This window comes from Mucilaginibacter sp. PAMC 26640 (assembly GCA_001596135.1).
GTDB lineage: Bacteria > Bacteroidota > Bacteroidia > Sphingobacteriales > Sphingobacteriaceae > Mucilaginibacter.
On sequence record CP014773.1, the window covers coordinates 403701 to 461371 of the forward strand.

41 protein-coding genes and 1 pseudogene (2 of these 42 cut by a window edge) are annotated in these 57671 nt (G+C 44.9%); 29 read left to right on the forward strand and 13 right to left on the reverse strand.

Features of this window, described 5'->3' with window-relative positions:
* Positions 1 to 1645, reverse strand: partial view of a hypothetical protein gene (locus tag A0256_01820; protein AMR30244.1) — the 5' portion only. The gene continues 245 nt to the left of window position 1, outside the view; only the first 1645 of its 1890 coding nucleotides appear in the window; its start codon is at positions 1643 to 1645; the stop codon falls past the left edge of the window.
* 128 nt (positions 1646 to 1773) lie between these two features.
* Between A0256_01820 and A0256_01825 the strand changes: the two genes are divergently transcribed.
* From A0256_01825 to A0256_01855, 7 genes are all read left to right on the forward strand, one after another.
* Positions 1774 to 3579, forward strand: a complete 1806-nt coding sequence (locus tag A0256_01825; GenBank protein AMR30245.1) for a hypothetical protein — start codon at positions 1774 to 1776, stop codon at positions 3577 to 3579.
* A gap of 248 nt (positions 3580 to 3827) precedes the next feature.
* The gene (locus A0256_01830; GenBank protein ID AMR30246.1) at positions 3828 to 4130 is read left to right on the forward strand and encodes a hypothetical protein; all 303 of its coding nucleotides are present in this window, start codon (positions 3828 to 3830) and stop codon (positions 4128 to 4130) included.
* A gap of 8 nt (positions 4131 to 4138) precedes the next feature.
* Entirely contained in the window at positions 4139 to 4699 is a 561-nt protein-coding gene (locus A0256_01835; GenBank protein ID AMR30247.1) for a dTDP-4-dehydrorhamnose 3,5-epimerase, read from the forward strand.
* Positions 4700 to 4938: 239 nt separating this feature from the next.
* Complete coding sequence (locus tag A0256_01840) at positions 4939 to 5772, forward strand: hypothetical protein (protein ID AMR30248.1); 834 nt, start codon at positions 4939 to 4941, stop codon at positions 5770 to 5772.
* Positions 5773 to 5847: 75 nt separating this feature from the next.
* Complete coding sequence (locus tag A0256_01845) at positions 5848 to 8655, forward strand: hypothetical protein (GenBank protein AMR30249.1); 2808 nt, start codon at positions 5848 to 5850, stop codon at positions 8653 to 8655.
* A gap of 113 nt (positions 8656 to 8768) precedes the next feature.
* Positions 8769 to 11555 carry a TonB-dependent receptor gene (locus A0256_01850; GenBank protein ID AMR30250.1) on the forward strand — a complete coding sequence of 929 codons (2787 nt, stop codon included), beginning with the start codon at positions 8769 to 8771 and terminating at the stop codon, positions 11553 to 11555.
* Between the two features lie 4 nt (positions 11556 to 11559).
* Positions 11560 to 12333 carry a GLPGLI family protein gene (locus A0256_01855; GenBank protein AMR34397.1) on the forward strand — a complete coding sequence of 258 codons (774 nt, stop codon included), beginning with the start codon at positions 11560 to 11562 and terminating at the stop codon, positions 12331 to 12333.
* A 26-nt stretch (positions 12334 to 12359) separates the two neighbouring features.
* On the opposite strand, the gene A0256_01860 is transcribed toward A0256_01855, so the two are convergent.
* From A0256_01860 to A0256_01870, 3 genes are all read right to left on the reverse strand, one after another.
* Complete coding sequence (locus A0256_01860) at positions 12360 to 13229, reverse strand: hypothetical protein (GenBank protein ID AMR30251.1); 870 nt, start codon at positions 13227 to 13229, stop codon at positions 12360 to 12362.
* Between the two features lie 58 nt (positions 13230 to 13287).
* Positions 13288 to 14475, reverse strand: a complete 1188-nt coding sequence (locus A0256_01865; GenBank protein ID AMR30252.1) for an oxidoreductase — start codon at positions 14473 to 14475, stop codon at positions 13288 to 13290.
* A 168-nt stretch (positions 14476 to 14643) separates the two neighbouring features.
* Complete coding sequence (locus tag A0256_01870) at positions 14644 to 15117, reverse strand: hypothetical protein (protein ID AMR30253.1); 474 nt, start codon at positions 15115 to 15117, stop codon at positions 14644 to 14646.
* Positions 15118 to 15536: 419 nt separating this feature from the next.
* Between A0256_01870 and A0256_01875 the strand changes: the two genes are divergently transcribed.
* Positions 15537 to 18461 carry a hypothetical protein gene (locus tag A0256_01875; GenBank protein ID AMR30254.1) on the forward strand — a complete coding sequence of 975 codons (2925 nt, stop codon included), beginning with the start codon at positions 15537 to 15539 and terminating at the stop codon, positions 18459 to 18461.
* A 144-nt stretch (positions 18462 to 18605) separates the two neighbouring features.
* Here A0256_01875 and A0256_01880 read toward each other — a convergent pair whose 3' ends face one another.
* A complete protein-coding gene (locus A0256_01880) occupies positions 18606 to 20240 on the reverse strand; it encodes a gliding motility lipoprotein GldJ (GenBank protein ID AMR30255.1) in 1635 nt (544 codons plus the stop codon).
* A gap of 213 nt (positions 20241 to 20453) precedes the next feature.
* Here A0256_01880 and A0256_01885 point away from each other — a divergent pair, with 213 nt between their 5' ends.
* Together A0256_01885 and A0256_01890 are read left to right on the forward strand one after the other, a co-directional pair.
* Positions 20454 to 21611, forward strand: a complete 1158-nt coding sequence (locus tag A0256_01885; GenBank protein ID AMR30256.1) for a hypothetical protein — start codon at positions 20454 to 20456, stop codon at positions 21609 to 21611.
* 14 nt (positions 21612 to 21625) lie between these two features.
* The gene (locus A0256_01890; GenBank protein AMR30257.1) at positions 21626 to 22108 is read left to right on the forward strand and encodes a 2-C-methyl-D-erythritol 2,4-cyclodiphosphate synthase; all 483 of its coding nucleotides are present in this window, start codon (positions 21626 to 21628) and stop codon (positions 22106 to 22108) included.
* Positions 22109 to 22412: 304 nt separating this feature from the next.
* Here the strand turns inward: A0256_01890 and A0256_01895 are convergent, their stop codons facing one another.
* The 7 genes from A0256_01895 to A0256_01925 form a co-directional block, all read right to left on the reverse strand.
* Positions 22413 to 25772, reverse strand: coding sequence for a glycosyl transferase family 2 (locus A0256_01895; protein ID AMR30258.1), 3360 nt, complete (start codon positions 25770 to 25772; stop codon positions 22413 to 22415).
* Positions 25773 to 26161: 389 nt separating this feature from the next.
* Positions 26162 to 27358, reverse strand: coding sequence for a hypothetical protein (locus A0256_01900; GenBank protein ID AMR30259.1), 1197 nt, complete (start codon positions 27356 to 27358; stop codon positions 26162 to 26164).
* Between the two features lie 87 nt (positions 27359 to 27445).
* A complete protein-coding gene (locus A0256_01905; protein ID AMR30260.1) occupies positions 27446 to 28291 on the reverse strand; it encodes a GMP synthase in 846 nt (281 codons plus the stop codon).
* 9 nt (positions 28292 to 28300) lie between these two features.
* Positions 28301 to 28501, reverse strand: a complete 201-nt coding sequence (locus A0256_01910) for a hypothetical protein (GenBank protein ID AMR30261.1) — start codon at positions 28499 to 28501, stop codon at positions 28301 to 28303.
* Complete coding sequence (locus tag A0256_01915; GenBank protein AMR30262.1) at positions 28501 to 29598, reverse strand: carboxylate--amine ligase; 1098 nt, start codon at positions 29596 to 29598, stop codon at positions 28501 to 28503. The genes A0256_01910 and A0256_01915 overlap by 1 nt, the downstream gene beginning before the upstream one ends.
* A gap of 244 nt (positions 29599 to 29842) precedes the next feature.
* Complete coding sequence (locus tag A0256_01920; protein AMR30263.1) at positions 29843 to 30913, reverse strand: glutathione synthase; 1071 nt, start codon at positions 30911 to 30913, stop codon at positions 29843 to 29845.
* Between the two features lie 116 nt (positions 30914 to 31029).
* Positions 31030 to 31737, reverse strand: coding sequence for an esterase (locus A0256_01925; GenBank protein AMR30264.1), 708 nt, complete (start codon positions 31735 to 31737; stop codon positions 31030 to 31032).
* Positions 31738 to 32206: 469 nt separating this feature from the next.
* Here A0256_01925 and A0256_01930 point away from each other — a divergent pair, with 469 nt between their 5' ends.
* From A0256_01930 to A0256_01965, 8 genes are all read left to right on the forward strand, one after another.
* Positions 32207 to 33022 carry an esterase gene (locus A0256_01930; protein ID AMR30265.1) on the forward strand — a complete coding sequence of 272 codons (816 nt, stop codon included), beginning with the start codon at positions 32207 to 32209 and terminating at the stop codon, positions 33020 to 33022.
* A 1067-nt stretch (positions 33023 to 34089) separates the two neighbouring features.
* Entirely contained in the window at positions 34090 to 34707 is a 618-nt protein-coding gene (locus tag A0256_01935; GenBank protein AMR30266.1) for a TetR family transcriptional regulator, read from the forward strand.
* Positions 34708 to 34798: 91 nt separating this feature from the next.
* The gene (locus A0256_01940) at positions 34799 to 35566 is read left to right on the forward strand and encodes a hypothetical protein (GenBank protein AMR30267.1); all 768 of its coding nucleotides are present in this window, start codon (positions 34799 to 34801) and stop codon (positions 35564 to 35566) included.
* A gap of 178 nt (positions 35567 to 35744) precedes the next feature.
* Positions 35745 to 36308: a Crp/Fnr family transcriptional regulator gene (locus A0256_01945; protein AMR30268.1), complete on the forward strand. Its 564-nt coding sequence runs from the start codon at positions 35745 to 35747 to the stop codon at positions 36306 to 36308.
* A gap of 73 nt (positions 36309 to 36381) precedes the next feature.
* Complete coding sequence (locus A0256_01950) at positions 36382 to 37263, forward strand: NmrA family protein (GenBank protein AMR30269.1); 882 nt, start codon at positions 36382 to 36384, stop codon at positions 37261 to 37263.
* 10 nt (positions 37264 to 37273) lie between these two features.
* Positions 37274 to 38200, forward strand: a complete 927-nt coding sequence (locus A0256_01955; protein AMR30270.1) for an alpha/beta hydrolase — start codon at positions 37274 to 37276, stop codon at positions 38198 to 38200.
* A 2304-nt stretch (positions 38201 to 40504) separates the two neighbouring features.
* Complete coding sequence (locus tag A0256_01960; protein ID AMR30271.1) at positions 40505 to 42316, forward strand: GTP-binding protein TypA; 1812 nt, start codon at positions 40505 to 40507, stop codon at positions 42314 to 42316.
* 326 nt (positions 42317 to 42642) lie between these two features.
* Positions 42643 to 42906, forward strand: coding sequence for a hypothetical protein (locus tag A0256_01965; protein ID AMR30272.1), 264 nt, complete (start codon positions 42643 to 42645; stop codon positions 42904 to 42906).
* 23 nt (positions 42907 to 42929) lie between these two features.
* On the opposite strand, the gene A0256_01970 is transcribed toward A0256_01965, so the two are convergent.
* On the reverse strand, positions 42930 to 43556 hold the full coding sequence (locus tag A0256_01970) for a twin-arginine translocation pathway signal (GenBank protein ID AMR30273.1): 627 nt from the start codon (positions 43554 to 43556) through the stop codon (positions 42930 to 42932).
* 238 nt (positions 43557 to 43794) lie between these two features.
* Here A0256_01970 and A0256_01975 point away from each other — a divergent pair, with 238 nt between their 5' ends.
* The 11 genes and pseudogenes from A0256_01975 to A0256_02025 form a co-directional block, all read left to right on the forward strand.
* Entirely contained in the window at positions 43795 to 44790 is a 996-nt protein-coding gene (locus A0256_01975; GenBank protein AMR30274.1) for an AAA family ATPase, read from the forward strand.
* Between the two features lie 80 nt (positions 44791 to 44870).
* Positions 44871 to 45725, forward strand: a complete 855-nt coding sequence (locus A0256_01980; GenBank protein ID AMR30275.1) for a hypothetical protein — start codon at positions 44871 to 44873, stop codon at positions 45723 to 45725.
* A gap of 149 nt (positions 45726 to 45874) precedes the next feature.
* Positions 45875 to 47377, forward strand: coding sequence for a hypothetical protein (locus tag A0256_01985; GenBank protein ID AMR30276.1), 1503 nt, complete (start codon positions 45875 to 45877; stop codon positions 47375 to 47377).
* A complete protein-coding gene (locus A0256_01990) occupies positions 47370 to 49484 on the forward strand; it encodes a hypothetical protein (GenBank protein ID AMR30277.1) in 2115 nt (704 codons plus the stop codon). The genes A0256_01985 and A0256_01990 overlap by 8 nt, the downstream gene beginning before the upstream one ends.
* Positions 49481 to 51256: a hypothetical protein gene (locus A0256_01995; protein ID AMR30278.1), complete on the forward strand. Its 1776-nt coding sequence runs from the start codon at positions 49481 to 49483 to the stop codon at positions 51254 to 51256. Before A0256_01990 ends, A0256_01995 begins: the two co-directional genes overlap by 4 nt.
* A gap of 543 nt (positions 51257 to 51799) precedes the next feature.
* Positions 51800 to 53437, forward strand: coding sequence for a TldD protein (locus tag A0256_02000; GenBank protein AMR30279.1), 1638 nt, complete (start codon positions 51800 to 51802; stop codon positions 53435 to 53437).
* A 2-nt stretch (positions 53438 to 53439) separates the two neighbouring features.
* Positions 53440 to 54771 carry a peptidase C69 gene (locus A0256_02005; protein AMR30280.1) on the forward strand — a complete coding sequence of 444 codons (1332 nt, stop codon included), beginning with the start codon at positions 53440 to 53442 and terminating at the stop codon, positions 54769 to 54771.
* A 60-nt stretch (positions 54772 to 54831) separates the two neighbouring features.
* The gene (locus tag A0256_02010; protein AMR30281.1) at positions 54832 to 55029 is read left to right on the forward strand and encodes a hypothetical protein; all 198 of its coding nucleotides are present in this window, start codon (positions 54832 to 54834) and stop codon (positions 55027 to 55029) included.
* Positions 55020 to 55255, forward strand: a pseudogene (locus A0256_02015) (toxin of toxin-antitoxin system). The gene A0256_02010 and the pseudogene A0256_02015 overlap by 10 nt, the downstream one beginning before the upstream one ends.
* 351 nt (positions 55256 to 55606) lie before the next feature.
* On the forward strand, positions 55607 to 56734 hold the full coding sequence (locus A0256_02020) for a hypothetical protein (GenBank protein ID AMR30282.1): 1128 nt from the start codon (positions 55607 to 55609) through the stop codon (positions 56732 to 56734).
* A protein-coding gene (locus A0256_02025) for a Tat pathway signal protein (protein AMR30283.1) crosses the window boundary here: on the forward strand, positions 56734 to 57671 show its 5' portion. The gene runs 145 nt beyond the window's last position; only the first 938 of its 1083 coding nucleotides appear in the window; its start codon is at positions 56734 to 56736; its stop codon lies beyond the right edge, outside the window. Before A0256_02020 ends, A0256_02025 begins: the two co-directional genes overlap by 1 nt.

The window sequence follows — 57671 nt, forward strand, 5'->3', positions numbered from 1 at the left end:
TGGCTCTAAGTTGTTCAGCATCTTTTTCAGGGTCTCCTATCATTTCATAGGTCATCTTTAAAAAGGGCTTAAAAAAGGGCGGGGCATCTTTCAAATAGGTAAAAAAGTTAATCACTCCATACTTTACTACAGCACAATTATATATATCTGGGTGAAAAGAAACGCCATACAAGGCAGAGAAGCCACCGAAACCACCACCGAAAATGGCGATTTTCTTTGGATTGGCAATTTTATTAGCAATCAGCCAATTCACGCCATCTGTAACATCATTTTGGATTTTGCCTCCTACCTGTTTAAATCCTTTTTGCCTAAATGCCTTACCGTATCCTGCCGAACCACGATAATTTACCTGGAATACCGCGTAACCACGGTTAGCCAGAAATTGAACCTCTGCATCATACCCCCAGGAATCACGACCCCAAATATTATCATGCGGCATTACTACTACCGGCAGGTTCTTTTTCTCTTTACCAAGTGGAACGGTTAAATAACCGTTGATAGTCAAACCGTCCGAAGCTTTGAAGCTTACTGGTTGCATTTGGCAAAGATCCCCGAGGAGTACTGTTGCATTAATATCACCCAATTTAGTCAGCTTGTCGCCGGCTGTTTCGTATAGGTAATAGCTCCCTGGGCTTTGATCTGCATAGGTATTGATGATGAATTTGCTCTCTGTACTATCGCGGTCAACAATATATAATTCTTCACCTTTAAGCTTATCGCCAAGTTTTTTATACAATATTTCTACATCGGCATTTAAAAAATGCTTCTGCGGTTTAGCCTCATCCCATGACGCCAATTCTAAAACGTGTTTAGTTTTAGAATATACCACATCCATAATATCCGCATTGGGGCTGGCATATATTATTTTAACTTCTTTACCTGTAAGGGCGTCAATTTCTACTACAGCTGTTTTATCCCTGTCTACGTTTGATAATGCATAAAAATCACTCCCTGTGCCGGTGAACGCTATAGGTTCTACCCTATCATTAAAATTGTTTGTGATAATAGGTTTAAATGGCACATTATCATCGGCCCGGTATAAAATTGTTTCATCAACACCATCCGACGATTTTGCCAAGCGGATCTTACCATCTGCATCCGGGTACCACTTGGTAATATTTCCCGGGTTTTGAATATATAGTTTCAGATCACCGGTTTTAACATTAAGCCGGTATACATCAAAATTGGCTGCATCGCGCTGGTTCAGGATAACCGTGATCACATCCGGCTGCTCGCGGTTACGGTTAAGGATCCGGATGCGTACTTTATCTAAATTTAGCAGTTTTTTGATTTTCAACGAAGAAACATCAAGTGTGTAAACTCTGAATTCGTCACTGGCTATAATATCCTGGGTAAATACGATCTGGTTATTAAAAGTCCATGAATAGTCACGTACGGAGTAATCAGTGTAGGATGTTGCCATCTGCTCTGCACCGGTAGCAAGCGTTTTAATGTAGATATTTTGCTTATCTTTATATGGCTTGAGATACGACACGAATTTACCGTCGGGCGAGATTTTGAAGAAACTCTTCTCCGGCGTTTTAAAAAAATCGCTTACAGGAATCTGCCTAACCTGATTACGCTGGCAGCCGCACAGTAAAAAAATATAAGCGATAAATAAAAATGACCTTACAGTAACGGGCATGAATCAGGCTTAATTAATAATTATGGTCAAATTACTTATTATAAATAATGGAACAGCAAGTGTCACTACAATTTTACCCTGCAACAACGTTATATACATCAATTAAAGGCCGATAAATATATAAAAGAATGAAGCATTTTTTAGTTGCAATTGCTCTGTTTTTTGCTGTTAGCCCCAAACTCTTTGCACAAAACAACGAGTTGATCTTGGCAAAACAATACGCACAGAATGGTGAACAGCAAAAAGCTCTCGATATTTACCAAAAACTATATAAACAGGATAACGAAGTTTACTTTCAGCAATACATAAACGCACTGCTAAGTAGCAAAAAATTTGACGATGCTGAAAGCATAAGCAAAAAAATGATCCGTAAACATCCGGGTAATTATGAATACGTTATAACCCTTGGATCTGTTTATTCGCAGCAGGGTAATGCGGACAAAGCCGAAGATATTTACAACGGACTGATAAAAATCCTGCCAGCCGACCAAAATGAAATTGCTATTATAGCATCACAATTCTACCAAAATGCCAATGCTGATTATGCGGTAAGGATATTTTTGCAGGGGCGCAAAATATTGCATAATGACGCGTTATTTTCGTTTGATTTGATTAACCTGTACCGCTATAAACGCGATAAAAACGGGCTAACTGACGAATACCTTAATTTTCTACCGTCTAACCCTACGTTTATCAGCCAGGCAGAAAGTATGCTCGCCAATGTTTATGAAGGTAATGCTGATTACGATATTTTGAAATTTGCACTTTTGAAAAGGATCCAGAAAGACCCGCAGCAAGTAGTGTATGTAAATCTGCTTACCTGGCAATATCTGCAACAAAAGGATTTCGACCAGGCTTTGAACCAAGCCATTGCACTAAGTCGACGCCAAAACGACGATGGAAGTAATATCTACGAGCTATGCGCTACATTAATCGGCAATTTGGCTTATGACGCCGCGATCCGTGGCTACGAATACCTTTTAAGCAAAGGGAAAGACAACCCAAATTATATCTCGGCGAAAATAGAACTGATCAATACTAAAAATGTAAAGATTACGGCCGGCAAATACACCGCAGCCGATTTGCTGAGCCTGGAACAGGATTATTTAAGCCTGCTTACCGAATTTGGCCGCAACCGAAGTACTGTTTTTGCGATGCAAAAGCTCGCAGGCCTGCAGGCATTTAAGTTGCACAAATTAAAAGATGCGCAGGCTTTATTGGAAAGTGCCATTACTATTAAAGACGTTCGTGCCAGCCTCTTCGCCGCCTGCAAGCTAGACCTTGGGGATATTTACCTGCTAAATAACCAACCCTGGGATGCCACCCTTTTGTACAGCCAGGTGGAAAAAGACAATCCAAATACTGCCATCGGCCAGGATGCTTTGCTGCGAAACGCAAAACTGGCATATTACACCGGTGATTTTAACTGGAGCCGCAGGCAACTTGATATCTTAAAAGCAGCCACAACTCAACTAATAGCCAACGACGCGCTGAATCTGTCGTTATTGATATCTGACAACCTGGCTATTGATAGCAGCGGTACGGCTTTAAAAAGGTACGCGCGTGCAGATCTGCTGATATTTGCCGAACAAACCGGCAAGGCGATATTAACATTGGATAGCCTGACTAAAACTTATCCCGGTACCCTTGCTGCTGATGTTTTAATGGCTAAAACAAAAATTCTGCTCCAGCAAAAATCCTACGAGGGCGCTGTGGCGCTGTTAAAGCAAATTGTGGAAAAGCACCCGGATGATCTTTGGGCCGATGATGCCGTATTTATGCTGGGCGATTTGTATCAAAACCAACTCAATAATGCTATCCTCGCTCAAACCTATTATCAAAAGATCATCACCGATTATCCCGGCAGTTTATGGTTAAATGATGCCCGTAAACGTTTTAGGCTGTTAAGGGGAGATAAGAACGAGCCGTCTTAAATGATGTCTGCAGCAGAAAAATGTGATAATCTAACTTGTCACAATTCTATTATCCCCTATCGAAGACAGACGAAAAGTGATTATCTAAATTTCTGAAGAGAATCAACATAAAAATCATTTGCCCGCCAGGTAATTACCCTCTAATGCGCTCATTCAGCTTCTTTTAGTTTAAACACGAGCGAAGGCGCTTACTCCCGTGAAATCTTAAAAACTCATTAATCGGTGAAATCATTTATTACTTTTGCATCATGATTATTTATAACGAGACTTTTATCCTGGAAGATACCGTAGAACAGGAATGGCTTGCATGGATAAAAGAAGTGCAGGTGCCAGCAATTATGGCAACCGGTTGCTTTGCATCCCACCAGATTTTAACCATTATGGATTCGCCCAATGATGGAGTAACCTATTGCGTACAATACATGGCAGATACACTGGAAAAATTCCAGGAGTATTACCGCGAGCACCTTTTCAAGTTTCAGGATGCTCATCAGCAACGTTTTGCAGAAAGATTTGTTCTGTTTAACACTGTAATGAAAACTGTAGACTAATCAAAAATATGACCGTTACTCAAACCATTATTCCAGGCGTTTTAATACTGGAACCAAAAATATTTAAAGACGACCGAGGCTACTTTTACGAAAGCTACAGTAAAAGAACACTGGCAGCAATTGGTATTGATGCCGATTTTGTGCAAGACAATCAATCCTTTTCGCAGAAAGGAACGGTACGGGGACTTCATGCCCAGGCCGATCCGTTTGCGCAGGGTAAGTTAGTACGTGTGCTGCAAGGCAGCGTAATGGATATTGCTGTTGATGCACGCGTGGGATCACCAACATATGGCCGGCATGTGGCGGTTGAACTTACTGCTGCCAATCATTTACAATTATGGGTCCCGCCCGGCTGCCTGCACGGGTTCGTTACTTTAGAGGATGACACGATCTTCACTTACAAGGTAACTAACTATTATGATAAGGATTCTGAAACCGGCGTAATCTGGAATGATCCGGAACTAGCTATTGGCTGGGGCATTGATGAACGGGAGGCTGTGCTTTCTGCAAAAGACTTGGTGCTACCCGACTTTAACAGCTTCAAAAGCCCCTTCACCTACAAGGGTTAATAATTATACCAAATATACAGGCTTTTCATGAGTCTGTATATTTCCTCCCTTTTAACCCCTTGCCTAGCGGTTAAACAAAATGGTTGTGAGAAATTGATAATTAGTTACTATTTATCAACAAATTAATTATTTGTTAATAAATAGTAACTTTATTTTTCGACCTTACGTATTCATAGTTAAGACTGGCCAGTCGACTACGAAAAAATAATTCACTCACTTAATCCATTAAAACACACTACATGAAAACAAATTCTTTATTCAGGACCGGTTTATCCGTAGCAGTATTATCAACATTACTGTTAGCCTGCCAAAAAAACTCCAGCACATCTGAAACTGCTCCCGCAGCAAAAAGCGAAGTATCCGCCCAAACACTTCAAAGCATTTCAACAATGGGCTTCAGCACCGAAGATGTACATAAAGTAAGCGGTGGTTACCTGGTAGAAGGCGACATTTTACTAACGGATGAAAACCTATCGGAAACGACTATCAGCCCTGTTTTACGTATTGCAGAATCTGAGCAGTACCGAACCACCAACCTGGTAAAAAACTTACCAAGAACGGTAACGGTATCCATCTCAAACTTACCTACTGTATATGCTACAGCTACTCAAAATACAATTGCCAGGTACAATGCGCTCAACTTAACCCTTAAATTCCAATACGTGAGCAGTGGCGGTCAAATTCAGATCATTGGGTTTAATGAAGCAGCAAGCGGTGGATACATCACATTGGGTTCATCAGGTTTCCCTACAAAACAAGGCAATCCATACAGCCAGATCAAGATGAATACCAATGCGCAAGCCTATGGTTCAAACCCGGATGTAAACTACTTAACTTCAGTTTTACAGCACGAAATGGGCCATTGCATAGGTTTCCGCCATACCGATTACTTTAATCGAGCTTATAGCTGCGGCGGCACGGCAACTAACGAGGGCGCTTCAAATGTTGGTGCTATCCAGATTCCGGGTACACCATCTGCAGCTGATGCAAATTCATGGATGCTAGCCTGCTCAAACGGCGGCGACCGCACCTTTAATACTAATGATAAAATAGCTTTAAATTACCTTTACTAAACCACATAACGTTTACAATGTTAATTTTACAAATACGGGGGAGTAGGCACTTCCCCGTATCTGTCAGCTATTTACATGATAAAAAACAGTATTTACCTGTTTGTACTCCTTATAAGCATTAACTTTTGCTCTGCACAATCACGCAGGCAAGAGGAGGTTATTACGAATGTTTATGCGGCAAAAGAAACTACCAATACATCAGCGCCGGATTCAATACACTACTACATTGTAAATTTCAAAGGCGGCGCGCTACGCCCGTTAACGGGTTACCAAATCGTAAAAAGGCTTTCCCTAAACTTATATATTGTATCATCTGCAAAAAACATTGTTGCCGATGAAAGTATCAGCAGTGCGGTGTATGCTAGTAGCTTGTGGAAAGCAACCGATGATTTAGCAGGCTTAACTATCAGCAAACCCAACAGCAAAAAACTGATCACACTAGTTGTAAAGCAAATAAACAAAGGTGTGGTGGATAGAATTGCCCGTTTTGCAGATATCAGTTCTGTAAGTGGAAATAATATTACGATAAAGATAAGACTGAGCCAACTGCCAATTTTGCTAAACGATGGTAATATCACTTTTGCCACACCGGTGCGTAAAGCGTATGCAGAACTTTCAATACCAAACCTTGATCTTGGCGTAAACGCGATTTCGGCCATTGCAGATAAATTTCCGGGAATAAACGGAGCGGGAATCAATGTGAGCCTAAAAGAAGATAGCTATGATGACAGCGACCTTGATTTGTTAGGGCGTTCATTTGGGGCGGCGGCAAAATCAGCCAATACATCCAGCCATGCCAACATTATGGCTACATTGCTGGGCGGCAACGGCAACTCCTATATCAAAGGGTTGGGTGCGGCGCCTGCAGTCAAATTTACTTCATCTGATTTTGCACGGCTACTGCCGGATAGTAATTCATACTTCACAAACTTCCATATCAGCCTGCAAAATCATTCCTATGGTACCGGGATTGAAAATTATTATGGTATAGAAGCCTTGGCATATGATCAACAACTTTTTGAAAATGACACCCTCGTTCATGTATTCTCCTCTGGCAATATTGGTACAAGCACCCCGGCAGACGGTTTATACAACGGCGTTACGGGCGTGGCCAATCTCTCAGGTACATTTAAACAGGCAAAAAACGTATTGGTTGCAGGTGGCACAGGGCGAACCAATGTAACTGAAGCATTAAGTTCGTCCGGACCCACCTACGACGGCAGGGTAAAGCCTGAACTTGTGGCAGATGGTGAAGACGGAACCTCTGGCGCCGCGGCTTTAACATCAGGCACCATTGCCTTGCTGCAGCAGGCTTACAAAAAGCAATATCACCGGATGCCTGCGAGTGCACTGCTAAAAAGTGTACTCATCAACTCGGCAGATGATCTTGGCCTGCCTGCGGTTGACTTTAAAACCGGTTATGGCAAGCTCAATGCGCTTGAAGCCATGAGAACGATCACCGACGGCCGTTTTCAAACCGGCGTTTTGAAGAATCAGCAGCAACAGACTTACCTGATAACCGTGCCGCCAAACTGCGGCATGTTAAAGGTTTCATTAGCATGGAACGATCCGCCGGCCTCGTTAAATGCCCCTTTTGCATTAATAAACGATCTTGACCTTTCGGTAAAAACAGCCGCAGGCGTTAACTTTTTACCCTGGACGCTGAGCAGTTATCCAAATACTGATTCCCTACAACAACCCGCCATCAGAAAAAAGGATACCATCAACAATACTGAGCAGGTTACCTTAACCACCCCCCCGCCGGGTGTCTATACTATTGTTGTAAATGCCGGCAGGGTGAGTAATGGTACACAGACATACCATGTGGCATATCAAACTAAACAAGCCAATCATTTTGAATGGACCTACCCATCAGGCAATAACCAGCTTTTTGCTGCCGAGGACAATTACCTTCGCTGGGAAAGTTACTACAGCACATCAGGCGGAAAATTAAGCGTAAGTTATGATCACGGTAATACGTGGCAGCCGATAGAAAACGTAGTACTAGCGGGTGGCTTCTACAAGTGGTCGGCACCAGATAGTTTTAGTCAGGCGATCTTAAAAATGACTATAAATGGGGAAGACTATCTCAGCCCGGAATTTACTTTAACAAAACCCTTAAGTTTAAATGTCGGCTTTAATTGTACCGATAGGACCCTGCTGCACTGGAGCCCGCAGCCCGGGGCACTGTACTATAATGTTTACACCATTAAGGATAATATTTTACAATCCTTAATCACCGTAAAAGATACTTCTGTAATTATCCCCGCACAACAACAAGCCTCAAAGTATTTTGCGGTAAGTGCCCTTGGAAATGGCTTTGAAGGCTTAAAGAGTTTTACTATTGACGCAACAGCGCAGGGCGTGGGCTGTTATGTGAAAACGCTGCTTGCAGATATTACTACCAACAGCAAAATTCTGCTTACCTTATCATTAGGCAGCGTATTAAATTTGAAAGATATCACCTGGGAAAAACAAACCGGCGCAGCAATCTATAAAACCATTGGGGCAACATCCGTAGATAATTCCCTCAACTATCAATTTACTGATCCTGATCCAAAAAATGGCATAAATTACTATCGGGCTAAGATCAATAGCAATGATGGACAAACTATTTATTCTGAGCTGGCTAGCGCAGTGCTTTTAGGAACTAATCAATTTACGATATACCCTAACCCGGTATACACCCAGGTGAACATCCTTGCCGGCGAACTTAATACTTACGAGTTTAAAATGTATGATACAATGGGTTTGCTGCGCCTTTCAAAAACCTTTAACGGTCTGCAAAACGCCATCCCGGTAAACCTCATACCCGGCACCTACATCAGCACCATTAGCCTTAATGGAACAATTTTGTACAAAGGCAAAATTGTAAAACTTTAGTAACAATATTGCTATACAACAATCCAAAGGCAGATTTTAACACAATTTAACATTTATGGAATTCCTATCACTAAGATTTTAGTTATATCTTAGCCACTGACTAAACCATCCATATGAAAATTAAATTTACCTTACTACTACTTTTTTGTGTCTGCTCATTCTCTGCCTTTTCCCAAAAAGCTTTTTTTGTAAAAGGCACCATTCGCGATTCTGTTACTAATGTAAAGCTGGTAAATAGCTCGGTAAGCGTGTTAAATGCAAAAGATTCCACCTTACGCAGGTACAGCCGCGCTTCATCCACCGGGGCTTTTGAGATTGGCAACCTGGGTAACGGAAGTTTTATCTTGTTGGTTACTTACCCGGATTATGCAGATTACGTAGAAAAATTCACACTGGATTCTTTGCATACCGATCACACCTTTGGTAACATCAACATGGCACTAAAGTCGCGGTTATTAAAGGAAGTGATTGTAAAAGGAACCGTAGCCGCCATCAAAATAAAAGGCGATACAACAGAATACAACGCTAAAGCCTTCAAAATTGAACCCAATTCTAAAGTGGAGGACTTATTGCGCCAACTACCCGGAATACAGGTGGATAAGGATGGCAAAATAACGGCGCAGGGCCAAACGGTACCTAAAGTACTGGTAGACGGAGAAGAGTTTTTTGGGGACGACCCCACACTGGTGACTAAAAACATCCGGGCCGATATGGTGGATAAGGTTCAGCTTTTTGATAAAAAAAGTGACCAGGCCACTTTTACCGGCATTGATGATGGCGTGAAGACAAAAACCATCAACATCAAATTAAAAGAAGACAAAAAGAACGGCTATTTTGGGAAACTAAATGGCGGTATAGGTACTGATGGTTACTACGAAGGCCAGGGCCTATTCAACAAGTTTCAGGGTAAAAAGAAATACGCGGCTTACGCTACCATAAGCAACACTGGGAAAACCGGTTTAGGATGGGAAGATAACAACAAGCTGGGTACATCAGACGGTTTGCAATTTGGCGATAACGGAGATGTATTTTTCTTTGGCGGCGGCGGAGACGATCTCGATTCATTTGACGGCAGATACAGTGGCCGCGGTATCCCGCTTGCCTATACCGGTGGGTTACACTTCGATAATAAGTTTGATGGTGATAAAAAATCAATCAATACGAATTATAAGGCAGGTTCGCTGGAAGTTGACGGAACCAACAGCAACATCACGCAAAATGATTTGCCGGGAAGATCGCTCCGCACCACCTCTAACGATAGTTTTAATAACTATATGTTCAGGCAAAAGCTGGATGGGATGTACCAGGTAAAGCTTGATTCAACCTCCAATTTAAAAATAACGCTGGATGGTACGGTTAAAAACTCCCGCACCCGCACAACCGATGTTTCCAGCAGCTTACAAAACGACACTTTACTCAACACGCAAAACCGGCGACTAAGCAATGACGCAAACGGTCAGATCTACAATGCTTCGATTTTTTACAACAAAAAGTTGAAGAAAACCGGCCGGACTTTTTCGGTAAATATTAACGCGGGTACCAATGAAAGCAAAGCAAACGGTTTTTTGAATGCAACAACCGATTACTACAAAGGCGGCGTATTGGATAGCACACGTGTTATAGACCAGCTAAAAACAAATGACATTACCAGCAATAAACTTTTAACTAATATAACCTATACCGAGCCATTTAATAAATTCTTATCGGTTGTTTTAAATTACGGTATCAACCTTAACAACAGCCACGCCGACCGAAGGTCGTTTGATCAGTCTGCTCCTAACGTTTATAACGTACTGGTGGATTCGCTTTCCAGCAACTATAAGTTTAACCAGCTTGCTAACCAGGGCGGAGCCATTTTTAACTACAAAAGAGGCAAACAAACGATTAATTTTGGCACAAAGGTATCTGATGTTAGCTTTAAACAAGTTGATCTGAAAACCGGCAACGTTTATAAGCGAAATTTCACCAACTGGAACCCTACGGCCAGCTATCAATATAAATTTTCTACGCAAGGTAATTTCAATTTAAGGTACAATGGCAACCCGCAGCAGCCGTCGTTAGATCAGATCCAGCCTATTCGTAACAATAACGATCCATTAAATATAACCATCGGTAATCCATCGCTGCGCCCATCGTTCACCAACCGTTTTTCATTAAACTATTATTCTTATAAAGTTTTAACCGAGCAAAACATAGGTTTTTATGGATCTTACGCTTACACAACCAACCCTATCGTAAATAGTATCAATACGGATACCTCGGGCAAAAACACTATTCAATACCTCAATCTGCCAGGTAAAAAACCGAGCAACTACTACGGTGGCCTATATATGGACAGGAAGGTTTTGTTTTTGAACGCCGGATTGAGTGCCGATTTAAACGGGAGCACTTACTATAGCATTAAAAACGGAGCAGAAAACAAAACCACATCAAACACTATTAGCGGCCAGTTCCGAATAAGTAAATATGTGCAGAAGAAGTTTAATTTCAGCTTTTCTGCCGGGCCAACTTATACCAAAGGTCAGTCATCATTAAACCCGGAGCGAAATAATAATGGCTACGGCTTTACAGCCGACGGTAGGGTTTATTTTTACCTGCCGGGTAAGATCCAGATTGGATCTGATGCTAATTATAAATACCAGGCAGCTACACAATCGTTCGCTACCGATTTCAGACAAACTATTCTTAACGCAAGCATCACCAAATCTTTCTTTAAGGCTGATAACCTGAAATTTATAATCAGCGGAAACGACTTGCTTAATCAGAACTCAGGGTTCGAGCGCAGCGCCAACGGCCAGTATATCAGCGAAAGCCGGTACACCACCATTAAACGCTACTTTTTATTTACAGTTAGCTGGGATTTTAACAAAGTTGGCGGAGGAGCGCCTGCAAAAAAATAACCATATGAAAAAGCTATTAATCCTATCCATTATTGCATTGTTTAGCAGCAGCCTGCTGGCACAAAATGCACATTTTACTACCCAAGGCACCATTACCTATGAAAAAAAGGTGAATATGTATGCCGTTATTAAAAAAATGATCAACAGCGATAATGAAAGCTGGTACGGCCCCGCCTTTGAGCAGTACAAAAAAAATCAGCCGCAATTTACAACGCTGCAAAACACCCTGACATTTGCGGGTAACAAAACCTTGTATGCACCGATAATAAACGAGGTGCCCCCGTCAAACAGTTGGTTTAGCGAAAACCCGCTTACCCAGCAGATCAATACTATTTATACAGATCTGAACTCAAACCTGAGCACAACAAATAAAAAGGTTTTTGAAGAGACTTTTTTAGTTAAGGATACGGCACGTAAGATCAACTGGAAGATAACAGATGAAACCCGCGAGATAGCAGGTTATAATTGCAGACGCGCTAATGCGGTGGTGATGGATTCTATTTACGTAGTGGCATTTTATGCTGATGAAATTCCAGTTTCGGGTGGCCCCGAATCATTTACCGGTTTGCCCGGGATGATCTTAGGCCTGGCTTTGCCACATGAGAACGTAACCTGGTTTGCCACGAAAGTAACCGAAACCCCAATACCCGAAGCTACAGTGAAAGCCCCGCTAAAAGGCAAAGCCACTACTCATGCAGGCTTAAATGCTACGCTCACCAAAGCTTTGAAGGATTGGGGAGAATATGGCCAAAAGTTTTTCAAGTATTATCTTTTATAATGATATTATAGCAACCAACCTAACCTTTATATTTGCCGCATTGCTTTTAAGTATGCGGCATTTTTTTTTGCACTGTGCAGTGGTGTTTCCCGGTAATAGCGGCTCTGTTCGATGAAAAAATAGTTTACGCCGCTGTCCTGTGCTGCCGGTATGAGTTTTGGGAAGTTAATGATCCCCTCACCGAGATCGCAGGCAGATTCTTCTTCACTGCCTTTAGGTAGCCGGTGTTTCAAGACATCGCGCATGTGCATTAGCTTAAAGCGGCCTTTATATTTTTTTAGATATTCATAAGGGTTGAAGCCCTCGGTTACCGTATAGTACACATCCATTTGAAAATCCACCAGCAAAGGGTCGGTGTTATCCATGATCACTGCCAGGGGCAACTGACCTCCAACCGGCTTGTAAGGATAATCATGGGGATGGTATGCATACCGCAATCCATGCTTTTTGCATATTGCACCCCTTGCGTTGAATTCGTCAGCAGCACGTTTAAAGGGTTCGATAGATTTTTGCGGTCCAATCCAGGGCCATATCAGGTATTTCATGCCTATCTCGGCAGCTTGTGCAGCCATCCGTTCAAATTCGGCAGGGGTGGCGGCATTATGATGGCTGGATACCAGTTGTAGCCCATACCTTTCCGCCAGCTTTTTAAATTCCTTATTTGTCATTCCCCAATAAATACCCTTGTCTCCGCCGTAACTTTCTAGCTGAGTGTAGCCCATAGCCCCTAATTGCTTCAAGGTGCCGGGAGTATCTTTCAGCATCTCATCCCGCACCATATAAAGCTGGATGCCCAGCGCCGGCTTTTCATGACCAATCTTTAGGGCACGGGCAGATGCGGCCGCAGATGACGCTGCTAATAAGCCGCCTGTATATATGAAATCTCTTCTGTTCATCTTAATTTAATTTTCTGCTATGCGATGCATCTTGGGGCTGGGGGCTCTTGCGCTTTTGTTAAATATCTCTCACAACAACTTCACCGCTGCTCTTGTCTTTCAGGATCAGTTTTTTATCGCCATGCGGCAGTATCTCTTCTTTGATAAGGTAATAATGCTCATCATAACTGGCAAATTCGGTTGCTATTTTCGTATCAACGCTGCCGCGCCAGTCCGCAATCTGTACAGGTTCCCAGGCACCACTTTTTGCAGAAGCATACGCGGCATCTATAATGGCATTCACCACATAACCATCATAAAAAGATTCAGCCGGAGGGCGGTTTTCTTCGATGGCTTCAAACATGTTGGTAAACATGTGATTATAGCCCAGCTCATTCACTTCATCTCCTACCGGAAACAGCCAGCCGCTGCTGCTTTCAGCTTTTTCGGCCACATAACCTCCGCCCTTACCGGTACTGAACATATCAAATCCCGTACGCAGGAAGTTGTTGAGCCAAATGGTGCCTTCCGTACCCATTACTTCATCACGCAGATCCATACCGCCACGGAAGCACCAGCTTACCTCAAACTGGCCAATGGCTCCGTTAGCATATTTTACCATTCCTATAGCGTTATCTTCCGCATCAATGGGGTGCACTTGTGTGGCGGCCCAGCACATTACCTCAACCGGGCGAATATCCTTGCCTATAAAGCTTCGAGCAATTTCAATACAATGGCAGCCCAGATCTACGATGGCTCCTCCCCCGCTTTGTTCTTTATTCCAAAACCAATTACTGTGCGGGCCGGGATGTGCTTCGCGGCTTTTGGCCCATAATATTCGGCCAAGTGCCCCCGCCTTAACACTTGCCAATGATTTCAGGAACTTTGGCCCGTAGCAAAGATCCTCCAGGTAGCCACCCATAATACCCGCAGCTTCTACAGCATCCAGCATTTGCTTAGCCTCGGCAGCGGTACGCCCAAGCGGTTTAGTACACAACACATGCTTGCCGGCGCTTGCACAAGCCAGCACGGCCCCCAAATGCAGATCATTCGGCAAGGCAATCACCACAACATCCACTTCGGGGTTGTTGATCACCTCCTCCATGTCGGTACTATAAAAGGGCAGCTTATAATCTGCAGCAAACTGTTTAGCTTTATCAATATTACGGCCGTATACCGCGTGCAGCGTATCAGAGCGTCGGTGGCCCACAAGGGAATCGGCGTAGAAACGCGCAATAAAGCCCGAGCCAAGCATAGCAATTTTCATGATGGTAGTTTTGTTGGTTTACGCCGGTAAGATACTGTTAGATGTGCAAATGTGCAAATTACAGATAGGCATATGGTATACTTTGATACAAGTATACTTAACAGCATTTATACTGCAGGCTAGTGCTTCTATCATTTGTACAACTAAAAATGCACGCCTGCAGATTCGCTATTGCACCATCTTATTGGCACAGCAGGAACTTGCAAATGCCTCCGGCTTCGCTTTAAATACAAAACCCATGCTAAGTATGTAACCCATTGCTTCGTGCAGCGCAGCATTGCTTTTGAACATTGGGTTGGTATTGATATCTGCGTGTACTTCCAGCTCTACGTCGTAAAGGTCAAGCAGATCGCAAAGTTTGTAGGCAATATCAATAGATTTTTGTACTTCGTGCAGCATACGCTCCTTGATACTCATTTTTTGCGAAGTGCGGTCCTGATGAATAAACATAAAGGCGCCGCGCTGCTCCCGGATAAAAACAATAACCGTTGCAAAATCGGTAACCGAGCCTTTTACCTGCGAATCGGTACCGATGCAAACTTTTAGTTTGTTGCCCAAGTTTGCTTCGCGCTCTATGGCTGCCTCTACCTCTTCTAAAATGGGGGTTTGAATAATCTCTCCGCTAAATTTTCTCCAGGTCATAAAATTTGATTTTAAGTGAATTTTATTTCTGACCTTTTTACGGTCTATAAAAATAAGCGATTATGTATCGCTTAAACATTATATTAACGTAATATATTTGTTAACATTTTCCTGAATATTAACAAGTTAGGAATCCATCCTGACACGCATCAAATACATCATTTAGCTCGCGAAGCAGATGCAGAGCATGGGCATTTTAATAATTGCAATGACTGAAATTTGAAACATTACTCAGGCGACTGCATTTGCGGATCAATTAAATTCCCTAGATCCGATGCATCGGACACTATAATTGCCCGTTGATAAATGCAAACGAAAGTTGCTTTCAGTAGTTATGGTTCTACTGAAGTATTACGTCACAAGTTTTTACAGATAATATTTTATTTTTAAACTGTTTTTGCCCATCCTATTTAATAACAATGAATACAGGCCCTTCCGAAACGATAGCAAACTCCCCTGGTTCGGTTCCCCAACTGCCACATGAAGCAGAGCGCCTAAATGCGCTGCACTCTTACCATGTGTTGGATACGGTGGCAGAAAAAGATTTCGATGATCTTACTACACTTGCATCTGTTATTTGCCACACGCCCATTGCGTTAGTAAGTTTGGTGGATAAAGACCGCCAATGGTTTAAATCCCGCAAAGGGCTCCCAATTGCCGAAACAGCAAAAGAGCATTCCTTTTGCGCGCACGCTATTGCATCTCCAGAGCCGATCATGATCGTTGGCGACGCTGCTAATGATAGCCGTTTCGCCAGTAACCCGCTGGTAACCGGAGACCCGCATATTGTTTTTTACGCAGGTGTCCCGCTGATCAATAAAGAAGGGTATGAGCTGGGCTCGCTATGCGTTATTGATACCGAAACACGCCAGCTCACTGCAGACCAGGTAAATGCTTTAAAAATTGTAGCCAGCCAGGTAATGGATAAGCTGGAGTTGCGCCGGAAGGTAGACCAGCTGGAAACTGCTAACAGGTTGCTAATCGAGAGCGAAAACCGTTTCCGCGATCTGGTTAGCCAGGCGCCTGTAGCAATTGCTATTTATGGCCGTGAGCATTTAATTATCGAACAGGCTAACGCCGCGATGTTGCAATTGTGGGGGCAAACGGAAGAGGTAGTAGGCAAACCCTTGCTGGAAGCCCGGCCGGAAATAACCGGCGACCCTTTCGTTGATCGGTTACAGGGGATTTTTGAATCTGGCAATGAAGAAACGGGGTATGCGGTTAAGGCCATTGTTACCGAAAACGGCCTTACTGAAGATCGATATTTTAATGCCCGGTACAAACCTGTCAAGAGTAATAATGGTGAGGTAAGTGAGGTAATTGTAGTGGCAACAGAGGTTACAAAAGAATATCTTCACGGGCAGCGCGAAGCAGAAATGAAAAAAGAATTGACTTTAGCTAACGAAGAGTTAAGGCATTCGAGAGATGAGCTTACCGAAACCGTTGCCAATTTGGCTAACGTGAATGAGGAATTGGCGGCTACTAATGAAGTGCTTGATCTGTCTCAAAAGGAATTGGAGGCGTTGGTAGCTAACTTAAATACTGCCGAGGCAAGACTGCGTTACCTGCTGGATGATGCCCCTGTAGCAATAGCTGTGATGGCCGGCCGGAATCTGGTTATAGAAGCTGCGAACAAACGCGTTCTGGAAATATGGGGCAAAACAGGTTCAGTTTTAGGCATGCCGCTGACTATGGCACTTCCCGAATTGGAAGGCCAGCAATTTTTAAAATGGCTGGATGATGTTTACAACACCGGAACCCCATTTGTTGGGAACGAGATCAAAGCTTCGCTAAAACAAAACGGCCAGCTAGAGGATGTCTTTTTAAATTTTGTTTACCACCCGCTAAAAAATCAGGATAACGAGGTGGATAGCATAATGCTGATAGCTACCGTAGTAACGGAACAAGTAGAGGCCAAACAAGCGCTTCGCGATTTTAATGAGCGGTTGCAGATGGCGTTTGAAGCAGGCTCGCTGGGAGCCACTGAAGTTGACTGGGCTACCGGGATAATGAACAGTACGGAGCAATTTAAAAATAACTATGGCAGAACAGCCGATGAAGATTTTAATTATCCCGACCTTTTTGAAAGCATGTTGCCGCAATATCGCGCTGACATAAAGAAACTGGTAACATCAGCAATTGAAAACAAAACTATCTACAGAGGAGAATACGAAGTACAATGGCCCGATGGCTCTGTTCATTGGATAAGCGCCCACGGTAAACCTAAGTTTGATACTGATGGCAACATCGTAAAAATGATAGGATTGAACAGCGATATAACCAAACAGGTTATGGCCCGCAAAGAACTGGAATCTGCAGAACACAAGTTCCGGCTTATCACAGACAATATAGCCCAGCTAGCCTGGATGGCGGACCAAACCGGGGATATATTTTGGTACAACCGCCGCTGGTTTGATTATACTGGTACATCCCTGGAGGAGATGCAAGGGTGGGGCTGGCAAAAAGTACACCATCCCAACCACATTGATCGCGTGGTTAAAAAACTGAAACATCATTTCAATACCGGCGAGATTTGGGAAGACACGTTCCCTATTAGGGGCGCAGACGGAGAGTATCGATGGTTTTTATCCAAAGCTGTCCCCACCAAAGATGAGCAAGGGCAAATAGTAAGCTGGCTTGGCACCAATACCGATATAACCGTTCAGCATCGACTGGAACAGCAAAAAGACGAGTTTATCAGCATTGCCAGTCACGAGTTAAAAACGCCGGTGACCAGTTTAAAGGCTTCCCTGCAACTCCTTGACAGGATGAAAGACAAACCTTTTACACACATGCATACCCGGCTTATAGAACAAAGCTATCGCAGCATGGAAAAAATGGGCGCGCTGATTGATGACCTGCTCAACTCAAACAGTATAACCGAAGGACAGCTTAGCATTAACAAAACGACTTTTACAGTGGCGGAAATGCTGAATGGTTGTTGCAGCCATGTGCGCATAGCGGGCAAATATGACTTAATTGTAGAGGGAGAAAAACATTTGCAGATCCATGCCGATGAGCAGCGTATAGACCAGGTGATTGTGAATTTGGTGAATAACGCCGTAAAATATGCGCCCGATTCAAAAGATATTTACCTCACAGTAGAGCGCCTGGGCAATAATGCTAAAATCTCAGTGACGGATAGCGGGCCGGGAATATCACCGCAGCAACTGCCATATCTGTTTGACAGGTATTACCGCGTAAGCCATGAAGGAAAGTTATACACCGGGCTTGGTTTAGGATTATATATTTCGTCGGAAATAATAAAGAAACATGGCGGAGAGATTGGTGTTACAAGCGAGTTAGGTACAGGAAGCACATTTTGGTTCACATTACCGATTTAAATAACTAAGGTGTACCGAAACTTAATCAGACAAAATAACTCATAGCTTTGATTATTTTCTGTTGCGAGTCGGTGTCAAAAAGTTCACAACAATAAAAAAGCCGCCCTTTAAAGGAGCGGCTTTGTAAATTTTTAAATTTTATAATTATCTAGTCGGCTTAAATTGTTTAGCCTTTTTTACCGGCAGGTGTGGTTTACCTTCCGGATGAATTTCTGGTGCACCTACCATTGTCATGGCGCAACGGAAACCAACTTCGGCACTTGCCTCGTCCTCATCCATAAAACGGCGGGTTGCTGGGTTCATCCAGTAAGCCAGATCGTTCCAAGATCCTCCTTTATAAATTTTACTGTGATCATTAACCAAAGTGGTAGTACCGTACAAAACAGTATTTACAGAATCGTTTTCACCGCGGAAATCCGGGTTGTAAGCTCTGCCGCTGTATTTAATGGTTTGTGGCGTAGTTGGCAGTGATGGTTTTGTACCACCAACGGTTGGTGCATTACCGGCAGCCGCTGCTGCGTTAATTCCCTGCTGCTGGGCAATCATATCACTGTACTTTTGCTTTTTATTAGATTTTGACGGATCCTTGATAGGACGGCCATATTTATCTTTCGCATAGATTCCTTTTACAGGATCAGATAGACGTTTGTTGGTAAACTCGTTACCACGGAAAGGGTTAAAATCTTCCACTTCTTCAAACGATGTTTGGCGGTAAGTATCCGCTACCCACTCATTTACGTTACCGGCCATGTTATACAAGCCAAAATCATTTGGTTGATAAGAACGTACCGGTGCGGTAATATCAGCCTTATCATTCAGGCCACCGCCAACACCTGCGTTGTCACCGCTGCCACGCTTAAAGTTAGCGAGTATCAATCCACGGGTTTTAGCATTTGGCGACCGTACGCCAAGCCCGTTCCAGGGGTAAACTTTGCCATCATTAATATTTTCAAATGTCGTATTGCCTGCGAGCGACAAGGCTGCATACTCCCATTCGGCTTCAGATGGCAAGCGGTATCCTTGCTTCAAAATACCATCCTCTAAACGAACCGGACGGCGTGCTTTTGCATTTTTAGCATTTGGATTTAAATCTAACGGCATTTTTTTACCATCAACACCGGCTCCCTTAATCTGCCCGTTTAAATAAATATCAGTATTGAAGGGTTCTTTTAACCCCCCGGCAGGAGCGCCATTTTTACCGGCAGCTGTTTTCCAGTTGGTCATGATATCCGTAGCACGTAAAATATTTTCGTTGGTACGGTCGGTACGCCAAATACAATAATCCTGTGCCTGATCCCAGTTAACGCCTACAACAGGGTAATCCTGAAATGCAGGGTGGCGCAGGTAGTTTTCTACATAAGGTTCATTGTATGATAAAGGTTTACGCCAAACTAAAGTATCGGGGAGGGCATTGTAATATAATTCTCCATCATCCGGAAACGTGATATTAATCCAGTGCAGGTAATCCAGCCAATCCTGGTTGCTTACCTCTGTTTCGTCCATATAAAAAGAGGGAACAGTTACTCTCCGGCGTACATTATTATAATCGTAAGTAACATCCTGATCTGCGCTGCCTCCCAATACAAAAGTACCACCTTCTATAGGTACAAGTCCTGGGCCCGGTGTAGGGTGCGTTTGTTTGAAACGAAGATAACCACCATTGGTTCTGTCATTATAAGCTAAACCTGTTTTACTTGATTGTTGACGTTTACTGCAGCTGCTTAGCAATGTGCTTAAACCCATCAAAACTAAAGCAGTATTAGTAAAAAGTGCTTTCATACTTGAGAAAATCTATTAGGAGGTAAATTTAATAAAAATCAATAAAATCGTTCTATAACCCATCATTTATTATAAAAGTAAATCTGTATCTCCTATTTAAACGTATTATTTAATTAATCTGTTACAATAAAATTGATCTATAATTGGTTTTTAACGAACACATAACGACGACACCGTTTTATTATTTTAATAATTAGAACTAAATTGCACCCAATGAAGCGTACCTATACTAAAAAAATTGCTCTATATATTTTATTGGCTATCCCAGCCGTAGCTACCGCGCAAGTAAATTCGAGCGGCGGTACCTCTAATGCGATATCAACAGCTGTACCATTTTTAAACATAGCTCCAGACTCCCGTTCCGGAGCAATGGGTGATGCCGGAGTTGCCTTGTCGCCTGATGTGAATGCAAACTACTGGAACCCGGCCAAACTAGCTTTTCTGGAAAACAACGACGATATTTCATTGTCGTACAGCCCCTGGTTAAGACATTTGGTGCCCGATGTAAGCTTAACTTATTTAAGCTATGCTCACAAGATAGATGATCGCAATACTTTCGGTGCATCGTTGCGCTATTTCAACCTTGGCAGTATATTATTGGTTGATAACAATCAAAATGAGCAAGGCACATACCGCCCCAATGAGTTTTCAATAGACGGATCGTTTGCTCGTAAATTTGGCAATAACCTTTCCCTGGGTTTAACACTGCGCTACATATACTCCAATTTTGCTAACGGAAGTTTTGTACCGGGCAGTGGCGCAGGCCAAAATAAAGCGGGTAACGCAATAGCAGCGGGCGTATCATTATTTTACAACAAAGCGTACGGCGACAGCTCGGTGTTTGCGTTTGGTTTGCATATCTCCAATATAGGTAACAAAATTGCGTACAGCGATGCGGGTACTAAATACTTTTTGCCCACCAATTTAAAGTTTGGGGTGGCTAATACCTGGCGATTAGACGGGGCGAGCAAATTTACTGCAACCCTGGATATCAATAAGCTATTGGTACCCACGCCTCCCATTCGTGATGCCAACGGCGCTATCGTATCGGGTAAAAATGATGACGTGTCGGTTCCGGCTGGTTTTTTCCAATCGTTTGGTGATGCACCGGGTGGTTTTAGCGAGGAGCTAAAAGAATATTCGCTTTCGCCGGGGATTGAGTACATGTATAATAACCTGATAGCATTGCGGGCCGGTTATTTTTACGAAAATCCTAACAAGGGGAACAGGCACTACGCAACATTTGGAGTGGGCCTAAAATACCAAGCATATCAATTTGATTTTTCTTACCTGGCGGCGAGTCAGCAAAACAGCCCGCTTGCCAATACATTAAGGCTTAGCCTATCGGCCAGTTTTGGCGGCAGCAGGTAATCTTATTCACCAATATGGCTAAAATTAAAGTTGGCTTTGGCTTCGATGTACATCAGCTAAAGCAAGATCATCCTTTTATTTTGGGTGGCGTTAACCTCGAACATACTTCCGGTGCCTATGGACATTCTGATGCAGATGTGCTGCTTCATGCCATTTGCGATGCACTCTTGGGTGCCGCCAATCTGCGCGACATAGGTTTCCATTTTTCCAATAAGGATGACCGCTGGAAAGGCATCAGCAGCCTTATTCTGCTACAACATGTTGTTGCCCTGCTGGCGGAGAAGAACTGGCAAATAGGCAATATCGATGCGATGGTTTGCCTCGAAGCGCCTAAGATCAATCCGCACATCCCTGTAATGCAGGCCAATATAGCCAAAGCAGCGGGTATTGATGTAGAGGATATATCTATCAAGGCCACTACGAACGAGCAGCTTGGCTTTATAGGCCGGGAAGAAGGTGTTGTGGCTTATGCGGTTTGTTTGATAGAGCGGATTTAGATGTGCAGGCTTAAGGTGTAAAAGTCTGCAGATGAGATTGCGAATTGAATTTCTATCCGCTGTAAAAGTAGTGACCGTTTGATTTCTATTGAATTTGCGCATATCTATTGGGCCGGGTTTGTCGATCGCGTAGTTTTAACCGTGGGCAGTAATTCCAATCACCCGCTCACGCGCTGTTTAAACTATGATTTACCTGATTTGAGGATTTTAGAATTACGCTTCTTACTGCAATTCTAAAATCTTCATTCTACATCTGTAACTTAATTATCTGAATTCTGCGCAGCTGAAATCTGCACATTTTTCGCTACTCATCTCCCACCAGATCTTCCTTCTTTATCGTTACATTACCGGTTCGCTTCAACACGCCCCAGCCGCTTAACTCACCCTTCATTGCTTTACGAATAGCCTTGAAGAGGATATAATACATTAGCTGGCGCCAAATAAAACGTTGGGGAATAATGTAAATGAGCTTCTTATAACTTTCCTTCTCCATTTTAAAAGCAATAATGGCCACAAGGAAATCTATTACTACGAATAATACATAGTATACAATGATCTTTTCGGGCTTGTCGCCAAGCAAACCGAAGATCATCATCAGATCTGCCAGCGGGGAGAACAAGGGCAACACAATCTGGAAGATCAGGATGTTGGGCATGCCCACCATCCCAAAGAACTTATACTTTTTATTGAACAGCGCATCGCGGTTCTTCCAAAAACTTTGGATCACCCCAAAACTCCAGCGGAAACGTTGCTTCAACAGCATATTCAAGGTTTCGGGAGCTTCAGTATAGGCAACAGCCTCGGCGCTGTTTTTTACAATGTAGCCTAATTTGAGTATGCGCATAGTTAAATCGCAATCCTCAGCCAGCGTATCATAAGTAAAGCCACCGGCACGAAAAATAGCCGACTTGCGGAACGCGCCAATAGCGCCCGGCACTACCGTTATACTATTAATCAGATCGAATGCACGTCGATCCATATTCTGAGCGGTAATATACTCTATCGACTGCCAGCGGGTAACAATATTGGTTTCGTTGGCCACCTTAACGGTGCCTGCTACTGCACCAATTTCCTCATCAGTAAAGTAACTCATCAGCTGGTAAATAGCATCACTGCGCAACTGGGTATCGGCATCAATACAAACCACGTAATCGCTATTGGCATGACTGATACCAAAGTTGAGTGCAGAAGCTTTACCACCATTTGTTTTGGTAAGCACACGCACCAGTGGATGGTTTTCGTAAGCGGCCTTTACATTTTCATAGGTGTTATCCTTTGACCCGTCGTCCACAAAGATCACCTCGAAATTTGGATACTCCAGTTTCAAGAGGCTATCAATCGTTGCAGCCGCAGTAACCTCTTCATTATAGGCTGGCACTATAATACTTACCGCAGGCAGATCGGTTGGTTCAACCCTGATCTTTTTGTCTTCGTAAAACTGCCTTACCGCTAAAATACCAATGAGTACAATGCGGCCGATGGCCAAAAATATCGCCGAAAGAAATAGGTAGAAAATAAATTTATTGCCTAAGAAAAAACCTACGATTGCCACATCATAAAACCGGCCCCAAACAGTTTTATCGTCTGATGTGGGCAATGGCATCAGGTCATCTTTTGTTTTATCAAGTATATCGGCAATAGTGGTAAACTTATAACCATGGCTCTTAAAATAGTGGATGATCTCCGGCAACGCTTTTACAGTTTCTTCGCGGGTATCGCCCCCTGCATCGTGCAGCAATATCATGGATCCGTTATCTTTTTGCTTAATGGCACGTGCAACGATACTGTCTGCCGTAACGCCAGGCTGCCAATCCCATGGGTCGATGGATTCGCCGATGGTAATATAACTTTGCCTGCGGCTTTCGGCTACAGGAATAACTTCAGCACGCGTTTGCGGCTCGGCATCGGCATTAAAAGGCGGGCGGAACAAAATAGTGCTGCGTCCGGTAACAGATTCAATCAGCTTGCGGGTAGAATTAAGTTCGAGGTTTACCCGTTCGATACTTACAGTAGAAATATCAGGGTGAAAGAAAGTATGGTTGCCAATTTCATAGCCCTCATCATAGATGCGTTTTAGCAGCGGGATATTTTTCTCGGCCATAGAGCCAACAACGAAGAAAGATGCCGGCACATTTTCACGCTTAAGGATATCCAGTATCCTCGGGGTAAAGTCCGGATCGGGACCATCATCAAAGGTGAGTACAACTTTGCCCGGTTTAAGGCCGTAACGGCGAATTACGTATTTGGAAGGCAGATCGATATACTGCTGATTAGTGATTGTAAAGGTTTTAGGATCCAGTTTTACATCAATTTTACCCGTAGCTGGTTGGGTTATCAAATCCAGCACCTCGCCACCTTCGCCTGCGTAATCAATTTTGTCATTAAGGCCAACAGTGGTCAATCGTTTAATATCAACACCTGTTTTTTTAAGTGAATCTATTGACAGGTTTTTCTGAAAGAAAGTCCACAAACGGGGATCTTCCGCCCCCAGCCGCCATAATGCTACGCCGCCGGTTGCCCAGTCATCTGCCTGGCGAATGATATTGAAATTGGTAGCAGCATCGGTAAAATAAATAATGTGGTTAAAACCATCGTTACCAAGGTAATTAAAATGGAGGTTAGCCGATACCGGGTCGAAAATGATCTTACTTTTCTTTTGTTTCGCAGTACTTAATGCTTGTTGATAACCTGCTGCTACTCCTATACTATTCTCGGGCCAGTCATAACCACCTGCGGCAAAAGTAAGGATCACCTTTTCGCTAGGGATAGTAGTGCATACGTTGTCCAGAATTTCTTCTACCCAGTGCTGGTTAGAGATCTCCCCCGCATTGCTGCCATCGTAATGCTGATCTATAGCCATTACAAATATAAAGTCGTTAACATGCTGTAGCCGCTTCAGGTCATATTCTTCATCCTCTGCTACAACGTTTTGTGTAACCAGAAAACCCCTGGCGTGCATCGTAGCGTATAACTCATTCTGAAAGGCAATGAAATGCTTGCTGTTGCGGTCCTTCACATCATCCAGATCCACATTTATTCCCTGGAACTTGTAATGATCCAGCTTATCGGCAAGGCTGTTGATAAACGCTGTACGTAACTTTTTGCTGGCGAAGATGTGTTCAACTTCCGCTACATCGTAACCCCCCTTTATATTGTCGTAATTATTAAGCGTAACCAGGATCTGCTTTTTGTACTTTTTATTGAGGTTAATGAGGCCTGTATCAATTTGCACCTTTAGCGTATCCGATTTTTGACTAAATCCGAAACCCTCAGTCACCACCATATCCAGGTGTTGGATATATTGTTGCAGCGAGTTGTAAGCTTGCGGCTCCCAAGGGCGATAAAAACCCGCGTTAATGCGGTTGGCGTTGTTGGGATGTTTTAACTGGTGCAGGTGGCGCGCACGTGCAAGTTGTTGTATCTCTGCCTTTTCAATCTTAAAATCTTTGTACCGTTTGGATTTTTTTAAAGCGTCGAGGTCTTCTTTAGAGATTTTTTTTGGCGCCGGATCCAAATTTGGCAATAACGGGTATTCTGTGGAGGTTATGGTAATAGCAGCAGCTACAGCGCCAAAAATAACGAGCACTAGAAAAAACCGGCTAAGCCATTTAAAGCGGTTCCACCTGCCGGGACTGTCAGCCTGAAAGACCTGTTTGTTGGACATGAAGAGAATTTACTATAATTAGGTTATGGTTGGGCAAAAACTACAAAAGATGAATCAATGCCCCTATTTATTTTGTTCAAGAGCAGAAAAATCAACCCCACATTTGCAGTTACTGCCACAGCTTTTTTTGGCAAATAACATTTTGTAAAACAAACGGCCTATGTAAAACAAGGCTGCAATAAATAGTATTATTATAATGATTGCTTGGATGTTCATAATGCAAAATTACTCATTTATATAGACGTACAGTTATTAAAAAAAGTATAAAGCCTATTTGGCCGCGCCAAGACGAGCGCTCTATTTTAAATAACCAACTCAGGCGCCTTATATATGAATTTTGCTACACCACAATTTCAACTATAGCGTACTGATTTTTATAAAACGAATCGCTATCTATGCATAAAGGCTACTGTTCCGCCTACCCAATCAAAATCTTTATTGTAGCGCACGCCTATCATTTTTCCTTTGCTCAACCGGGCCAGGTTGATAGCGAGTGTCGGCTTCTTAGCACCATCCGGCCATAGGTATAAAAGCCTTATTTCCACTTTGACCCCAGAGTCCGGCGATTGTAATACAGGCTCGTAATTCACTTTTTCCTGCAAAATCCAGTTTTCCGGGTCGGCAATTTTTTCAATATCGCCGTCCATAATATCGATGATCACTCCTTGTCCCGCAAAACTGAAGAGTGGCTTAAGCACATAATTGTGCAGATCTTCAGGAATGATATTCACCTCGTTAAGGAACTGCGTTTTTGGGATATAATTTCCATGAAGAAACGGCATCGTAAATTTACTGATGCGGTAAAACCAGTTAGGGTGGGCAATCCACTCCACATCCAGCGGCTGACGGATATCAACCACCTTTTTAAAAATATCCGGGTCGCTTTCTATTTCGTCAAAAATCAGTCGGTTATAAATGCGGCAAATCCGCTTTTTTTCGCCGTTGGCAGCTACATAAAATAGTTGCCTACCTTCCTGGATCAGATCCGCCAGCGATACAACTGGAGTGCCGATATATCTTTGGGTGATATAAAAGTCAACAGCTGTTTTTTGGTTGGGTGCGTCTACGTCCATCAGTACCACCTCTTCGGGCTGGTAGGGCCCAACAATGGTTTGCCTTAACAGGGCAATAAAAGCACTCTTGTCCATTCCATTGAAAAAAACGGTCTGATTGCCGGGGATATTAAACGCGTGGCGGTAATTTTCTCCCAAATGCACCTGGAAACCATACAATGAAGGAAAACCCTGCAGCTCTATCAGTTTGGGTACGATGTTGCCGGCACCATCCTTACATACCCCAAAATCAAGTGCGATAAAATGCGGATGATCATTCTCATTAGGCACACGCCATTTTCCGGGTATGGCCCGCTCGGATAATTCCTTAAAATCCGCTTTGAGGATGGTGGCTACAATTTCGTCACCAGCCTGCACCAATTTATCGCGAAAATCGTCCGTTAAAAAAACCGGAGTTTCGGCAATGCGGAACTCAATGGGCTTTTTTAAACCGTCGTTAAGCGATAATAAAAACTCAGCGTACTTTTCTTCGCTAAAGTGTTGGTTGAAAGGGATTCTGAGGGATGAGTTCATAAGCAATTCATTTTCCTTATCTATATCGAATTATATTAACGACTTTTCAGCTATCAGCACATTCTTTCCCTCTTCGCTCCTCCGTTCTCAGGATGGCATTGAAGATGATGATAAGCCCAAAATCGCGCCATCCAAAAAGTTGGGGATGATGGTGCTTTGGGTATGGGCTATTTTATCCGGATCATCCAGCCGCTGCAGCATTTCTTTGTATTTGGCTTCACCATGCTCGTTTATTACCTCGTCTTTTTTATCCTCGCGCAGCAACATCGTTTTTATACCATGTGGATCTGCCTCCGGGTGAAACTGGGTAGCAATAAACTCATTTGTAAAACGAATAGCCATCAATGCACGCGGCAGATCTACATACGGCCGCTCTTTTTCTACCGCCAGTATCGTCATCCCCAGTTCGTCAAAGCGCTTTTTATCCGGGTTGATCACCTGCCAGCTGCGCGAATCTACGGTGTAGAACGGGTCATACGCACCTTGAAAAACAGGATCGTGTTTGCCTTCTCCCGTTAAATGCACGGGCAAAATACCAAACGACGGCGACCTGCGGGTATTAATATCTCCCAAGGCATATTTGCGGCACATCAGCTGAAACGAGTGACAAACAAAAAACGCATGCTTCTTTTTTCCGCTGTTCCCCAGGTTGTGATCTTCCAGTTTATCAATTAACCTGAAATATTTTTTCTCCCACTCCGTGCCATCACTATCTATCGGGCTGCCCGGGCCGCCACTTGATATATAAGCATCAAAGCCTATACCCGGTACCTGCGCTTTCCGGCGCACATCAAATACTTCGTAGCTTAGGTTAAGGCTGTGCTTAGCTTTGTAGCGTTCCAATATCTCACGGAAACCACGCATCCCCTCATTTGCCACACCATCGTACAGATCCAGTATCGCAATCTTTATTTCCGGTTTCTCTGTGTTCATCAATCCTTTTTAACCTTTTATAAGCTGCTGCAGTTGTTCAATCAATATGACTTCTACACTTCCATTTACAAAGTTAGAAAATGCAAAAGTTTTACCACCGGCATTGTATTCACCCATGTAAAAGCCTTTTATTTCTTCACCATTCTCTTTTCGGAGGGTTATTCCGTCGTTTAGTTTCAACTGCAATCCCTCAAAGCTCTGTATATCCATTAAATTCCCTTTAGTGTTTGCGATGTGATGTAATCCACCACGTCTTCAAATTTATTGTTTTGGTTGTAAATAGCCAACTGCCTGTCGGCACCTGTACCATGCTCCAATATCTTATGAACATATTGCAGTTCATCACGGCAACCCAGATCGTCTACCACGTCGTCAATAAAATCCAGTAGTTCCAGTATTAGCGCGCGGGTATTTACCTCCAGTTCTTTACCAAAATCTATCATTTTACCATCAATACCATAACGCGCTGCGCGCCATTTATTTTCATTAATGAGCGCCCTGTTATAAGTAATGAATTTCATATTAGATAACCGCAGTTTATAAAGCTTGGCGCAAATACACTGAAAAAGTGCTACCATCGTCATGGTTTCATCTATCAGCATCGGGCAATCGCAAACACGAAATTCGATGGTTTCAAAGAACGGATGTACCCTGAGATCCCACCAGATCTTCTTAGCATTATCTATACAGTTGGTTTTCACCAGCAGCTTTATATAATTATCATAATCCTCAATACTGGCAAAGTAGTCTGGTATTCCCGTTCTTGGGAATTTATCAAACACCTTGGTACGAAAAGATTTATACCCGGTGTTTCTGCCCTCCCAAAACGGCGAATTGGTGGATAATGCATAAACGTGCGGCAAAAAATACCTGGCCTGGTTGGCAATGTTAATTGCCATATCCCGCGACTGGATGCCCACATGCACATGCAAGCCAAAAATGAGGTTGGATCTAGCTGCTTCCTGCAACTCATCCACAATTTCAAAGTACCTGGGATGATCCGTGATCAGCTGGTGCTGCCAGTGTGAAAAAGGGTGCGTCCCCGCTGCACCAATCCGCAAACCCAAGTCCCCGGCCAGTTGGGCAACGGTTCCGCGCAGTTTAGTCACCTCTCTGCGGGCTTCATCGGTATTTTGGCAAATATGGGTACCTACCTCTACAACAGCCTGGTGCATTTCGGCCTTTACCTGGTCCTCGTGAATCTTCTGTGCCCCATCCACAATTTTTTGCTGATGCGATTTTAGCTCCCTGGTAACAGGGTCAATCACCATAAATTCTTCTTCAACACCTAAAGTGAAATTATTCATAATTGGTTAGGGGTTTGGTTTGATGTACCTATATTGGGTTTACTGCTTTTATCATTGTTGGGGCGTTGCCTCCGGCCAGGCTTTCCGCTCATACTGCACAGGCCTTAACCACAACGCCGGTATCCGCTACAATCCTTAACGCGGACATTTGTACCCATTGTCCGTTCCAGCGAGACCCTGAATATTGGGTCTCTACCGGGTGCTATCCACTTGTTAAACCGACGGACAATGAAAAACATTCCTGTTATTTCTTAGACTTTTTAGGCGCCGCTTCCTTAACTGCTGCTTTAGCTTTCTTCGGCTTCGGTTCCTCAATTGTTGCCACGGATACATCTTCGGCTATTGCAGCTTTTGCGGCTGCCACTAAAGGTTTTCCAGCAATCCCTGCGCGAACGTATTCGCCCCAGGTAAGATTATCCCGGTCAGCTTTTTGAGCTTTTGCACGTTCTATGGCATAGCTCGCAGAGGTTTCTACCACCCATTCAAAGTTATCCTGGCCAACGCTTGTTACTTCTGCATCCGGCGCAGGGTTACAAAAATCAATAGCATATGGAATGCCATCGCGCACCGCGAATTCAACGGTATTAAAATCGTAACCCAGGTACTGGTTCAGTTGCAATACGTACTTAGTAATAGTATCCAACATTTTTTTTGATGCCGGTGCTTTGCCATGCTCATAGCGCAGGTGGTGCGGGTTGCGAGGCTCGTATTGCATAATGCGCACATGCTTGCCGCCAATACAATAGCAGCGGAAATAGTCATCAAAGATGATCTCTTCCTGCAGCAGCATTACCAATTGCTTTGTTTGCGCAAATTTTTCCCAAAGATCCTCTTTATCAGCAATTTTATAAACATCGCGCCAGCCGCCGCCGTCGAAAGGTTTCATGTATGCCGGGAAACCCACGTAATTAAATATCGCATCCCAATCCAGCGGGAAGGCCAGGTTACGGAAAGAGCGGTCGGTAGTACTGTCCGGGTGGTCTTTTGAAGGAAGTAATACGGTTTTGGGCACAGGTACGCCCAATTTAACAGCCAGCGCGTTGTTGAAAAACTTCTCGTCTGCACTCCACCAGAAGGGGTTATTGATCACCGCCGTACCCGTGATAGCTGCGTTTTTTAGCGATGCGCGGTAGAAGGGTACATCCTGCGAAATCCTATCCACAATTACCGAGTAGCCCAGCGGCTCGCCCTGCATCATTTTATCAATGCGGACAAATTCGGCCGTGATGTTTTTTTCGGCTTTCTCGTTGATCTTATCAACAAACGCCTGAGGAAAAGAATTTTCCTGACCGAATAAGATGCCTATTTTTTTCATGCAAATGTTTTTATAATGGTTGATGTTTGTCTTTTATTTTCTCCTGCCTCTTGATTTCTTGGATCTTGACTCTTGATCTCCTGCTTCTTGATCTCCTGCTTCTTGATCTCCTGCTTCTATTTAATCGTGCTCAAATAATGCGGAAACATTTCTTTCCAGATCGGCCAGTCGTGGTTAGCGTCCGGCCTGATATCCAGCCAATGATTAATGTTTTTGGCCCGCAAAATGTTTGACATTTCTATATTATATCCCTTGCACATGTCGTGCTCTGATGTGCACAGGATAATGTTCATGCGCCACAACCATTCGTTATTGCTGCCCGGTATAAAATCTACCGGGTTGTTATAATAAACGTTTTCATCGTGGTAGCCATCGGTAAACATTTTGATATCGAACGCACCACCCATCGTAAATAGGTGCGCCACTTTTTCGGGATGTTTAAATGCAAAATTAGCTGCGTGGTAACCGCCAAAACTGCATCCTGCCATTGCTACGCGGCCAACACCGGTTTCGTGCTGCGCCCAGGGGACCAGCTCATCTAAAAGCATTTTATCGTAACGGGCATAATTGCGGGCGCGGTCTGCCGGGTGGATGCCCTTATCGTACCAGCTGCGGTCGTCGATCGTATCGGGGCAGTAGATCTTCACCAAGCCCTCCTCTACAAACCAGCGCACGCCCTCAACCAGTCCAAAGTCTTTGTTCTGATGGAAGCGGCCCTTGGTGGTCGGGAACAGGATAACCGGGTAACCCCGGTCGCCAAAAACCAGCATTTCCAGGTCCATATTTACGTTGGGTGAGTACCAGCGGTGATATTGTTCTTTCAAGATGAATTGTTTGAGAGGGTAAGTTAGCAGGTTTGTATGTAAATGTCAACAACCCTCAAAATAATCCTCACACCATCAATTTAACAGCCGGGGTGTTTCACTCCGCGAATGTGAATCGGGTGAAACACCTTTATAACTGATAATCAATAATTTGCATTTTTTAATGAAACACCTTTTTACCCGGATATTTAACTAAATCCTTTATTTACAACAAGTTGAACAATACACCTTTTAGGGATGAATCACCCGAAGTGAAACACCTGGAGTTAAAAATATGCCCATTTTCTGTGTAAATTTTACACTACTTTTCAACTAATCCTCCCCTACTTTTTCAGGGGGCCACCCTATATCAAAAAACTGCCAAATGTAAAGGCTAAGCAATTATTAGCCGATTTACCGTGGCAAATACCCTTGCTAGTCAAAATTTTAAAACTATAACCTTATTTTTGTACCCTTTATTAAATTAGCTATGTACAGATACGGTACAACAACAGAAATGATCATTACCAGGCAGGAGCTTACCATCCAATCAACCGTACTCAACCGTAATGTTACCTGCACTTTGATGCTTCCTTCGGAAGAAGGCGTGGTAGAACCCCTGCACTTATTATTATTAAACGACGGCCAGGAAATCGACAACCTTGGCCTTACCGATACCCTTGAGCATCTGTACAGCCGCAACTGCTTAAAACCTCTGCTGATAGTGGCCATTAGCGCCGGTGAGGAACGGATACAGGAGTACGGGATTGCAGGCAAACCTGATTATAAAGACCGCGGAAGCAAAGCTGACCGATATACCCAATTCATTAAAACAGAACTACTCCCGGCAATTCATGCCGAAACCGGCATCGATCAATTTGAAAGTACGGCCTTTGCCGGATTTTCGCTTGGGGGCTTATCCGCGATGGATATTGCCTGGAACAACCCAAACCTGTTTAATAAGGTGGGTGCTTTTTCCGCATCTTTCTGGTGGAGGAACAAGGATTTGGTTAAAGGCTACACCGATGCCGACCGCCTGATGCACGCGCAGCTGCGCGAAACAGCAGGGAAACCGGATCTAAAATTCTGGCTGCAAACCGGCACCAAAGATGAAATCGCCGACCGGAACAAAAATGGCATTATTGATTCGATAGATGACACGATTGATATCATCATCGAGCTGGAGAACAAAGGCTACACCCGCCCCGCCGATATCCAATACCTGGAAATATTGGGCGGCAAACACGATTGCGAAACCTGGGGCAAAGCTATGGGTAAGTTTTTGTGCTGGGCCTTTGGGAAGTAGATCCGGGACCACAAACATCTAAACGATGTTTTGAATTATTTTCTTTGCCGGCAAATATTCCACCCATGCTAGCCCAGGTTGTCGTTCCGAATTAATTTCGGCATCTCATCTGCTAAGTGAGCCGGCTCTGATTTCACCCATCCTACCCCAGGTCGTCGTGCCGAATTTATTTCGGCATCTCATATGCTAGGTAACCAGCCTTGCGATCACCCGTCCTGTGGGGTGCCGATATGCATCGGCATGACGACTATTTTGAAGAGTAGAATTTATTTCGGCATCTCATCTGCGAAGTGGCCCGGCTCTGATCTCACCCACCCTACCCCACGCCGTCGTGCCGAATTTATTTCGGCATCTCATCTGCTAGGTAACCAGCCTTGCGATTACCCGTCCTGTGGGGTGCCGATATGCATCGGCATGACGACTATTTTAAATGGTGCCGAATTTATTCCGGCTTCTCACCTGCTAGTGGCCCGGCTCTGATTTCACCCATCCTACCCCACGCCGTCGTGCCGAATTTATTTCGGCATCTCATATTCTAGGTAACCAGCCTTGCGATCACCCGTCCTGTGGGGTGCCGATATGCATCGGCATGACGACTATTTTGAAGAGTAGAATTTATTTCGGCATCTCATCTGCGAAGTGGCCCGGCTCTGATCTCACCCACCCTACCCCACGCCGTCGTGCCGAATTTATTTTGGCATCTCATATGTTAGGTAACCAGCCTTGCGATTACCCGTCCCGTGGGGTGCCGATATGCATCGGCATGACGACTGTTTAATTTCGCATCTGCTAAGTAGCCAGCCTTGCGATTACCCGTCCGGTGGGGTGCCGATATGCATCGGCATGACGACTATCTAATGTCGCACCCGCTAAGTCTCCAGCTTTGCGATCACCCGTCCTGTGGGGTGCCGTTATGCATCGGCATGACGACTATTTTGAATGGTGCCGAATTTTTTTCGGCATCTCAACTTGTATGATTACTATCCAAATCCCCGTCTACCCAAAACTTTTCTGCAAGCCCCTTGTTTTTATGAACAATGTTCATTTAATTTGCATCGTATAACACGATGACCATCGCCGACCGTAAAGTAAAAGATAAAGAACACCTGAAGACGCTGATCTTAAACAGCGCCCGGAGGTTGTTCGTGGAAAAAGGCGTGGCGCAAACTACCATTCGCAGCATAGCACAGCATATCGACTATAGCGTAGGTACCGTTTATATTTACTTTAAGGATAAAAATGCCATTCTGAACGAGCTGCATATCCAGGGTTTTGCACAGCTCAGCGGCAAATTTGATGTACTGCGGCATGTGGCAGACCCAATGGAACGGCTGATTGCCATGGGCAGGCTCTACATCAATTTTGCATTGGAAAACCCCGATATGTACGATTTGATGTTTAGCCTTAAAGCGCCGATGGAAGTGATAAATGATGCCAAAGAAGAAGATTGGAAAGAAGGCACCAACGCTTTTGCATTTTTAAAAGCCACCGTGGAGCAATGCATTAGCCAGCATCATTTTAAAGGTCACCAGCCCGAGCCGCTTACCTTCATGATCTGGGGCTTGGTTCATGGCATGTGCAGTCTGCATATCAGCGACCGGGCGAATGGCGTTCGGCTCAGCAATGCCGATAAAATTGTGCAGGCCGGCTTTGAAGAATTTGTAACCATCCTTAAAAAGCTATAACCTTTTTTTTGCCATTTAAATGAACATTGTTCATATAATAAACAAAGATTATAAAAGAATTAATTAACCATAAAAAAATAAAACCAACATCATGAACAGCTTCCTAATCACCCTCAAATTCCGTAACGAACCTTTGTTCATTTTCGGATTGCTGTGCTTCATTACCGCCATTGCACTGGCTGTTGCTTCCAGGGCAAATCCTTTTCAGGTGGCCGGCACCAATGCCTGGTACAAGCCTGTTAAATTTGCATTGTCGATAGGTATCTTCTGCTGGACCATGGGCTGGTTTACCGGCTACCTCAACCTGCCCTGGCAGGTAACAATTTACAATTGGGTCACCATCAGCGTTTTAGGATTCGAGCTGGTGTATATCACCTGGCAGGCAGCGCGCGGCCAGCTTTCCCATTTTAACCGAAGCACGCCTTTATATGCTGCTCTTTACGGTGCAATGGCATTTGCCGCCTCGGCGGTTACGCTGCACACGGCTTACATCGGCTTGCTCTTTTGCACCAAAACCTTCCCGCAATTGCCCGACTATTACCTCTGGAGCATCCGGCTGGGTATCTTCCTGTTTGTCATCTTTGCCTTTGAAGGCGCAATAATGGGCGGGAGAATGGCACATACCATTGGCGGGCCTGATGGTAGCGGCGGCCTCCCCTTCCTCAACTGGAGCCGCCGGTTTGGCGATCCGCGAATTGCGCACTTCATAGGCATGCATGCGCTGCAGGTGTTGCCCTTGTTGGCCTTTTACCTGCTGAAGGATGTGAAGCTGACCTGGTTGGCGGCGGTGGTTTATGGGGTAATTGCGATGTTGCTATTGGCGCAGGCTTTAAATGGGAGGCCGTTGGTGAGGGCCTGAAAAATGATTTTGGAACGAAGGATTTTCATGATTGCATTTTCTCGGTGGCTGGCGCACGAGTGGTTGGCTCCAACTTAGCTTGATAACATTAGCCATTGCAAATTATTGAAAATCGGATGTTTCGACATGTATCCGTCTGTTTTGTTATTTTTGCTAAATCGTTTGTTAAGCTAAATAAATGAAGGAATTCGCTGACTTCATCAGGTCAAAAATTGCTGTCGAAGATCAGGAAATGGAGATCATTCTCTCCAATTTTAAAATTAAAAAAGTCAAGAAAGGGCAACTGGTATTGAAACGCGGCCAGATCGCGCAGCAATACTTTTTTATAAAGTCGGGTGCGCTTCGATTCTTTTTCGGGCAGTTCGATGATCAGCTTACAGCGTGGGTGGTATTTCAAAACGAATTTTTTACCGAGATCTCCAGCCTTAATCCTCAAAAACCAACCAGGTTCAACATAGAAGCGATAGAAGATACCGAACTCATCTATATTGACAAGCCGGAAATGGAAAGGCTGTACAAACAACTGCCGGCATGGCAGGAATTTGGCCGCATAACCTGGGAAGCCATGGCTGTCAGGATGATCGACCAGATCATCAGTTTTCAAACCTTATCTGCCGAAGAGCGCTACCTGGAGTTTATGGCAAAAACAGAAATGATCAAAAGAGTTCCGGTTAAACAGATCGCCTCTTATCTGGGCATTACCCCCAACGCGTTAAGCAGGATCAGGAAAAACGTCAAATAATTGATTAACTACCAAATGGTAGTTTTTGCCGCCTTATTCGTCCATAGTTTTGCATCATCAATCAACGATGCAAATGAAAAAACCAATATTGGTAGCAGGAGCTACAGGTAATCTCGGTCATAAAATATGCCGGGCACTCATTAAACAAAATGTCCCCGTCAGGGCACTTGTTCGTGAAGGAAGCGACCCGGAAAAAATTAAAGCGCTTGAGCAATTGGGTGTGGATGTTTTTAAGGTCAACCTATCCAATGAACAGGAACTAATCGGCGCCTGCAATGGTGTTTCCTGTGTAATTTCTGCCCTTGCAGGGCTTCACACTGTAATTATTGATGCGCAAACCAAAATCTTAAACGCGGCTGTTGCTGCCGGAGTTCCCCGTTTTATCCCCTCAGATTTTTCTACTGATTTTACGCTGATGCCCTCCGGTGAAAACAGAAATTTTGACCTGCGGAAAGAATTTGAAGAGACACTTAATAAAAGCCCTATCCGGGCCACCTCTATATTCAACGGCGCTTTCGCTGATATCCTGAGGTACAATACACCACTCTTTAATACCAAAACAAAATCCGTTGCTTATTATGAGGATAAGGCCGACTGGAAAATTGATTTCACGACAATGGACGACACAGCTGCCTACACGGCAATGGCCGCAATGGATGCAAATGCGCCAAGATCGTTAAGGATCGCCAGCTTCCGGGTGAGCCCCAATGACCTGATTAGTTTAAGCGAACAACATAAAGGATCAAAATTTCAGCTAACTGCTATGGGCTCAATGGAAAACTTTTCGGCCTACAACAAAACACAGCGGGCAGCCCACCCCGACGGAGAAAACGAACTCTATCCTAAATGGCAGCAGGCGCAATACCTCTATAGTATGCTTTTAGTTCATCACCCCGGGTTGGACAATAACCGGTATGACGTTTTAAACTGGTCATCAGCCGAATCAAATATTTAAAAAGACAAATATGAATAACGAAGAACTAAAAGTGACTGATCCCTATTCCGATGAAGAACTCATCAAACAGTGGCCCGGATTTGAAAACAAATATGCTACCGTTAACGGTGTGGATTTACATTATGTGGAAGGTGGAAGCGGTAAACCTTTGATCTGCCTTCCGGGCTGGCCACAAACCTGGTACTCTTATCGAAACATAGCACCGGCACTCGCGGAAAATTACCGGGTGATCGTTGTAGACATTCGTGGAATGGGTACCTCCGGGAAGCCCGAATCGGGTTATGATAAAAAAACCATGGCTAAAGATATTTATGAACTTATCCGGCAGCTGGGCCTGGAAAAAGTTCATTTACTTGGCCACGATATTGGCGGTATGGTTGCTATGAGCACTGCATTTAACTATCCAGAAAGCATTGACAAATTAGTGATCATGGATGGGGCGCATCCCAGTGAAGGCATGCTGAAAATGCCTCTAATACCAGCATTAGGTACTTTTAAGGAAAAAATGACAGGCGAAGCGCAGTATGTATGGTGGATGGGCTTCAACCAGGTAAAAGGCTTGCCGGAGCAGCTACTGGAAGGAAGATTCCGGTATTTGCTGGACTGGTTATTTGCTTACGTCATGATAGATGAAACCAAACTATCAACCTTTGAAAGGGAGGTATATACTTCGGTTTATAATGAAAAAGAAAACATTCGCGCTTCAAATGCCTGGTACCAATCCTTTACACAGGATATTGAGGACGGTAAAACTTATCAGCCATTAACCATGCCTGTTTTAGGCATTGGCAGCAATGTAAGTTATAATTTCATGAAAATGGGGCTACCATATGTTGCCAAGAATTGTAATGTAGTAGGAATGTTGGAAAGCGGCCATTACATGAATGAGGAGCACCCCGAGAAAGTGCTTGAAATCATTAAACCATTTTTGAATTAATGAGCGTTAAATTTGGGGGAGTTGACTTTTAGCTGGTGGAACTAATCCTGATTACTTAGCAGGTGGGATGCTAATTTAAAGTCGGAAGGAGAACTTTAAATAGCCGTCCAACCGATGCATATCGGCACCCCAAAGGACGGATGAACGCAAAGCTGGAGACTTAGCAGGACGGATGAACGCAAAGCTGGAGACTTAGCAGATGAGATGCCGAAATAAATTCGGCACGACGGCTTGGGGTAGGATGGGTTAACTCAGAGCCAGCTCACAAGCCGGTAAGATGGCGAAATAGATTCGGCATTAGTTAAAATAGCCGTCGTGCCGATGCATATCGGCACCCCACATGACAGGTGAACGCAAAGCTGGAAACCTAGCAGGACGGATGAACGCAAAGCTGAAGACTTAGCTGGTGAGATGCCGAAATAAATTCGGCACGACGGCTTGGGGTAGGACGGGTTAACTCAGAGCCGGATCACAAGCCGGTGAGATGCCGAAATAATTTCGGCATTAGTTAAAATAGCCATCATGCTGATGCATATCGGCACCCAACAAGACAGGTGATCACAAAGCTGGAGACTTAGCAAGTGGACATTAGATAGCCGTCATGCCGATGCATATCGGCACCTCACAGGACGGATGAACGCAAGGCTGGAGACTTAGCAGGCGAGACATTAGATAGCCGTCATGCCGATGCATATCGGCACCCCACAAGACAGGTGATCACCAGGCTGGAGACTTAGCCGGACGGATGAATGCAAAGCTGAAGACTTAGCAGATGAGGTGCCGAAATAAATTCGGCACGACGGCTTGGGGTAGGACGGATTAACTCAGAGCCGGATCACAAGCCGGTGAGATGCCGAAATAATTTCGGAATTAGTTAAAATAGCCGTCATGCCGATGCATATCGGCACCTCACAGGACGGATGAACGCAAAGCTGGAGACTTAGCAAGTGGACATCAGATAGCCATCATGCCGATGCATATCGGCACCCCACAAGACAGGTGCTCACAAGGCTGGAGACTTAGCAAGAACGACATTAAACACCCGTCATGCCGATGCATATCGGCACCCCACAGGACGGATGAACGCAAAGCTGGAGACTTAGCAGGCGAGACATTAGATAGCCGTCATGCCGATGCATATCGGCACCCCACAAGACAGGTGATCACCAGGCTGGAGACTTAGCCGGACGGATGAATGCAAAGCTGAAGACTTAGCAGATGAGATGCCGAAATAAATTCGGCACGACGGCTTGGGGTAGGACGGATTAACTCAGAGCCGGATCACAAGCCGGTGAGATGCCGAAATAATTTCGGAATTAGTTAAAATAGCCGTCATGCCGATGCATATCGGCACCTCACAGGACGGATGAACGCAAAGCTGGAGACTTAGCAAGTGGACATCAGATAGCCATCATGCCGATGCATATCGGCACCCCACAAGACAGGTGATCACCAGGCTGGAGACTTAGCAAGAACGACATTAAACACCCGTCATGCCGATGCATATCGGCACCCCACAGGACGGATGAACGCAAAGCTGGAGACTTAGCAAGTGGACATTAGATAGCCGTCATGCCGATGGATATCGGCACCTCACAGGACGGATGAACGCAAAGCTGGAGACTTAGCAAGTGGACATTAGATAGCCATCATGCCGATGGATATCGGCACCTCACAGGACGGATGAACGCAAGGCTGGAGACTTAGCCGGACGGATGAACGCAAAGCTGGAGACTTAGCAAGTGGACATTAGATAGCCGTCATGCCGATGCATATCGGCACCTCACAGGACGGATGAACGCAAGGCTGGAGACTTAGCAGGCGAGACATTAGATAGCCGTCATGCCGATGCATATCGGCACCCCACAAGACAGGTGATCACCAGGCTGGAGACTTAGCCGGACGGATGAATGCAAAGCTGAAGACTTAGCTGGTGAGATGCCGAAATAAATTCGGCACGACGGCTTGGGGTAGGACGGGTTAACTCAGAGCCGGATCACAAGCCGGTGAGATGCCGAAATAATTTCGGCATTAGTTAAAATAGCCGTCATGCCGATGCATATCGGCACCCCAAAGGACGGATGAACGCAAAGCTGGAGACTTAGCAAGTGGACATTAGATAGCCATCATGCCGATGCATATCGGCACCCCATTTTTGTCAAACTCTTGGATCTAACTGTCTTGACGCTAACTTCCATTGTAACGCCGCTGTAATTTCTTAACACCCATCACTTTTCCCTTGCTGTTGTTTTAAAATCTCATATATTAAACGTACCTTTGCGCCAAATTTAGAGGCCGCATTTTATGCAAAAAATAAGAAATATAGCGATCATCGCTCACGTTGACCACGGTAAAACCACTTTGGTTGACAAGATTTTACACAGTTGCGCTATCTTCCGCGATGGGCAGGAGACTGGTGAATTGATATTGGATAACAACGACCTGGAACGTGAACGTGGTATTACCATCGTATCAAAAAACGTTTCGGTAATGTATAAAGATGTTAAGATCAACATCATTGATACCCCTGGTCACGCCGACTTTGGCGGAGAGGTTGAGCGTGTATTGAAAATGGCTGATGGCGTTTTATTACTTTGCGATGCATTTGAAGGCGCTATGCCTCAAACCCGCTTTGTAACCCAAAAGGCTTTGGCTTTAGGCTTAAAACCAATTGTGGTGGTTAACAAAGTGGATAAAGAGAACTGCCGCCCTGAAGAGGTTTACGAGCAGATCTTTGAATTATTCTTTAACCTGGAGGCTACCGAAGAGCAACTGGATTTCCCGGTGATCTACGGATCGAGCAAACAAGGCTGGATGAGTACCGACTACAAAAAACCTACTGAAGATATTTTCCCGTTGATGGATGCTATTTTGGAGAACATTCCACCGGCACCTATCAATGAAGGTACTTTGCAGATGCAGATCACTTCGTTAGATTATTCTTCTTTCGTTGGCCGTATCGCAATTGGCCGTGTTGCACGTGGTACCGTTAAAGAAAACCAACCGGTTTCTTTGGTAAAACGCGATGGCACGATCCAAAAAACACGTATCAAAGAACTTTACACTTTTGAAGGATTGGGTAAAGTAAAAGCTACATCGGTTAACGCCGGTGATATTTGCGCGGTTGTTGGTATTGAAGGTTTCGACATTGGTGATACCATTGCCGATTTCGATCAGCCGGAACAACTGGCCGTTATTAAAATTGACGAGCCAACCATGAACATGCTGTTCACCATTAATACTTCACCGTTTTTTGGTAAAGAAGGCAAGTTTGTAACGTCACGCCACTTACGCGATCGTTTGTACAAAGAGATGGAAAAAAACCTGGCGCTGAAGGTTGTTGAAACCGAATCGCCTGATTCATACCTGGTGTATGGCCGTGGTATTCTCCATTTATCTGTATTGATCGAGACCATGCGTCGCGAAGGTTACGAATTGCAGGTTGGCCAGCCACAGGTGATCATCAAAGAAATTGATGGTGTAAAATGCGAGCCGGTAGAAACCCTGATTGTAGATGTACCGGGCGAAGTTGCAGGTAAAGTAATTGAGCTGGTAACACAGCGCAAAGGCGATTTGTTAGTAATGGAGCCAAAAGGCGATTTACAACACTTAGAGTTTGATATCCCTGCACGTGGTATCATCGGTTTACGTAACAACGTATTAACAGCAACTGGTGGCGAGGCGATTATGGCCCACCGCTTTAAAGCATACGAACCATGGAAAGGCCAGATCCCTGGTCGTGCAAATGGTGTATTGGTATCTATGGATACCGGTAAAACTACTGCTTTCGCTATCGATAAGTTACAGGATCGTGGCAGGTTCCACATCGATCCGGGAACTGACGTTTACGAAGGCCAGGTTTTAGGCGAGCACATCCGCGATAACGATTTGGTGATCAACTTAACCAAGGGCAAGCAGTTAACCAACATGCGTGCATCTGGTAGTGATACCAACGTTCGTATTGCACCTGCTATTAAATTTTCTCTGGAAGAATCGATGGAGTACATCCAGGCTGACGAGTACATTGAGGTAACACCGCTAAGTATCAGGATGCGTAAGATCTACCTGAACGAAAACGAAAGAAGGATCAACGCCAAAAAATTCCAGGCACAATAATTTGGATGCAAGGAACGGGAAGAAATTTCCTATCTTGAAATCTGATGCTATAAACAAGCAAAAAGCCCCGACAAAATCGGGGCTTTTTGCTGTTTTGTAGGGTTTGGAACAGGTAGGCTAGGACAGCGTAGAGGGGACTCACCCCGGGTTCGCTTACGCTGCCCGAACCTCTCTCCGCTTTGCGGAAAGAAGGTGAAAAGCAATTTGACCCTTTTTTGTTACACCCTCTTTGCTTGGCGTAGAGTGGACTCACCCCGGGGTCGCTGCGCTGCCCGACCCTCTCTCCGCTTTGCGGAAAGAAGGTAAAGCAATTTTCAAAAGTTTCCTTGCTTGGCAGAGAGTGGACTCACCCCGGGGTCGCTGCGCTGCCCGAACCTCTCTCCGCTTTGCGGAAAGAAAGTGAAAAGCAATTTTCAAAAGTTTCCTTGCTTGGCGTAGAGTGGACTCACCCCGGGGTCGCTGCGCTGCCCGACCCTCTCTCCGCTTTGCGGAAAGAAGGTGAAAAGCAATTTGCCACTTTTGTTACACTGTTACACCCTCTTTGCGAAGCAGAGAGGGTCGACCAGCGGAGCGGATTCGGGGTGAGTTAATACGATATACCTTTGAATCTTATCTACGAATTCAATGCGTATACAATAATATTTACCCCAAACTTGGTATTATCCTCCGCCAGGAAGCGCTTGTTACGGAAGTCGTAGTCCCATTCGCAGCCGTAATCTTTGCTGCTGTACAATACGCCGATGCGGCCATTGATCTCGATGGCTTTTAGGTAATCATGCACCAGGTCGTCGCCCCAGCCGTTGAGTTCGAACGTGGTGGTAGGCGGGCCTTTGTCGAAAGCAAAAAACGAATGGTAAATTTTATGGTTATTGGGGATCTTCTTTAAAGCCGCCGGGCCAAACAGTGCAGCCATCTGCGCCTCGAAGGATTTAGCGAAAAGGCCGTCGATATCGTGGTTGCAGTCATCTACCAGCACGAAGCCGCCGTTTTGTATATACTTTTTAAAATTGGCTTTTTCCTGCGCGTCAAACTGCACCAGTTTATGCCCGCTGAGGTAACAGAATGGGTAATTGAAAATTTCATCGCTGCTGAGGGGGATTACCTTTTCATGCGGATCGATAGGGATAGTTGTATATTCCACGAGCGAATTGAGCAGGTTGGATGGCATGCGCTGATCGGTATCCCAATCGCCGCTATGGTAGCTTAACCTGGTAAAAGTAAATTTAGATCCGTATGCCATTTGTTGCAAAACCCTAAAATTAGGATAAAATTATTGCCGTTTGTGATTATAAAACAACCAAGGTTGTAAAGTTTTAGATACTTTGTTGTGTTTTTGTTAAAAAATTAGAGGATTTACTTAAAAGGGTGATATATTGTGATGGGATTAGTTGGCTTATCCTTTAAAATAGCAATGTGTTTAAAATCCATCGCTCAAATGGGTTCGCCGACTTAAATCATTAGCAATAAAGACTAAAAATTTGGAACTAACCGAAAATAATATCAAAGCCCTGCTGGCGAAGTTGCCGAAGTTGAAAGATGAGATCCAAAAGGTGATTGTGGGGCAGGATCATATCCTGGACGAGTTACTGGTTGCTTTCCTGGCCGGGGGCCATTGCCTGCTGGAGGGCGTGCCCGGACTGGCGAAAACACTGATCGTTAAAACCATGTCGCAGGCCTTGCACTTGTCGTTCAGGCGCATCCAGTTTACGCCGGATCTGATGCCGACGGATATCATAGGTACCGAGATCCTGGAAGAGGACCATGCCACCGGCAAGCGTTTCTTCAAATTCAATAAAGGACCATTATTTGCCAACATTATTTTGGCGGATGAGATCAACCGTACGCCGCCAAAAACACAGTCGGCACTGCTGGAAGCCATGCAGGAGTTTGAAGTAACTTACGGCGGGCAAACTTATCCGCTGGATAAACCTTTCTTCATCCTTGCAACCCAAAACCCGATTGAGCAGGCCGGTACCTATCCCCTGCCCGAAGCACAGCTCGACCGGTTCTTATTACTGATAAAAATTGGCTACCCAACCGAACAGGAAGAATTTGCAATATTGAACCGCACCACTGGTACCAAAAAAGCCGATGTGCAGGCGGTGATCACCGCCGAAGAAATTACGCAGGCGCAGGCATTAGTAAGGCAAGTAACCATCAACGAGGACCTGACACGCTACGTGAGCCAGGTGATCCGAGCAACCCGCCCCGATACCACCGAAGTGGCCTACGTAAAAGAATGGGTACGCTGGGGTGCAGGCCCGCGGGCCGGGCAGGCGCTCATCTTAACGGCGAAAGCACGGGCACTTTTAAAAGGGCGCTACAGCGTTTTGATGGAGGATATCCATGCCATGGCCCCGGCGGTATTAAGGCACCGCATCCTGACGAATTTTAAGGCGGAAGCCGAAGGGATCACATCAGACAGGGTTACGGAAGAACTGATCAAAGTAATAGAACGCAAAACCGGGCGCTAACCGGGCATTGGTTCCGACCAAATCCGAAATCCGAAAATCCGATAGCCGAAATCAAAACCATGCTCGATCCTAAAGTATTAATGACCATTAAGGATTTGCCGTTACTGGCGAAAACGGTTATTGATGGCTTTATGAACGGTTTTAATAAAAGCACAGTAAAAGGCCCCGGACTGGAATTTAGCCAATACCGCAGTTACCAGCCGGGCGATGATCTGCGCTGGCTGGATTGGCGTATGTTTGCCCGCAGCGACCGCTACTACATCCGCGAATCGGAGGTGGAGACAAGCATTTCCGTGCGGTTTTTGGTAGATGCCAGTGCATCTATGAACCATGATGATAACGGGGTTAAAAAAATAGACTACGCGCGGTTCCTGGCCGCATCGCTGGCTTATCTGGCCAACTTACAAGGCGATAGCGTTGCGCTGAACATTTTTAAAGATGGCGAGTTGTTTTCGCTTCCATCCAAGCCCGATCCGCAGCATTTACAACGGCTTTTTCACCACCTGCAGCAGGTTGAGGCGGGCGGCACATTTACCAAGCCTGTACATTACAAAGAGCTATTTGCCGGCAATGGTCGTAAAGAGCTGCTGGTTTTTGTTACCGATATGTATCAGGCGGATGGGGAGATCAACGCTTTGCTATCCACACTGGCAGCATTAAAGCATGAGGTTATTGTATTTCATCTGATGGGGCAGAATGAGCTGGATTTTGATTTTAAAGGTTACAGCACACTGGAAGACCTGGAAACCGGCGAGACCATCCAGGTGAACACACAACGCGCCAGAGATACTTATAAAGAGCGGCTGCAGCAGCACTTAACAGATATCCGCTCGGAATTATTAAGTAAGCGCATTTCTTACCGGATGCTCAGCACGGCACAACCACTGGATGAAGCCCTGCGGGATTTTTTGATACAACGAAAAAAAGGGATATGAAACTAAAAAAACCAAGGTCCTTATTCTTACCCTCTTTGCGTAGCAGGGAGGGTCAACCAGTGGAGCGTAGTCGGGGTGAGTTAAATAATCGCCCGGCAACCTTGTACTCACTATTCGCTCCTCACTCCTCGCTCCTAACTCCTAACTAAATGACCTTCCTCTCCCCCATATGGTTTTTTGCACTGGCGGCGCTCAGCATCCCGGTACTGATCCATTTGTGGAATATCCGGCCGGGTAAAACGTTGAAAGTCGGCAGCATCTCCTTAATCACCGAGGCTTCAAAAAACACCAGTCGCAGTTTTAAACTGATGGACCTTTTGCTGCTATTGCTGCGTTGCTTACTGCTGGCCTTAGCAGCCTTATTTTTGGCATCGCCGGTTTGGCTGCGGAATCCGGAGAGCGACAAGGCAAAAGGCTGGGTACTCCTTCCCAGGGAGAACCTTAAAGAGAGCTATCAAAAATTTAAGTCCAGGGTAGATTCGCTGACTAAAGCGGGTTTCGAACTGCATTATTTTAATACAGGCTTTTTAAAGATCGATACAGCGAAGCTACCGGTTATTGCTCCTGATACCACTGGTAACGCCGGTACAGCAAATTACTGGAGCCTGATCAAACAACTGGACAAGCAAGTATCGGCTTCGTTACCGGTTGTTGTGATTACCCCAAACAACCAGCATCATTTCAGCGGTAAAAAACCATCTGTAAACCTCAACTTAAAATGGCAAACTTATACAGCAGCCGATTCCACAAGCAAATGGATCGCAGGCGCCTGGTTTACCGCCAACAATGCCATTAAAGTAACCGTGGGCAACAGTGGCCCAGCCGGCACTTATTTTACCGACAAATACATCCGGAATGATGGGGATGCAGAACTGACAGCTAACGTACAAAACGGCCAGCCAGTTGTGAATCTCAAAGCCACTGGTTCAACGCCTGTGATTGTTGATACGGCTACGCTCCGCATCGCAGTTTATACCGATCAATATGCGCTGGATGCTAACTATTTAACCGCGGCTTTAAACGCGGTACTGACCTTCAGGGGAGGCCGGGCCATAGTTAAACAATACAGGCACCCGGAACAGATCCCCGGCGGACAAACCTGGCTATTCTGGCTATCGGATGCGCCTTTAAACAGCCAAGCAACTCAAAAAGCTGGGCACACTTTTAAATACGAACCCGGCAAGGTAAGCAACGTATCCACCTGGATCACTGCCACTAAAAGGAATGCCCTTCCCAACAGCGAGCAAAAAATCAGCCTGGCCAAACTGATCGGCACAACACAAAACAATACGGCCATTTGGCAGGATGGCTTTGGCAGACCGGTATTAAGTTTAGAAAACCAACACAGCATTTATCACCTCTATACCCATTTAAATCCGGCATGGACCGATCTGGTTTGGAACGACGATTTCCCAAAAATGATACTAAAGCTTATTGAAAGTGACCCGCAGGCGCTCCCGGCTAAATATGACAAACGGACTTTAAGCGATGAGCAGTTACAACCTCATAAGATCACCGAAATCAAAGAAACGGCTACAGTAAAACCTATTCAGAAAACCGATCTGAGTAAATATTTTTGGTTACTGCTGATCATCATTTTTATTGCAGAACGCTGGCTGGCACATAAAACTAAAACCACTGTTAATGACTGAGCAGGGCATCCATAAAATAGAAGCACTGCGCCGCCGCTGGGTTATATACCAGGTGGCGGCAGATGTAGCTATTGCTGGTGCTGGTGGCTTATTAGCAGGCGGGGTATTTTTGCTCTTTGCTATCTCTGCAGCATGGTCGGTTTTAGTTTTTATTACGGCACTGGCAATGCTTTTAGTTATACAGCGCCCATGGCAAATTGACAAACAAAAAATAATAAGCTTTCTAAATGAACGCTATCCCGAATTGCAGGAAAGCGCACAATTGCTTTTATTACCAGAACAGGAATTAAATATACTGCAAGGCATTGCAGCGCCTAAAATTGCACAAATATTGATGGCTTTAAATGTCGACCATAAATATTTCGCCAAACGCTTTTTGCAGGCACTGTTAAAGCTGCTGTTTGCCGCCCTGTTTATGCTGGCAATATTAAAATTATACAAACCAGGCCCTATGGCAGGGCATATTACCGATAGCAAGCAGAGCAGCAATCATCCACTCCCTGCCGAAAAAACATTACCGCAGATCGATGGGCTTGCGTTATACATAACACCGCCCGCCTATACTCGCAAAGCAAAGCGCGAACAGGATAAATTTAACTTTTCTGCCGAGGAAGGCGCAATGGTTGGCTGGCGCATTAAAACCAATGTATCCATCAAAAAAGCATTGCTGATTTTTAATGACAAGGAAAGGATCGCGTTAAAAGATGCGCATAACGGCGAAGAGTGGACTACCCAAAAAAGTATTACCCAACCCGGATTTTACCAGGTGAGTATTGATGGCAAACTGTCGGATCTGTACCAGATCCAGGTACTAAAAGATGCACCGCCCGTAATCCACCTAAAATCGCCAAAGCAGTATACTTATATAGATGCCGGGGAGGCGCAAAAAGTAAATATCAACGCATCCCTAAACGATGACTATGGCATTTCCGAAGCTATGATCATGGCAACGGTTGCCAAAGGCCGTGGCGAGGGCGTAAAGTTTAAAGAGTACAAGTTGAGTTTTAACGAAAGCTTTGCTGGCCAGCCGGCTTATGATGTACAAAAATTGGTAAGCCTGCCGGCCTTAAATATGGAACCGGGAGACGAACTTTACTTTTACGTACAGGCAAAAGATACCCACCAGCAGCAGAGCCGCACCGATGTATTCACCGTGGCCATACAGGATACTGCCGAACTTTTGAGTATGGATGGCGTTCTCTCTGCCTCCAATATCAAACCGGAGTTTTTTAGGAGCGAGCGGCAGATCATCATCGATGCAGAGAAATTGCTGAAAGATAAAGACAGTATTTCGGTAGAAAAGTTCAATGCCCGGAGCAATGATCTCGGGATCGATCAAAAGTTACTGCGCCTGCGCTATGGCAAGTTCCTTGGTGAAGAGGATGAGGCGCAGGAAGCACCCCGTGGTGCAGACAACCTGTCGGACCCGAAAGATTTCAGCAACGGGGCCAAGATCCTGAAAGAGTATACGGATGACCACGACAAGGCGGAAGATGCGCAGTTTTTTGAGCCGGCCATTAAGGCACAACTTAAAGCTACTCTTACCGAAATGTGGAAAGCAGAACTGCAATTGCGCCTTTACAAACCCCAGTCGGCACTGCCATTTGCTTACAAAGCATTGCGGCTATTGAAAGATCTGCAGCAGAAATCGCGTTCGTTTGTGGCAAAAACCAGCTACAACCCACCACCATTGAAACCCGAGAAACGATTGAGCGGCGAGTTGGATAAGATCATCCAGCCGGTAAATAAACAGGAAATAAAACCTGGTAAAGATCAGCTTGAAGCCCTCAAAAAAGCGCTGAACGTATTGGAGCAGTTGAAACTTAACCCTCATTTAACCGCCTCAGACAACCGCATTTTGCAGGTAGCTAATCAGCAATTGAGCATGCGGGCATCGGCACAGCCGGGGCTCTATTTATCTGCACTGGCCGGTATGCGCAGGATCTTGTTGGCACAGAAAGCCGGTTTAAATGATCTCGCGATCATAGAACGGGCGATTCAAAAAACCTTGATTCCGCAAAAAGTAACACCGGCCGCCAGCGGGAATACAAGAGATATGGGCCTGTCACGACAGTATTACAAAAATCTTAAACAGGCCAAACCATGATCAGCGCAAACTGGGTATATATCGTAACCGGTAGCTGCGTTTTGCTGGCAGTTTTCCTGGCATGGCAGGAAATCAGGCGGGCAAACAAAGCAAGGCTTGCCTGGCGTATGGTTGCCGTGCTAATAGCTGTAGTTGCATTGGCTTGCATTGCTTTGCCTCTTACCTATCAAAGCACCAAACCTCAGTCCACCACCTCCAGCATCAGCTTGCTGACCAATGGGTTTGATAAGGATAGTATTAGCCCCGATAAAAAAACCTTCACTTTAGACGATACGATTAAAAAAACAGCTCCAAAAACCATGCTTTTATACGGCATAGCCGAGTTGCTGGATACCCTTAAAACCCGGCAGCTGCATATTTACGGCGACGGGTTAAGTGCCAACCAGCTTGGGCAGTTAAAAAATGTGCCGGTGATCTTTCATCCGTCTAAGCCCACATCAGGCGTAACCAATATCAGCTGGAACGCCCGGTTGAAAGCCGGTGAAGTGCTGCGTGTGCAGGGCACCTATCAAAACACATCGGCACAAAAAATAAAGCTGATCTTAAAAGGACTGAATACCGTTTTAGATACCCTTACGCTTCCATCAAATGCAACAAGTAATTTCAATTTAACGGCTACCCCAAAAACTACCGGTCGGTTGGTATATACATTGTACACTGTACTTGGGGGCGATACCTTAACCCAGGGCAGTATCCCCTTGCAAATAAATGCGGTAAAACCACTTCGTGTATTATTGCTGTCAGCCTCTCCTGATTTTGAGACCAAATTTTTAAAGAACTGGCTCAGCGAAAAAGGATATGCAGTTGCTGCCCGGTCAGCCATCAGCAAGGATAAATTTAATACGGACTATATCAACCTGGCACAAATGCCCTTAAACCGCTTGTCAACAGCAACACTCCGCAAATTTGATGTGGTGTTGGGCGATCTATCAGTTTTAAACAATTTAAGCGGGGCCGAATCGGCTGCTTTAAAACAGGAAGTGGCAGACAAGGGACTAGGTGTTATTGTACGCGCAGATAGCAGCGGTAAATCATCATGGTTGCAAAGCGATTTCCCGGTTACCCGGTCAGCAAGCAAAGAAACTGCATCTGCCTTGCTTATCGCGGGCAAAAAAAGTACAGCCACAAAACTCACCAATGGCCCCATTTTTATCAATTATAAAAACGGCACCCAGCCAGTAGTGCTGAACCAGCAAACCCAGGTTTTGGCAAATAGCTCCATGCTGGGAGAAGGGAAAATTGTTTTTAGCACGTTGACTAATACCTACAGTTGGGTACTTGCCGGCAATCACACAGATTATAGTAATTACTGGTCGGCTTTGATTAGCAAGGCGGCCCGAAAAGATACCGCGACAAATAACGTGGTTGCATTGAGCGCTATGCCTGCAACAGATCAGCCTGCAGAATTGCAGATCTCCCGGGGTGATCTATCTCCCATAAAAATAAACGGACAAGCGATCCCTGCTGCACAGCACGCCGCAATACCATTTGAGTGGGATTTAATGTATTGGCCGGCAGCAACCGGCTGGCAATCGCTTATTGAAAATAATACTGAAAATTGGTGGTATAATTACCCGGCGCAGGAGTGGAAGACGGTGCAAGCCGCAGCAAAGTTGGATGCCACGAAAAATTATGCAGATAAACACCTTTCGGCGGCTATTGTAACAAAACAGATACAGCAAATAGTTCAGATTGAGGTGCCAAAAATTTATTTTTATGTGCTGCTACTGGCAGCCTGCACTTTCTTATGGATAGAGAGTAAGCTGAGTTAGCAGAGATGGTGAACAATGTCGGCTTAGTTAACTCACCCCGAATGCGCTACGCTGTTCGACCCTTTCTGCTTCGCAAAGAGGGTTGGAAAAGTCAACGTAAGAATTACGCCGTTGTTGGAGTAGTCTCCAACAAACCTTGAGAGGCAGAAAGTAAGCTGAGTTAGCAGAGGTGGTGAAAAATACCGGCTCAGTTAACTCACCCCGAATGCGCTACGCTGTTCGACCCTCTCTGCTTCGCAAAGAGGGTTGGGAAAGTCAACGTAAGAATTACGCCGTTGTTGGAGTAGTCTCCAACAAACCTTGAGGGGCAGAAAGTAAGCTGAGTTAGCAGAGGTGGTGAACAAAATCGGCTTAGTTAACTCACCCCGAATGCGCTACGCCTTTCGCCCCTGTATGCTTCGCAAAGAGGGTGAGAAAAATCAGCATTTTTCGACAACCTTTAGCAGGGAAGGCGAATGAAAGAGTAAATATTTATTAAAAGGTATTCAGGAATTATATATCGCCCTTTGCTAGTGAAGGGCAAAAACAAATGGAGGAAAAACTTTGAGAAGACGAGATTTTATTTTTTTAACCGGTATGGGTGCAGGTGCTATGGCGCTGCCCAATCTTCCGGCCTTTGGTAAACCTATCGATGTGCAGGAGGCCCTTAACCCGGTTGATGCGAAGATTAAAAAAGAGCTGTCGGATGTTGGCCTTAACGCCGCAAAAGCCGCCGGTGCCAGCTATGCCGATGTGCGTATTGGCAGGTATCTTAACCAGTTTGTCATTACCCGCGAGAACCGCGTGCTGAACGTTGCCAATACCGAATCATACGGTGTTGGGATCCGCGTTATCGCAAACGGCTGCTGGGGTTTTGCCGCTACCAACGAGGTAACAAAAGATGGTATTGCCAAAGCTGCCAAACGTGCCGTAGCCGTAGCAAAAGCCAATGCAAAACTAGGCAGTGCGCCAGTAGAGCTGGCACCGCAGAAGGGTTATGGTGAAGTAAGCTGGAAAACGCCTATTGAAAAGAACGCTTTTGAAGTGCCAATTAAGGAAAAGGTAGATCTGCTGCTGGGCGCTAATGCCGCTGCTATGGCGGGTGGAGCCAACTTTGTAAACTCTATCATGTTTGCCGTGAATGAGCAAAAATATTTTGCCTCTACTGATGGTTCTTACATCGACCAGGACATTCATCGTTTGTTCCCCAATTTTACAGTAACCAAAATAGACCCAACGAAGGGCTCTTTTGAAACCCGCCGATCGTTAAGCGCGCCGGTAGGTATGGGTTACGAGTATATGACCCCTTTAGCATCTGAAACGGTTACCGGTATCACCCCACGCTACAAAAAGCGTTATGACATGCTGGAAGATATCAAATTCGCCACCAAACAAGCCGGCGAAAAACTGGCTGCGAAATCGGTAGATCCGGGCAAATACGACCTGGTGCTGGATCCTAGTCACCTATGGTTAACTATCCACGAATCCGTGGGTCACCCTACAGAACTCGACCGTGTTTTAGGTTACGAAGCCAACTATGCGGGTACCAGCTTCCTTACTTTGGATAAATGGAAATCGGGCAATTTTAAATTTGGCAGCGATAAGGTGAATGTGGTTGGCGATAAATTGCAGGTTGGCTCTTTAGGCGCGGTTGGTTATGACGACGAAGGCGTAGGCACCAAAAAATGGGATATCATCAAAGATGGTGTGCTGGTTAATTACCAGGCTATCCGCGATCAGGCACATATCATCGGTTTAAAAGAATCGCAGGGCTGTTGCTACTCGCAAAGCTGGCAGGATGTACAGTTTCAGCGTATGCCGAACGTATCTCTGCAACCGGGCAAAACTCCCCTAAGTGTTGATGAGATGATCAAGAATGTTGAGAAAGGCATTTACATTATCGGCGATGGGTCTTTCTCAATCGACCAGCAACGCTACAACTTCCAGTTTGGCGGTCAGTTATTTTACGAGATCAAAGATGGCAAGATAGCCGGCATGCTGAACGATGTAGCTTACCAGGCCAATACGCAGGAGTTTTGGAACTCTTGTACGCAGGTTTGTGATGAACGCGATTACCGTTTAGGCGGATCATTCAACGATGGTAAGGGGCAGCCAAGCCAGAGCAGCGCGGTATCGCATGGCTCATCAACAACAAAGTTTAACGGGGTTAATGTAATCAACACAAAAAGAAAGATCGGATAAACATGGCGATATATACAAAAGAACAGGCACAGGCTATATTAAAGAAAGTGCTTAGCTATTCAAAAGCCGATGAGTGCGAGGTAAGCCTGAACGGAAGCGAAGGTGGTAACGTGCGGTATGCCTTAAACGCGGTTTCAACCGCCGGGGATATCAGCAGTGTAAGCCTGGGTGTAACATCGGTGTACGGCAAAAAAGCCGGGTCGGCCACTATTAATGAATTTGACGATGCTGCTCTGGAGCGCGTGGTTCGCCGTGCGGAAGAGCTGGCGCAACTGGCACCGGAAAACCCGGAATACATGCCGATGCTGGGGCAATCTGATTTTAAGGAATCACTAACCTACAATGCCAATACTGCCGCCATGACGCCGGAGAGCCGCGCAGAGATGGTAGGAAAAAGTATTGCCATTACCAAAGAAGCGAAACTGAATGCAGCCGGTTTCCTCGAAAACTCCAGTGGCTTTAGCGCGGTAATGAACTCAAAGGGCCTGTTTGCTTATAACAAAAGCAGTGATGTTACTTTTACCATCACTACCCGTAACGATGGCGGCACCGCTTCGGGCTATGCGGCACGCGGCTTTACCGACGTAGCTAAATTAGATACGGCATCTGCCACACGCGTTGCAGCCATGAAAGCCAACAGTTCAGCTGGCGCAAAGGCTATTGAGCCCGGTAAATACACGGTGATACTAGAGCCGGTTGCGGCTACCTATATGCTGGAGAATATGTTCCGGTTTGATGCACGCAGCGCCGAAGAAGGCCGCAGCTTTTTAAGTAAAAAAGGTGGCGGTACCCGTTTGGGTGAGCAACTGGTAGATCCTAAAGTAACCATTTACTCAGATCCGTTTAACGCAGACCTGCCCGCTTCCACCTGGGGTGGTGATGGCCTGCCGCGCGAAAAAACAGTTTGGATAGATAAAGGCGTGGTCAAAAATCTTTCTTACTCCCGTTACTGGGCGCAGAAGAAGGGCGTTGCACCGGTTCCGAGTGGTAGCAATATCATTATGGAAGGCGGCACCGCCAGTTTGGAAGACTTGATCAAAGGCACCGAACGTGGCATCCTGGTTTCGCGCCTGTGGTACATCCGCATGGTAGATCCGCAATCACTCCTACTAACCGGCCTTACCCGGGATGGTACCTATTACATCGAGAATGGCAAGATCAAATTTCCGATCAAGAACTTCAGGTTTAACGAGAGCCCGGTGATCATGCTCAATAACCTTGAAGAACTGGGCAAGCAGGAACGCAGCATCAGCATTGAAAGCTATCGCAGCTACCTCATCCCGCCAATGAAGATCAGGGACTTTACGTTTTCATCTTTGTCTGACGCGGTATAAAAACAACATCAGAATTGATAACTTTTTGAAAGTTGTCAATTCTGCTGTTTAAATTTGTATATGGCAACACTTATAGTGCATCCTGACAGCGAAGAGCAACTTACAGCTATTAAAGCATTTATGAAAGCGCTTAAGATTTCTTTCAAAGAACAAATGGACACCTACGATCCGGAGTTTGTTGATATGATCCTAAAAGGCGATGAGGAGATAAAAGCCGGGAAAGGGATAAAAGTTGACGTTAACAACCTATGGAAGTAATTTTCACTTCTGCTGCCTTAACCCATTTAGAAGACTGGCGTAAAAGCGGTAATAAAGCTATTCAAAAGAAGATAGAAGAACTGATAAACTCCATCATGGAAACCCCGTTTGAAGGAGTTGGCAAACCAGAACCTTTGAAACACAAACTTTCTGGAAAGTGGTCAAGGCGTATAAATAAGAGCATAGAATAATTTACAATTTTGACGGGCAAATAATCAGTATTTAATCGTTAAAAAGCCATTACTATTAGCAAACCTTGATGAACTGGGCAAGCAGAAACGCAGCATCAGCATTGAGAGCTATCGCAGCTACCTCATCCCGCCAATGAAGATCAGGGACTTTACCTTTTCGTCTTTATCTGACGCGGTATAAAAACAACATCTATTTGGCCATATTTAGAGTTGCAGGATTAACTTCCTGCAACTTTTTGGTTTAAATAAAATACCGGCGAAAAATTCAATTTAAAATCCCGGAAACCAATTCATCTTTTTTCATTTTTTTAAGAAGACAGGGTTACTTGTGCTGAATTTTTAATATCTTGAAGGCTGATATTTTCCCCCAATAAAATCGGTTTTTCATGGCTATTGCAAACTATAATAACATCGTTTTCAAATTTATCACCGTAGCTTTAACAACCCTTTTGCCGGTTGTGAGTAAAGCACAATCGCCTTTCGAGGGTTTAGAGAACTTGTTTAACACCCCCGAAAGTTATGTGGCAAAACACGTTAGCAAAGCACCTTTGATTGATGGCAACCTTAACGATGCAGCCTGGCAGCAGGTAAATTGGAGCAATGATTTTGTGGATATAGAAGGTGATCTGAAGCCAAAGCCACCTTATCAAACCAATATCAAAATGCTTTGGGACGATAACTATTTGTACGTAGCCGCCCGGATGACGGAACCACAAGTTTGGGCTACCCTAAAAAAGCACGACGACATCATTTATCGCGATAATGATTTTGAATTATTCATCGATCCATCCGGCACAAGCCATAATTACTACGAGATCGAAGTAAATGCACTCAATACGGTCTTCGACCTGTACTTGAATAAGCCCTACCGTAACGGCGGTGGAGCCTTAATTGGCTGGGATGCAACCGGACTACGCTCAGCAGTGAAGATCCAGGGTACATTAAATAATACGTCTGATATGGATCAAGGATGGACAGTGGAGATGGCCATTCCATTTAAGTCCATTAACATGGGTTTTACATCCGGAACGCCTAAAGACGGGGCCATCTATCGTATCAATTTTTCCCGCGTAGAGTACGATACCAAAATTCAGAATAACCGCAATGTCAAGCTAAAGGATACCAGGGGGCACGATCTCCCGGAGCATAACTGGTCGTGGTCGCCGCAGGGAGAGATCAATATGCACAGTCCGGAGCATTGGGGCTACCTGCTTTTCAGCAAAAGTAATGATGCTGATGTTGCCTTTACCCTCCCCTATGCCGAGCAGCAGAAAAAATATTTATGGTTAATTTATTACCGCCAAAAGCAATGGTATAAAGCTCACCAGCAATACACCGCATCGCTGGCCGATCTGGGTATTGCCAAAACCTACCCGATAGCAGGCAATGATAATCATTTAACGCTTGAAGCATCCAAGAGCCAGTTTAAGGCTTTCATCAGTGCCGATAGCAACGGCGCCAGCTTCAGCATTAACCACGAAGGTTTTACAGAACAGACAAAGAACACCCACTAATAATGAATAAGCGCCAATTTTTAAAAGCCGGCTTATTAGCCGGTGTTGCTGCTCAGTTACCTTTTAGCAGTAAAGCTGCAGAAAGCAATGTTCATCCCAAAAAATCCCGTGGAATGAAAAATTGGATCTGGATCAACCCCAATCCAAAAGATACCGATGCCGACCTGGATTTTAATTATGCTGCTTACAAGGCAGCAGGCATCACTGGCATTTTTTTCGAGAATGACAGCGAGCGGCATTTCCGTATGGCGAAATTGCACGGAATCGAGGCACACCGTTGGATCTGGACTTTTAACCGTGCCGAATTAATTGCGGAGCATCCCGACTGGTACAGCCGCAGCCGCAACGGCGATTCCTGTGTAGATCATCCCCCTTATGTAGGTTACTATCGCTGGCTTTGCCCGTCGCGGCCGGAGGTGCAACAGTATTTGATAGATACGGTGGATAAGATCCTGAGCCTGGATTATGTAGACGGTATCCACCTGGATTATGTGCGCTATTGCGATGTGATACTGCCTTTAAACTTGTGGGATCATTACAAATTAGATCAAACCAAAGAGTTGCCGGAGTATGATTTTTGTTATTGTGAAGTTTGCCAAACAAAATTTAAACAACAAACCGGGCAGGATTTAAAAGCGATGGAGCATCCCGATGCCAGTTTATCCTGGCGGTTGTTCCGTTATGCCAACATCAGCCGGGTGGTTAATAGTATTTCGGCTGTAGCTAAAATTCATAAAAAAGCGATCACGGCAGCCGTATTCCCTACCCCGGAGGTTGCCCGGCGCAATGTACGGCAGGATTGGACAAATTTTCACCTGGATGGCGTTTGCCCGATGATCTATCATGGGTTTTACAAAGAGGAGGTACGGTGGATTGGAGATGCAGTAGCAGAAGGCGTGCATTTTCTGGCCGGCAAGTTCCCGCTTTACGCCGGGCT

Coding starts and splice junctions, on each gene's coding strand:
- A0256_01825 (AMR30245.1), top strand. CDS start 1,774: ATGAAGCATTTTTTAGTTGCAATTGCTCTGTTTTTTGCTGTTAGCCCC.
- A0256_01830 (AMR30246.1), top strand. CDS start 3,828: ATGATTATTTATAACGAGACTTTTATCCTGGAAGATACCGTAGAACAG.
- A0256_01835 (AMR30247.1), top strand. CDS start 4,139: ATGACCGTTACTCAAACCATTATTCCAGGCGTTTTAATACTGGAACCA.
- A0256_01840 (AMR30248.1), top strand. CDS start 4,939: ATGAAAACAAATTCTTTATTCAGGACCGGTTTATCCGTAGCAGTATTA.
- A0256_01845 (AMR30249.1), top strand. CDS start 5,848: ATGATAAAAAACAGTATTTACCTGTTTGTACTCCTTATAAGCATTAAC.
- A0256_01850 (AMR30250.1), top strand. CDS start 8,769: ATGAAAATTAAATTTACCTTACTACTACTTTTTTGTGTCTGCTCATTC.
- A0256_01855 (AMR34397.1), top strand. CDS start 11,560: ATGAAAAAGCTATTAATCCTATCCATTATTGCATTGTTTAGCAGCAGC.
- A0256_01860 (AMR30251.1), bottom strand. CDS start 13,229: ATGAACAGAAGAGATTTCATATATACAGGCGGCTTATTAGCAGCGTCA.
- A0256_01865 (AMR30252.1), bottom strand. CDS start 14,475: ATGAAAATTGCTATGCTTGGCTCGGGCTTTATTGCGCGTTTCTACGCC.
- A0256_01870 (AMR30253.1), bottom strand. CDS start 15,117: ATGACCTGGAGAAAATTTAGCGGAGAGATTATTCAAACCCCCATTTTA.
- A0256_01875 (AMR30254.1), top strand. CDS start 15,537: ATGAATACAGGCCCTTCCGAAACGATAGCAAACTCCCCTGGTTCGGTT.
- A0256_01880 (AMR30255.1), bottom strand. CDS start 20,240: ATGAAAGCACTTTTTACTAATACTGCTTTAGTTTTGATGGGTTTAAGC.
- A0256_01885 (AMR30256.1), top strand. CDS start 20,454: ATGAAGCGTACCTATACTAAAAAAATTGCTCTATATATTTTATTGGCT.
- A0256_01890 (AMR30257.1), top strand. CDS start 21,626: ATGGCTAAAATTAAAGTTGGCTTTGGCTTCGATGTACATCAGCTAAAG.
- A0256_01895 (AMR30258.1), bottom strand. CDS start 25,772: ATGTCCAACAAACAGGTCTTTCAGGCTGACAGTCCCGGCAGGTGGAAC.
- A0256_01900 (AMR30259.1), bottom strand. CDS start 27,358: ATGAACTCATCCCTCAGAATCCCTTTCAACCAACACTTTAGCGAAGAA.
- A0256_01905 (AMR30260.1), bottom strand. CDS start 28,291: ATGAACACAGAGAAACCGGAAATAAAGATTGCGATACTGGATCTGTAC.
- A0256_01910 (AMR30261.1), bottom strand. CDS start 28,501: ATGGATATACAGAGCTTTGAGGGATTGCAGTTGAAACTAAACGACGGA.
- A0256_01915 (AMR30262.1), bottom strand. CDS start 29,598: ATGAATAATTTCACTTTAGGTGTTGAAGAAGAATTTATGGTGATTGAC.
- A0256_01920 (AMR30263.1), bottom strand. CDS start 30,913: ATGAAAAAAATAGGCATCTTATTCGGTCAGGAAAATTCTTTTCCTCAG.
- A0256_01930 (AMR30265.1), top strand. CDS start 32,207: ATGTACAGATACGGTACAACAACAGAAATGATCATTACCAGGCAGGAG.
- A0256_01935 (AMR30266.1), top strand. CDS start 34,090: ATGACCATCGCCGACCGTAAAGTAAAAGATAAAGAACACCTGAAGACG.
- A0256_01940 (AMR30267.1), top strand. CDS start 34,799: ATGAACAGCTTCCTAATCACCCTCAAATTCCGTAACGAACCTTTGTTC.
- A0256_01945 (AMR30268.1), top strand. CDS start 35,745: ATGAAGGAATTCGCTGACTTCATCAGGTCAAAAATTGCTGTCGAAGAT.
- A0256_01950 (AMR30269.1), top strand. CDS start 36,382: ATGAAAAAACCAATATTGGTAGCAGGAGCTACAGGTAATCTCGGTCAT.
- A0256_01955 (AMR30270.1), top strand. CDS start 37,274: ATGAATAACGAAGAACTAAAAGTGACTGATCCCTATTCCGATGAAGAA.
- A0256_01960 (AMR30271.1), top strand. CDS start 40,505: ATGCAAAAAATAAGAAATATAGCGATCATCGCTCACGTTGACCACGGT.
- A0256_01970 (AMR30273.1), bottom strand. CDS start 43,556: ATGGCATACGGATCTAAATTTACTTTTACCAGGTTAAGCTACCATAGC.
- A0256_01980 (AMR30275.1), top strand. CDS start 44,871: ATGACCATTAAGGATTTGCCGTTACTGGCGAAAACGGTTATTGATGGC.
- A0256_01985 (AMR30276.1), top strand. CDS start 45,875: ATGACCTTCCTCTCCCCCATATGGTTTTTTGCACTGGCGGCGCTCAGC.
- A0256_01990 (AMR30277.1), top strand. CDS start 47,370: ATGACTGAGCAGGGCATCCATAAAATAGAAGCACTGCGCCGCCGCTGG.
- A0256_01995 (AMR30278.1), top strand. CDS start 49,481: ATGATCAGCGCAAACTGGGTATATATCGTAACCGGTAGCTGCGTTTTG.
- A0256_02005 (AMR30280.1), top strand. CDS start 53,440: ATGGCGATATATACAAAAGAACAGGCACAGGCTATATTAAAGAAAGTG.
- A0256_02010 (AMR30281.1), top strand. CDS start 54,832: ATGGCAACACTTATAGTGCATCCTGACAGCGAAGAGCAACTTACAGCT.
- A0256_02020 (AMR30282.1), top strand. CDS start 55,607: ATGGCTATTGCAAACTATAATAACATCGTTTTCAAATTTATCACCGTA.